The 55894-nt window shown below is 72.8% G+C and carries 53 protein-coding genes and 1 riboswitch (2 of these 54 only partly in view); of the genes, 26 read left to right on the top strand and 27 right to left on the bottom strand.

Annotated features, from left to right (window positions below):
- On the top strand, positions 1-1593 hold the 3' portion of the coding sequence (locus ACWD1Z_RS10710; RefSeq protein ID WP_451117413.1) for a cation-translocating P-type ATPase. 801 nt of this gene lie to the left of the window's left edge; only the last 1593 of its 2394 coding nucleotides appear in the window; its start codon lies beyond the left edge, outside the window; its stop codon occupies positions 1591-1593.
- A gap of 6 nt (positions 1594-1599) precedes the next feature.
- On the opposite strand, the gene ACWD1Z_RS10705 is transcribed toward ACWD1Z_RS10710, so the two are convergent.
- From ACWD1Z_RS10705 to ACWD1Z_RS10690, 4 genes are all read right to left on the bottom strand, one after another.
- Positions 1600-2493, bottom strand: a complete 894-nt coding sequence (locus ACWD1Z_RS10705; RefSeq protein WP_451117412.1) for a hypothetical protein — start codon at positions 2491-2493, stop codon at positions 1600-1602.
- Positions 2494-2643: 150 nt separating this feature from the next.
- Positions 2644-3579, bottom strand: coding sequence for a hypothetical protein (locus ACWD1Z_RS10700; RefSeq protein WP_451117410.1), 936 nt, complete (start codon positions 3577-3579; stop codon positions 2644-2646).
- A gap of 178 nt (positions 3580-3757) precedes the next feature.
- Positions 3758-6895 carry a sacsin N-terminal ATP-binding-like domain-containing protein gene (locus ACWD1Z_RS10695; RefSeq protein ID WP_451117408.1) on the bottom strand — a complete coding sequence of 1046 codons (3138 nt, stop codon included), beginning with the start codon at positions 6893-6895 and terminating at the stop codon, positions 3758-3760.
- 135 nt (positions 6896-7030) lie between these two features.
- Positions 7031-7957, bottom strand: coding sequence for a DUF3027 domain-containing protein (locus ACWD1Z_RS10690; RefSeq protein WP_451117407.1), 927 nt, complete (start codon positions 7955-7957; stop codon positions 7031-7033).
- 273 nt (positions 7958-8230) lie between these two features.
- Here ACWD1Z_RS10690 and ACWD1Z_RS10685 point away from each other — a divergent pair, with 273 nt between their 5' ends.
- The 4 genes from ACWD1Z_RS10685 (at position 8231) to ACWD1Z_RS10670 (ending at position 11668) form a co-directional block, all read left to right on the top strand.
- Positions 8231-9655 (top strand): MFS transporter, encoded by a 1425-nt coding sequence (locus tag ACWD1Z_RS10685; RefSeq protein ID WP_451117405.1) that lies wholly within the window; start codon positions 8231-8233, stop codon positions 9653-9655.
- A 62-nt stretch (positions 9656-9717) separates the two neighbouring features.
- Positions 9718-10191 (top strand): DUF2771 domain-containing protein, encoded by a 474-nt coding sequence (locus ACWD1Z_RS10680; protein ID WP_451117403.1) that lies wholly within the window; start codon positions 9718-9720, stop codon positions 10189-10191.
- Positions 10161-10832, top strand: coding sequence for a futalosine hydrolase (locus ACWD1Z_RS10675; RefSeq protein ID WP_451117401.1), 672 nt, complete (start codon positions 10161-10163; stop codon positions 10830-10832). Before ACWD1Z_RS10680 ends, ACWD1Z_RS10675 begins: the two co-directional genes overlap by 31 nt.
- The gene (locus tag ACWD1Z_RS10670) at positions 10829-11668 is read left to right on the top strand and encodes a 1,4-dihydroxy-6-naphthoate synthase (protein WP_451117399.1); all 840 of its coding nucleotides are present in this window, start codon (positions 10829-10831) and stop codon (positions 11666-11668) included. The genes ACWD1Z_RS10675 and ACWD1Z_RS10670 overlap by 4 nt, the downstream gene beginning before the upstream one ends.
- Before the next feature lie 9 nt (positions 11669-11677).
- Here the strand turns inward: ACWD1Z_RS10670 and ACWD1Z_RS10665 are convergent, their stop codons facing one another.
- The gene (locus tag ACWD1Z_RS10665) at positions 11678-12061 is read right to left on the bottom strand and encodes a cold-shock protein (RefSeq protein ID WP_308293238.1); all 384 of its coding nucleotides are present in this window, start codon (positions 12059-12061) and stop codon (positions 11678-11680) included.
- A gap of 165 nt (positions 12062-12226) precedes the next feature.
- Here ACWD1Z_RS10665 and ACWD1Z_RS10660 point away from each other — a divergent pair, with 165 nt between their 5' ends.
- A complete protein-coding gene (locus tag ACWD1Z_RS10660; protein ID WP_451117397.1) occupies positions 12227-12475 on the top strand; it encodes a hypothetical protein in 249 nt (82 codons plus the stop codon).
- On the opposite strand, the gene ACWD1Z_RS10655 is transcribed toward ACWD1Z_RS10660, so the two are convergent.
- Together ACWD1Z_RS10655 and ACWD1Z_RS10650 are read right to left on the bottom strand one after the other, a co-directional pair.
- Positions 12454-13092 (bottom strand): HAD family hydrolase, encoded by a 639-nt coding sequence (locus tag ACWD1Z_RS10655; protein WP_451117395.1) that lies wholly within the window; start codon positions 13090-13092, stop codon positions 12454-12456. The two genes, ACWD1Z_RS10660 and ACWD1Z_RS10655, sit on opposite strands and share 22 nt — an antisense overlap.
- Positions 13093-13124: 32 nt before the next feature.
- Positions 13125-14117, bottom strand: coding sequence for a hypothetical protein (locus ACWD1Z_RS10650; RefSeq protein ID WP_451117394.1), 993 nt, complete (start codon positions 14115-14117; stop codon positions 13125-13127).
- Positions 14118-14271: 154 nt separating this feature from the next.
- Here ACWD1Z_RS10650 and ACWD1Z_RS10645 point away from each other — a divergent pair, with 154 nt between their 5' ends.
- The gene (locus tag ACWD1Z_RS10645) at positions 14272-16791 is read left to right on the top strand and encodes a helicase-associated domain-containing protein (RefSeq protein WP_451117393.1); all 2520 of its coding nucleotides are present in this window, start codon (positions 14272-14274) and stop codon (positions 16789-16791) included.
- A gap of 60 nt (positions 16792-16851) precedes the next feature.
- Positions 16852-18495 (top strand): DNA repair helicase XPB, encoded by a 1644-nt coding sequence (locus ACWD1Z_RS10640; protein ID WP_451117392.1) that lies wholly within the window; start codon positions 16852-16854, stop codon positions 18493-18495.
- Here the strand turns inward: ACWD1Z_RS10640 and ACWD1Z_RS10635 are convergent.
- Positions 18453-19559, bottom strand: a complete 1107-nt coding sequence (locus tag ACWD1Z_RS10635; RefSeq protein ID WP_451117847.1) for a glycosyltransferase 87 family protein — start codon at positions 19557-19559, stop codon at positions 18453-18455. The genes ACWD1Z_RS10640 and ACWD1Z_RS10635 overlap by 43 nt on opposite strands.
- A 53-nt stretch (positions 19560-19612) precedes the next feature.
- Positions 19613-19798 (bottom strand): hypothetical protein, encoded by a 186-nt coding sequence (locus ACWD1Z_RS10630; RefSeq protein ID WP_451117390.1) that lies wholly within the window; start codon positions 19796-19798, stop codon positions 19613-19615.
- Positions 19799-20102: 304 nt separating this feature from the next.
- Here ACWD1Z_RS10630 and ACWD1Z_RS10625 point away from each other — a divergent pair, with 304 nt between their 5' ends.
- Positions 20103-22145 carry a HelD family protein gene (locus ACWD1Z_RS10625; protein WP_451117389.1) on the top strand — a complete coding sequence of 681 codons (2043 nt, stop codon included), beginning with the start codon at positions 20103-20105 and terminating at the stop codon, positions 22143-22145.
- A 67-nt stretch (positions 22146-22212) separates the two neighbouring features.
- Here the strand turns inward: ACWD1Z_RS10625 and ACWD1Z_RS10620 are convergent, their stop codons facing one another.
- The gene (locus tag ACWD1Z_RS10620) at positions 22213-22905 is read right to left on the bottom strand and encodes a copper homeostasis protein CutC (protein ID WP_451117388.1); all 693 of its coding nucleotides are present in this window, start codon (positions 22903-22905) and stop codon (positions 22213-22215) included.
- 118 nt (positions 22906-23023) lie between these two features.
- Here ACWD1Z_RS10620 and ACWD1Z_RS10615 point away from each other — a divergent pair, with 118 nt between their 5' ends.
- Entirely contained in the window at positions 23024-23689 is a 666-nt protein-coding gene (locus tag ACWD1Z_RS10615) for an HD domain-containing protein (RefSeq protein WP_451117386.1), read from the top strand.
- Between the two features lie 9 nt (positions 23690-23698).
- The gene (locus ACWD1Z_RS10610) at positions 23699-24844 is read left to right on the top strand and encodes a GNAT family N-acetyltransferase (protein WP_451117384.1); all 1146 of its coding nucleotides are present in this window, start codon (positions 23699-23701) and stop codon (positions 24842-24844) included.
- Here the strand turns inward: ACWD1Z_RS10610 and ACWD1Z_RS10605 are convergent.
- A complete protein-coding gene (locus ACWD1Z_RS10605) occupies positions 24841-25101 on the bottom strand; it encodes a DUF4031 domain-containing protein (RefSeq protein ID WP_250071898.1) in 261 nt (86 codons plus the stop codon). The two genes, ACWD1Z_RS10610 and ACWD1Z_RS10605, sit on opposite strands and share 4 nt — an antisense overlap.
- 10 nt (positions 25102-25111) lie before the next feature.
- Positions 25112-25504, bottom strand: coding sequence for a hypothetical protein (locus tag ACWD1Z_RS10600; protein WP_451117381.1), 393 nt, complete (start codon positions 25502-25504; stop codon positions 25112-25114).
- Between the two features lie 55 nt (positions 25505-25559).
- Between ACWD1Z_RS10600 and ACWD1Z_RS10595 the strand changes: the two genes are divergently transcribed.
- Genes ACWD1Z_RS10595 through ACWD1Z_RS10585 form a run of 3 tightly spaced genes read left to right on the top strand, consistent with a single transcriptional unit; the run spans position 25560 to position 28878 of the window.
- Entirely contained in the window at positions 25560-26495 is a 936-nt protein-coding gene (locus ACWD1Z_RS10595; RefSeq protein ID WP_451117380.1) for a MurR/RpiR family transcriptional regulator, read from the top strand.
- Positions 26496-26526: 31 nt separating this feature from the next.
- Positions 26527-27462: an N-acetylmuramic acid 6-phosphate etherase gene (gene murQ, locus ACWD1Z_RS10590; RefSeq protein ID WP_451117378.1), complete on the top strand. Its 936-nt coding sequence runs from the start codon at positions 26527-26529 to the stop codon at positions 27460-27462.
- Between the two features lie 15 nt (positions 27463-27477).
- Complete coding sequence (locus tag ACWD1Z_RS10585) at positions 27478-28878, top strand: PTS transporter subunit EIIC (protein ID WP_451117376.1); 1401 nt, start codon at positions 27478-27480, stop codon at positions 28876-28878.
- On the opposite strand, the gene ACWD1Z_RS10580 is transcribed toward ACWD1Z_RS10585, so the two are convergent.
- Positions 28799-29857: a tyrosine-protein phosphatase gene (locus ACWD1Z_RS10580; RefSeq protein ID WP_451117375.1), complete on the bottom strand. Its 1059-nt coding sequence runs from the start codon at positions 29855-29857 to the stop codon at positions 28799-28801. The genes ACWD1Z_RS10585 and ACWD1Z_RS10580 overlap by 80 nt on opposite strands.
- 176 nt (positions 29858-30033) lie before the next feature.
- On the opposite strand from ACWD1Z_RS10580, the gene ACWD1Z_RS10575 reads away from it, so the two are divergent.
- A complete protein-coding gene (locus tag ACWD1Z_RS10575; protein ID WP_451117374.1) occupies positions 30034-30999 on the top strand; it encodes an ankyrin repeat domain-containing protein in 966 nt (321 codons plus the stop codon).
- A gap of 49 nt (positions 31000-31048) precedes the next feature.
- Here ACWD1Z_RS10575 and ACWD1Z_RS10570 read toward each other — a convergent pair whose 3' ends face one another.
- The 5 genes from ACWD1Z_RS10570 to thrC all read right to left on the bottom strand — a co-directional run bounded on the left by ACWD1Z_RS10570 (position 31049) and on the right by thrC (position 36536).
- Positions 31049-32179 carry an NADH:flavin oxidoreductase gene (locus ACWD1Z_RS10570; protein ID WP_451117373.1) on the bottom strand — a complete coding sequence of 377 codons (1131 nt, stop codon included), beginning with the start codon at positions 32177-32179 and terminating at the stop codon, positions 31049-31051.
- Between the two features lie 200 nt (positions 32180-32379).
- Positions 32380-34002: a chaperonin GroEL gene (groL, locus tag ACWD1Z_RS10565; RefSeq protein ID WP_250071891.1), complete on the bottom strand. Its 1623-nt coding sequence runs from the start codon at positions 34000-34002 to the stop codon at positions 32380-32382.
- Between the two features lie 341 nt (positions 34003-34343).
- Entirely contained in the window at positions 34344-34547 is a 204-nt protein-coding gene (locus ACWD1Z_RS10560; RefSeq protein WP_010035953.1) for a cold-shock protein, read from the bottom strand.
- Positions 34548-34977: 430 nt separating this feature from the next.
- Positions 34978-35253 (bottom strand): MoaD/ThiS family protein, encoded by a 276-nt coding sequence (locus tag ACWD1Z_RS10555; RefSeq protein WP_451117372.1) that lies wholly within the window; start codon positions 35251-35253, stop codon positions 34978-34980.
- Positions 35250-36536 (bottom strand): threonine synthase, encoded by a 1287-nt coding sequence (gene thrC / locus ACWD1Z_RS10550; RefSeq protein ID WP_451117370.1) that lies wholly within the window; start codon positions 36534-36536, stop codon positions 35250-35252. Before thrC ends, ACWD1Z_RS10555 begins: the two co-directional genes overlap by 4 nt.
- An 18-nt stretch (positions 36537-36554) precedes the next feature.
- A riboswitch (SAM riboswitch) is annotated at positions 36555-36693 on the bottom strand.
- Between the two features lie 150 nt (positions 36694-36843).
- Here thrC and ACWD1Z_RS10545 point away from each other — a divergent pair.
- Both ACWD1Z_RS10545 and ACWD1Z_RS10540 read left to right on the top strand, forming a co-directional pair.
- Entirely contained in the window at positions 36844-37815 is a 972-nt protein-coding gene (locus ACWD1Z_RS10545; RefSeq protein WP_451117368.1) for a glucosyl-3-phosphoglycerate synthase, read from the top strand.
- Between the two features lie 62 nt (positions 37816-37877).
- Positions 37878-39266 carry an alpha,alpha-trehalose-phosphate synthase (UDP-forming) gene (locus ACWD1Z_RS10540; protein WP_451117366.1) on the top strand — a complete coding sequence of 463 codons (1389 nt, stop codon included), beginning with the start codon at positions 37878-37880 and terminating at the stop codon, positions 39264-39266.
- A gap of 10 nt (positions 39267-39276) precedes the next feature.
- Here ACWD1Z_RS10540 and otsB read toward each other — a convergent pair whose 3' ends face one another.
- From otsB to ACWD1Z_RS10525, 3 genes are read right to left on the bottom strand one after another with little or no spacing between them, the layout of a single operon-like run.
- Positions 39277-40131: a trehalose-phosphatase gene (gene otsB / locus ACWD1Z_RS10535; RefSeq protein ID WP_451117364.1), complete on the bottom strand. Its 855-nt coding sequence runs from the start codon at positions 40129-40131 to the stop codon at positions 39277-39279.
- A 43-nt stretch (positions 40132-40174) separates the two neighbouring features.
- Positions 40175-40408: a DUF3263 domain-containing protein gene (locus ACWD1Z_RS10530; protein WP_451117363.1), complete on the bottom strand. Its 234-nt coding sequence runs from the start codon at positions 40406-40408 to the stop codon at positions 40175-40177.
- A gap of 35 nt (positions 40409-40443) precedes the next feature.
- On the bottom strand, positions 40444-41691 hold the full coding sequence (locus tag ACWD1Z_RS10525) for an extracellular solute-binding protein (protein ID WP_451117361.1): 1248 nt from the start codon (positions 41689-41691) through the stop codon (positions 40444-40446).
- 126 nt (positions 41692-41817) lie between these two features.
- Here ACWD1Z_RS10525 and ACWD1Z_RS10520 point away from each other — a divergent pair, with 126 nt between their 5' ends.
- The 3 genes from ACWD1Z_RS10520 to ACWD1Z_RS10510 all read left to right on the top strand — a co-directional run bounded on the left by ACWD1Z_RS10520 (position 41818) and on the right by ACWD1Z_RS10510 (position 44996).
- Complete coding sequence (locus tag ACWD1Z_RS10520) at positions 41818-42762, top strand: ROK family protein (protein WP_451117359.1); 945 nt, start codon at positions 41818-41820, stop codon at positions 42760-42762.
- Complete coding sequence (nagA, locus tag ACWD1Z_RS10515) at positions 42762-43952, top strand: N-acetylglucosamine-6-phosphate deacetylase (RefSeq protein WP_451117357.1); 1191 nt, start codon at positions 42762-42764, stop codon at positions 43950-43952. Before ACWD1Z_RS10520 ends, nagA begins: the two co-directional genes overlap by 1 nt.
- 114 nt (positions 43953-44066) lie before the next feature.
- Complete coding sequence (locus ACWD1Z_RS10510) at positions 44067-44996, top strand: 1-phosphofructokinase family hexose kinase (protein WP_451117355.1); 930 nt, start codon at positions 44067-44069, stop codon at positions 44994-44996.
- On the opposite strand, the gene ACWD1Z_RS10505 is transcribed toward ACWD1Z_RS10510, so the two are convergent.
- On the bottom strand, positions 44993-45940 hold the full coding sequence (locus tag ACWD1Z_RS10505) for a carbohydrate-binding protein (RefSeq protein WP_451117353.1): 948 nt from the start codon (positions 45938-45940) through the stop codon (positions 44993-44995). The two genes, ACWD1Z_RS10510 and ACWD1Z_RS10505, sit on opposite strands and share 4 nt — an antisense overlap.
- A gap of 118 nt (positions 45941-46058) precedes the next feature.
- Positions 46059-47711 carry a diguanylate cyclase CdgB gene (gene cdgB, locus ACWD1Z_RS10500; RefSeq protein ID WP_451117351.1) on the bottom strand — a complete coding sequence of 551 codons (1653 nt, stop codon included), beginning with the start codon at positions 47709-47711 and terminating at the stop codon, positions 46059-46061.
- Between the two features lie 318 nt (positions 47712-48029).
- Here cdgB and ACWD1Z_RS10495 point away from each other — a divergent pair, with 318 nt between their 5' ends.
- Positions 48030-48608 carry a flavin reductase family protein gene (locus tag ACWD1Z_RS10495; protein WP_451117350.1) on the top strand — a complete coding sequence of 193 codons (579 nt, stop codon included), beginning with the start codon at positions 48030-48032 and terminating at the stop codon, positions 48606-48608.
- Between the two features lie 48 nt (positions 48609-48656).
- Positions 48657-49124, top strand: coding sequence for a GNAT family N-acetyltransferase (locus ACWD1Z_RS10490; protein ID WP_451117348.1), 468 nt, complete (start codon positions 48657-48659; stop codon positions 49122-49124).
- A gap of 307 nt (positions 49125-49431) precedes the next feature.
- Here the strand turns inward: ACWD1Z_RS10490 and ACWD1Z_RS10485 are convergent, their stop codons facing one another.
- Positions 49432-50274 (bottom strand): sigma-70 family RNA polymerase sigma factor, encoded by an 843-nt coding sequence (locus tag ACWD1Z_RS10485; protein ID WP_451117346.1) that lies wholly within the window; start codon positions 50272-50274, stop codon positions 49432-49434.
- A gap of 116 nt (positions 50275-50390) precedes the next feature.
- The gene (gene arfB, locus ACWD1Z_RS10480; RefSeq protein ID WP_451117344.1) at positions 50391-50828 is read right to left on the bottom strand and encodes an alternative ribosome rescue aminoacyl-tRNA hydrolase ArfB; all 438 of its coding nucleotides are present in this window, start codon (positions 50826-50828) and stop codon (positions 50391-50393) included.
- A gap of 165 nt (positions 50829-50993) precedes the next feature.
- On the opposite strand from arfB, the gene ACWD1Z_RS10475 reads away from it, so the two are divergent.
- Both ACWD1Z_RS10475 and ACWD1Z_RS10470 read left to right on the top strand, forming a co-directional pair.
- Positions 50994-51569: a TerD family protein gene (locus ACWD1Z_RS10475; protein WP_451117342.1), complete on the top strand. Its 576-nt coding sequence runs from the start codon at positions 50994-50996 to the stop codon at positions 51567-51569.
- A gap of 73 nt (positions 51570-51642) precedes the next feature.
- A complete protein-coding gene (locus tag ACWD1Z_RS10470) occupies positions 51643-52593 on the top strand; it encodes a GNAT family N-acetyltransferase (protein ID WP_451117341.1) in 951 nt (316 codons plus the stop codon).
- 31 nt (positions 52594-52624) lie between these two features.
- On the opposite strand, the gene ACWD1Z_RS10465 is transcribed toward ACWD1Z_RS10470, so the two are convergent.
- The gene (locus ACWD1Z_RS10465; RefSeq protein ID WP_451117339.1) at positions 52625-53980 is read right to left on the bottom strand and encodes a M1 family metallopeptidase; all 1356 of its coding nucleotides are present in this window, start codon (positions 53978-53980) and stop codon (positions 52625-52627) included.
- A 36-nt stretch (positions 53981-54016) separates the two neighbouring features.
- Between ACWD1Z_RS10465 and ACWD1Z_RS10460 the strand changes: the two genes are divergently transcribed.
- The gene (locus ACWD1Z_RS10460; protein WP_451117337.1) at positions 54017-54517 is read left to right on the top strand and encodes a hypothetical protein; all 501 of its coding nucleotides are present in this window, start codon (positions 54017-54019) and stop codon (positions 54515-54517) included.
- A gap of 277 nt (positions 54518-54794) precedes the next feature.
- Here the strand turns inward: ACWD1Z_RS10460 and ACWD1Z_RS10455 are convergent, their stop codons facing one another.
- The gene (locus ACWD1Z_RS10455; protein WP_451117335.1) at positions 54795-55472 is read right to left on the bottom strand and encodes a pentapeptide repeat-containing protein; all 678 of its coding nucleotides are present in this window, start codon (positions 55470-55472) and stop codon (positions 54795-54797) included.
- 155 nt (positions 55473-55627) lie between these two features.
- Between ACWD1Z_RS10455 and ACWD1Z_RS10450 the strand changes: the two genes are divergently transcribed.
- Positions 55628-55894: the 5' portion of an NAD(P)-binding protein gene (locus tag ACWD1Z_RS10450; RefSeq protein ID WP_451117334.1), read on the top strand. It continues 894 nt past the right edge of the window; 267 of the gene's 1161 nt are visible here — the first part of the coding sequence; the start codon lies at positions 55628-55630; its stop codon lies off the right edge, out of view.

Raw genomic sequence — 55894 nt, 5'->3', positions numbered from 1 at the left:
GTCCCCATGGTCCCGGAGGGCCTGGTCCTGCTCACCTCCGTGGCCTTCGCGATCGGCGTCATCCGACTTGGCCGAAAACAGTGCCTCGTCCAGGAACTTCCGGCCATCGAGGGCCTCGCCCGCGTCGACACCGTCTGCCTCGACAAGACCGGCACCCTCACCGAGGGCGGCATGGACGTCACCGAGCTGCGACCCCTCAACGGCAGCGACGAGTCCTACGTCCGCACGGTCCTCGGCGCCCTCGGCGAGTCCGACCCCCGCCCCAACGCCTCCCTCCAGGCCATCATCGACGCCTGCCCCGAGGCCGAGGGCTGGCGCTGCACCGAGTCCCTGCCCTTCTCCTCCGCCCGCAAGTACAGCGGCGCCACCCTCAGCGAGAGCGACGGCGAGTCCGGTACGTGGCTGCTGGGGGCGCCCGACGTCCTGCTCGCCCCGGACGACCCCGCCCTCGCCGAGACCGAGCGGCTCAACGAACAGGGCCTGCGCGTCCTCCTGCTCGCCCGCGCCGCGCACGAGCTGGACGCCCCCGACGTGGCCGCCGGCGCCCGGCCGACCGCGCTGGTGGTGCTGGAGCAGCGGCTGCGGCCCGACGCGGCCGACACCCTGCGCTACTTCGCCGAGCAGAACGTCAGCGCCAAGGTCATCTCCGGCGACAACGCCGTCTCCGTGGGCGCGGTCGCGGCGAAGCTCGGGCTGGCGGGCAGCACCGTCGACGCCCGGCTGCTGCCCCACGACAGGGACGGCATGGCGGACGCGCTCGACGCGGGCACGGTGTTCGGGCGGGTCACCCCGCAGCAGAAGCGGGACATGGTGGGCGCGCTCCAGGCGCACGGGCACACCGTCGCGATGACCGGGGACGGCGTGAACGACGTCCTCGCGCTGAAGGACGCCGACATCGGCGTCTCCATGGGCTCCGGGTCCGAGGCCACCCGGGCGGTCGCCCAGATCGTGCTGCTGAACAACAGCTTCGCGACACTCCCCTCGGTGGTCGCCGAGGGACGGCGGGTCATCGGGAACATCACCCGGGTCGCCACGCTGTTCCTGGTGAAGACGGTGTACTCGGTGCTGCTGGCGGTGCTGGTGGTGTGCTGGCAGGTGGAGTACCCGTTCCTGCCACGGCACTTGACGCTGCTGTCCACCCTCACCATCGGCGTCCCCGCCTTCTTCCTCGCCCTCGCGCCCAACAAGGAGCGGGCCAGGCCCCAGTTCGTGCGGCGGGTGATGCGGTACTCGATCCCGGGCGGGGTGGTCGCCGCGGTCGCGACCTTCCTGACGTATCTGATCGCCCGTCACCACTACACGGGCGAGGGCGCGCTGGACGCGGAGACCAGCGCGGCGACGCTCACCCTGTTCCTGATCTCGATGTGGGTGCTGGCGATCATCGCCCGGCCGTACACCTGGTGGCGGATCGCCCTGGTCGCGTCCATGGGGCTCGGCTTCGTCCTGGTCCTGGCCGTGCCCTGGCTGCAGGAGTTCTTCGCGCTGAAGCTGGTCGGGCAGACCATGCCGTGGATCGCGGTGGGCATCTCGGTGGGAGCGGCGGCCGCCCTGGAAGTGACCTGGAAGTGGGTCGACCGCCGGTTCCCGGCGTAGGCAGTCCTACTGCACGTCGATGGCGTCGCCCTTGGCGCTCACCGGGGCGGTGCTCGTGATGCCCGCGTAGGTGAAGCGGTAGTAGCCGTCCTCGGACGCCGTGACCGTCGTCTTCAGGGCGCCGCCCGTGGCGGTCTGGATGCCCTTGACGTTGGTGTACGCCGAGGTGCCCGCCTTGCGGAACTGGAGCACCACCTTCTGGCCGGCCGGGAGGCCCACGTACTTCTCGGCCTGCCAGTCGGCGCGGGTCAGCTTGCCGGTGACCGTGAGGGTCTTGCCCTTCTGCACCGGCTCCGGGGAGGCGTTGACCGTCAGCTTCGACGCGCGCTGCACCAGCGTGCCGCCGAGGTCGCCCTGGTCGGCGTACCCGACCTTGGTGATGTCGTAGTTCTCGCCGAGCGGGTCCTGGCCGTTCTGGGCGAGCGCGAGGGCCGCGCCCTTCCAGCTGCCCGCGTCGGAGTTCGCCAGTTCGCCCTCGGCCGGGAGGATGTCGATCTTGCCGGTGCAGGTGGCGGTGGTGGCCGAGGTCGAGGCGCAGGTGGCCGGCTTGGTGCCGAACAGCATGTTGTCCGGGGTGGTGTAGGCGCCCTTGTAGAGGTAGGGGCCGGTCTGGAAGTCTTCGGCCTCGATGTCGACGTCGGCGGCGTGGGTCATCGTGTAGGTGACCGTCGTCGAGACGGGGGCGGTCGTGCCGACCTTGACCGTCTTGGCGATCTTGAAGTCGGAGAAGGTGACGTCCATGTCGTACGGGGCGTCCGCGCGGGTGCCGTAGGCGTCACGGATCTTCTCGACGCCGGCGCGGTAGGCGGAGGCGGAGTCGTCGGCCTGCGCGGCCGGCGCGGCGAAGGCGGACAGGGCCAGGGCGCCGGAGACGGCGGCCACGGTGGCGCGAATACGCATGCGTTCCCCAAATGGTCGTGAAGAGAGCCTGGATGCTCCGCATGATCAGAGGGGCAAGCGGACCGTTCGGTTGCCCGACGGCCCCCAAAACACCGACACCCGGCCCCGGATGGCTTCCGGGGGCCGGGCGTCGGCGGAGGTGCGAGGTGCTTACTGCACGTCGACGAAGTCGCCCGTGGCCGTGGCGGGCGCGGTGCTGGCGATGCCCGCGTACTTGAAGCGCCAGTAACCGTCGCTGGAGGCCGTGACGGTCGTCTTCAGCGCGCCGCCGGAAGCGGTCTTGATGCCCTTGACGTTCGTGTAGGTGGACGTGCCCGCCTTACGGAACTGCAGCACCACCGACTGGCCGCTGGGCAGGCCGACGTAGGAGCCGCTGTCCCAGCTGGCGCGGGAGAGCTTGCCGGTCACCGTGAGGGTCGCACCCTTCCGCACCGGCTCCGGGGAGGCGTTGACCGTCAGCTTGGACAGGCGCTGGAGCTTGGTGGTGCCCAGGCTGTCCTGCACGGCGACACCGACGTTGTCCCAGTTGACGCTCTCGGACATCGGGTCCTCGCCGTTGTAGTCGACGGCCCAGCCGCCGACCTTCCACGTGGTGGCGTCGGCGTTGGACAGCTCGAACTCGGGGTAGACGTCGATCGTGCCCTTGCAGGTGGCCGTGGTGGCCGATGTGGCGGTGCAGGTCGGCCACTCATCGCCGTAGAGCAGGTTCGTCGGCTCCTCGTAGGTGCCGCCGCGCCAGATGTCCACGTCGAAGAGGAGCTCGGGGTCCGTCAGGTCGACGTCGGCGCCGTGCGTGACGGTGTACGTGACCGGCACGGTCTTCTTCGCGGTGGTGCCGACGACGATCGGCTTGCCGCTGTTGACCTTGACGTTGGAGAAGGTGAAGTCCAGCGCGTACGGGGTGCCCGTGTCGGCGGCGGCGTAGGTGCTGCGGGCGGAGCCGTCAGCGGCCTGCTTCGCGGCCTGCACGGACTGCTTGATGTCATCGAGGGTGTGCGAGTTGGTGTCTGCCTGCGCGAGAGGCGCTACGACGGCGGACAGGGCGAGGGCGCCGGTGACGGCGGCCACGGTGGCACGTATGCGCATGTGTTCCCCACGTTGGAGAGGGGCCCCGACGGTGGTCGTTCCCTACGGCTCGTCGTCGGCCGGGGCCCAAAGTGATCGTGGAGCCTGTTGGCTCGCATGATCAGATCCATGACGCGGGTGAATGGTTGTACGGCGTACGAAAATTGTGTGCGGGAATTTCCCGGACCGTGTGAAGACCTCAGTCGAACCAGCGGTCCCGCGCCAGCTCCCGCGTCCGCGACGGATCCTCCAGCAGCGCCGCCACCTCGAACCGCCGCGGCCACTGCCGGGCCGCCCAGGCCAGCCCCGCCGCGACGCCCTCCAGCGTGGCCGCGTGCAGCACGCCGTCGTCGGTGAGCCGCCAGTCGATCTCCACGCCGTCCACGACGAGTTCCTCGTGCTCGACGTAGGAGACCGGCGTCCGCGCCCCCAGCAGCACCCGCACCGGCTCCGGTACGTCGTGCTCGGTGCCCTCGGAGTCGACGGACCCGGTGACGAACTCGCTCAGCCGCCGCACCTGGAACAGCTCGGCCAGTTCGGCGGCGCGCGACGGCCGTACCGGCAGCAGCGGGACGCCCCCGGTGAAGGGGAGCAGGTCGGGGGAGTCGACGACCACGGCGTCGGCCGCGTCCACCACCTCCACCCGGCCGTCGACCACGGCCCGCAGCTCGTCCGGCAGGGTCACCCGCTCGGGGTCGAGGTCGGCCAGCGCGCCGTACAGGGCGTGCAGTTGGGACCCGGTCACCGTCCGTCCGGGATCGGCGAGCCGGTCCAGCAGCTCGGCGGCGCCGCCGGGTTCGTCGAGCAGCGCGGCCACGGAGGTGCGCACCCCCAGGGCGCGCAGCACCTGTTCGTCGTCGAACCCTGTCGCGTCGGCCTCGTCGTACAGGCCGCGCAGCAGCGGGTCGCCGCCGGAGGCGAGCAGTCCGGCCGGGCGGCGGCCGTCGAGCACCGGGTGCCCGCGCAACCACCAGGCGGTGTAGGGCCGTACGACCTCATGCGTGCCGTCGGGCAGCAGGATCCGCACCTGCTGGGTGAGGGCGTCCCTGAGCGGCGGCCGGGCCAGCAGGGCCAGCGCCTGCGGCCACTTGTCGTCGTCGACGAGGTCCAGGTCGCGCACGGCGACCAGTTCCGTGGCGACGGGCGGCACCGGTGTGTCCGGGAAGCGGTCGAGGATGTCCTCGCTCCACACGTCCACGGCGTCCAGCAGTCCGGCGTCGTCGGGCTGGGCGAAGTCGCCCTCGCGGGGCTCCAGTTCGTCCGGGTCGAGGACCACGTCCGTGGCGCGGACCAGCGCGAAGGTCGCGAGCACTCCGCAGGCCGCGAGCGGCTGTTCGCCCCACCGCTCGGCCAGTTCGGCGTCCACGGCGGCGAGTTCGCCCTCGCGCATGACCTGGTGGAAGGGGCTGCCGGGCAGCACCAGCTCGCCCGCGGGCGCCAGTTCGCCCTCCTCGTCGGGCAGGGCGAGGGCGCCGAGCCAGGGCTCGTCACCCGGTTCGAGGTCGGCGTCGCGCACCAGGGCCAGCACGGTGTCGGCCAGCTCCTCGGCGTCGAGCGTGTCCCGCTCCCAGTCGAGACCGCCCTCGTCGTCCAGGGAGGCGGCCACCGCGGCCCGCACCTGCGGGGTGGTGAGCACGGCCCGCGGGGTGGCGGCCAGCGCGCCCAGCTTCTCCAGCAGCGGGTGGGCGGCGTCCGGGTGCGCGACCTTCAGGCCGAGCCGGGCGAGCAGTTCCAGGTCGATCCCGGCGTCCGCGGTGGGCAGCAGCACCTGACGCGGGCCGATGGTGGTCCGCCCTCCCCCAGCGAGCGGCACCGGCAGCCCGGAGAGCCGGTCGGGGTCCACTCCGGCGAGGCTGTCGTAGAGCCGCCGCCACCAGTCGGGTTCCTTCTCCAGGCCGGCCAGCCGGTCGACGGCGTCGGTCAGCGGCACCCGTGCGACGCCCAACGTCCGCAGCTCCACCCGCCGTTCGAGCCCGGCGGGCAGCAGGGTGGGCAGCACCTCGGCGAGGACCCGCACGGTGTCGGCGCCCGCGCCCTCCACGACCTCCGCGTCCCGGGGCCGCACGGCCTCGGGGAGAGCGTCGGTGTCGGCTTCGGGGGTGGGCGGCGCGAATGCCGACGGCGGGAGGGCGGGCGGGAGGAACTCCGTGCGCGGCAGCCGCTCCAGGATCGCCGCGCGCAGGGCGCCGTCCAGCTCGCCCTTCCCCAGCGGGCCGGGCACCAGGTCGATGATCCCCGCGGTCACCGGCCGCCAGGCGGCGAGCAGCTCGGCGTAGGCGTCGGCCGCGCGCTGCACCAGGAAGTCGGTCAGCGGGCCGGGGGCCGCGTGCCGCCGGGTGGTGTCCAGCGGGAAGGAGGCGATGAGCAGCGCGGGCACCCCGAGGGCCTCGTCGCTCGGGGTCGGCGCGTGCACGACGGGGCTGGTCCGCGGCCGGACGGGGGCGCCGTCCTCGTCGGCGGGCACGGCCCAGGTGACCGACCAGTGCGGCCGCAGCCGCTCCTCGACGGGCCGGTCGGCCAGCAGCTCGGCCGCGGCCGGCCCGCTCGCCGTCGTGGTCCGCCAGCGGGTGGCGCCGTCGCGGGAGTCCTCCACGACGGTGAAGTCGCCGTCCGTGCGGCGGCTGATCGTGCGCACGGTGTCCGTCTCGACGACGACCTCGGTGAGCCCCGGCAGGGCGAGCAGCAGGGCGTCGTCGATGGCGCCCAGGAGCCGCTCGGCGAGGTCGGCGGCGGCCGCGTCGCGCAACGGCAGGATGACGGCGGTGTCGTAGGGGCCGGGGGCGGTGCCCTCGGCGGCGAACGGGAGCCGCAGCAGGGGCACGTGCCCGTCGCGGCGCCGGATCTCGTCCCCGAGGCCGGGGCTGTGCCGGGCGGTGTCGGCGGCGAGCTCCCGGGCCTCGGCGAGCGACCAGCGCACCCCGCCGTGCCGGCCGACCACGGCGGGCTCGTCGGTGACGGACAGGACGGCGGCGAAACCGACGCCGAAGCGGCCGATGGAGGGCGTGTCCCGCTTGGCGGAGGCGCGGAGCGTGGCGAGCGACTCGACGCCGGCCGCGTCCAGCGGCGCGCCGGTGTTGGCGGCGACGAGGACACCCTCGCGCAGGGTGAGCCGGAGCCGTCCGGGCACGCCCGCGCGGGCGGCGGCGTCGGCGGCGTTCTGAGCGAGTTCGACGACGAGGCGGTCCCGGTATCCGCCGAGGACGAGGTCCTCCTCGGCGTTGGCGTCCTCCCGGAACCGGGCCGGGCTGGTGGCCCAGGCGTCCAGTACACCGCGTCGCAGCCGGGCGGTCCCGAACGGATCCGCTCCCTCGACGGCCGGCCGCACGAACTTGCTCACGTTCACTCCACTCATCGGCGTGACGATGAAGGTACCGCGAGGTGGGGCGCCGCTAACCCCGGGCCGAGGGCTCCAGGGGGTGCGTCACGGCTAGGTCCTGTCGTTTGGACGCCGGGGTGATCCAAACGACAGGGCTTAGGAGTGCCCCAAGTCCGCCGCGTCCTCGTCCGACACCGCCGGCACCGAGCCCGAGTCCGAGGACGGGCGCAGCGGGAAGGGGTCCACCGTCGTCTCGTCGATCACCGGCGGGGCCGGCTGCGGGGGCTTGGGCATGACGGCCGCCTCGGAGTGGCCGCCGCAGCCGTAGGTCAGCGAGACGACCCGGCCGTCGGCCGGGGAGAACTCGTTGGCGCAGACGCCGAAGGCCTGGCCCAGGGAGCCGCCGAGGCGCATCAGGAAGCCGCAGCTGACGCAGGAGGCGGGGGCGGCCTGCGCCATCGGGGTCTTGGCGCCGAACGCCTCCTCCCACCGGTCGGCGGCGACATGCAGGCCGTAGCGCGACAGGACCCGGGCCCGGCGCATGCCCAGTTCCTCGGCGACGGCGGCGATCGAGCCACGGGCCGGGACGACCGGCAGGTGGGCGGGGCTGCCGCCGGTGACCTCGGCGTCCTCGGCCTCGACCAGCTCGGCCATCTCGTGCGAGACGGCGGAACTCGGCACCGGCTCGTCCTCGCCGGTGTAGCCGGGCTCCAGACGCAGGTCCTCGGCGTCGGTGGGGAGCAGATCGCCGGGGCCCATGTCGCCGGGGCGCAGCCGCTCGCTCCACGGCACCCACTCGGGCGCGAGGAGGGCGTCCGGGCCGGGCAGGAGGACCACCTCGTCGAGCGTGACGAGCTTCGCGCGGGAGGCCCGGGCCACCGTCACGGCCCAGCGCCAGCCGCGGTAGCCGAGCTCCTTGCACTCGAAGAAGTGCGTCACGACGCGGTCGCCCTCGGAGACCAGACCCACGTGCTCCCCGACGACGCCGGGCGCGGCTGCCTCCTCGGCGGCGGTGCGGGCGAGGTCGGTCGCCTCGGCGCACAGGCGGTCGGGGGTGCGGCTTCGCGTGGTCGCTGCGCTCACAGGTATCGCTTCTCTCCTACGCCGTCTCTCGGGTGCGGCTGCCTGAAGGCGGCGGGACGGGCGGACGGAGCGGACCGGGGGACCGCGTCGACGTCCGCGCCCCCTCGCACTCGGGCGCACCTGTCACCATCCATTCTGCGGGATGGCCGAGATACGCACGCTACCTGTTCACCGGCGCTCGGCCTACACCGACGGTCGCAAACCACTGACAAAGCCGCGCCCATACGCGCGGTAACCGCACTACGTTCGACCATCTCGGGGCACTATGACGTCGTGGCAGCCGCGCGGACGCCTCAGGGAGCCACCGGAGTCGGTGGGGACAGGGGCCGCACACGAAGCGGCGGTTCGGGCCGACTTCGCGGCGCCGTCCGCCGCGTCGGGCGTGCCCTGCACTTTCCGGTCACCGGCACCGCCCGCGGCATCCGCAAGGCGACCCACGCGCAGGGGGCGGGCGAATCCGGACTCGGCAAGCTGATCGAACTGCACGGGGTGAACGGCGCCGGCGACATGATGATCACGGTCGCCCTCGCCTCCACCGTCTTCTTCTCCGTCCCCACCGACGAGGCCCGCGGCCGGGTCGCGCTCTACCTCGGCATCACCATGGCGCCGTTCACGCTCCTCGCGCCCGTGATCGGCCCCCTGCTGGACCGCGTCCCGCACGGCCGCCGGGCCGCGATGGCCGGCGCGATGCTCGCCCGGGCCCTGCTGGCGCTGGTCCTGTCCGCCGCGGTGATCACCGGCGGCATCGAGCTGTATCCGGCGGCGCTCGGCGTGCTGGTGTCGTCGAAGGCGTACGGCGTGGTCAGAAGCGCGGTCGTGCCCCGGCTGCTGCCACCCGGCTTCTCCCTGGTCAAGGCGAACTCACGGGTCACGCTCGGCGGGCTGCTGGCCACCGGGGTGGCGGCGCCGGTCGGCGCCGGGCTCCAGGCGATCGGCCCCCGCTGGCCGCTGTACGGCGCCTTCGTGCTCTTCATGGTGGGGGCGTTCCTGTCGTTCACGCTGCCGCCGAAGGTCGACTCGGCCAAGGGCGAGGACACCGCGCTGCTGGCGGCGGACGAGGAGCATCTGCACGGACCGCACCTGAAGCCGCTCAAGCGCCCCGGGCTGCGCACGGTCGGCATCGCCGTCACCCACGCCCTCGGCGCCAACGCCGCCCTGCGCTGCCTGTCCGGCTTCCTGATCTTCTACCTCGCGTTCCTGCTGCGCGAGCATCCGCTGGCCGGGCAGAGCGCCGCGGTGTCGCTGGGGATAGTGGCCGTCTCGGCCGGGGTGGGCAACGCCTGCGGCACGGCGGTCGGGGCGTGGCTGAGGTCACGCGCCCCGGAGATCATCATCGTGGCCGTGGTGGCCTGCGTGATGACCGCGGCGATCATCGCGGCAACCTTCTTCAGCGCCGCCCTGGTGGCCTGCCTCGCGGCGGTCGCCGGGTTCTCGCAGGCGCTGGCCAAGTTGTCCCTGGACGCGCTGATCCAGCGGGACGTGCCGGAGCTGGTGCGCACCTCCGCCTTCGCCCGCTCCGAGACGCTGCTGCAGATGTCCTGGGTGCTGGGCGGCGCCATCGGCATCGTGCTGCCGCTGAGCGGCAGCCTGGGCATGACGGTGGGCGCGGTGATCGTCGCCGCGGGCTGGCTGACCACGGTCCGCGGCCTGATCCGCTCGTCCCGCCACAGCGGCCCCCCGCGCACGAGGGTGGCCTAACGCACCGGCACGCCGCACCCCAGGTAAGGAACCGGTAGGGCGCTCCCGATAGCCTTCGCCCCATGACCATGCAATCCGCTGTGCGACGCCGCCGCGCCGTCGCCGCCGCCGGCGCCGTATCCGCCGGACTGCTCGTCCTGTCGGCCTGCGAGAAGCCCACGCCGATGGCCACGATCACCGTCGGTTCGTCCTCGGTGAGCGAAGAGGCCACCTGCGGTGGCGAGGGCGAGGCCCTGAAGGCCGCGGCCCTGACGGAGTGCCTGAAGGAGACCGACATCAAGTCGCTCACCGTGGACCCGGACGAGACCGTGCGCTTCGGTGTCGACCCGGACATCGCGGACAACGGCTGGACGATCATGATGAACGGCCAGCCGCTGCTCCAGGAGCCCCTCAAGAAGACGTACACCACGATCCCGGGCAGCGTGTTCTTCAACGCCCAGTACGGCGCCCAGGGCAACTCGACGCTGGTGTCCATCCGGGAGGGCGAGAAGGAGACGACCGGTCTGTGGTCCTTCAAGCTGAAGAAGGACGACTGACCACGTCCGCCCTGCGCGTCCTCGTGGCCACCGCGGTCCCCGCCGAACGGGACGCGGTGGCACAGGCGTTCCCGGGCGAGGTCATCGCCGTCGGAGTGGGCCCGGCCCGCGCCGCCGCCGGCACCGCCACGGCCCTCGCACGGGCCCCGTACGACCTGGTCGTCTCGGCCGGGATCGGCGGCGGCTTCGCGCCCCACGCTCCCCTCGGCTCCCTCGTCGTCGCCGACGAGATCACCGCCGCCGACCTGGGCGCCGAGACACCCGACGGGTTCCTCCCGGTCACCGAACTCGGCTTCGGCACCGTCACCCACCGTCCGCCCGAAGCACTCGTACGGGAGACCGCGGCCGCGACCGGCGCCCTGACCGGTGCCGTGCTCACCGTCTCCACCGTCACCGGCACCGCCGCCCGCGCCGCCGCGCTGCGCGCCCGCCACCCCACCGCCCTCGCCGAGGCCATGGAGGGCTTCGGCGTCGCCGAGGCGGCCGCCCTGCACGGCGTTCCCGTGCTGGAGATCCGCGCCGTCTCCAACCCCGTCGGCCCCCGCGACCGCGCCGCCTGGCGCATCGGGGCGGCGCTGGCCGCGCTGACCGAGGGCTTCGGGAAGCTCACACCCGTACTGGAGAGTTGGAAGTCGGTATGAGGCTCCGGATCGCGTACTCCCCCTGTCCGAACGACACCTTCGTCTTCGACGCCCTCGCGCACGGCCGGATCCCCGGCGCGCCCGGGCTCGACGTGACGTTCGCGGACATCGACCTCACCAACGGCATGGCCGAGCGCGGTGAGTTCGACGTGCTGAAGGTGTCGTACGCGGTGCTGCCGTACGTCCTCGACGAGTACGCGCTGCTGCCCTGCGGGGGCGCGCTGGGCCGGGGCTGCGGTCCGCTGGTGCTGACCCGGGAGGCCGGGGCGGATCTCACCGGCCGTACCGTCGCGGTGCCGAGCGAGCGGTCGACGGCGTATCTGCTGTTCCGGCTCTGGGCGGCGGACACCCTGCCGGACGGGGTCGGCGAGATCGTGGTGATGCCGTTCCACGAGATCATGCCGGCCGTGCGGGACGGGAAGGCCGACGCGGGACTCGTCATCCACGAGGCGCGCTTCACCTACCGCACCTACGGGCTGCACAAGCTCGCGGACATGGGCGAGCACTGGGAGCACACCACCGGTCTGCCCATCCCGCTCGGCGCGATCATCGCCAAGCGCGCGCTCGGCGCGGAAACCCTGACCCGCCTCGCCGAAGCTATCCGCGCCTCGGTGCGGGCCGCCTGGGACGACCCCGAGGTCTCCCGCCCCTATGTGATGGAGCACGCCCAGGAGATGGACCCGGCCGTCGCCGACCAGCACATCGGGCTGTACGTCAACGAGTTCACCGCGGGCCTCGGTGAGGACGGCTACGCGGCCGTGCGCGGCCTGCTGACCCGCGCCGCGGCCGAGGGGCTGTTGCCGCCCCTCGGCCCGGACACGCTGGAATTCCCGTAAAAGCGGCGGCTATACGTCGAGCTGGTCGGCGACCGCCCGCAGCAGACCGGCGATCTTCCCGCCTGCGGCCTTGTCGGGATAGCGGCCCCGCTCCAGCATCGGCGTGATGTTCTCGAGCAGGGTCGTCAAATCCTGGACGATGGAGGCCAGCTCGTCCGGCTTCTTACGGGTGGCCGCCGCGACCGAAGGGGTCGGGTCGAGAACGGTGACGGACAGGGCCTGGTCACCGCGCTGCCCGGCGACGACCCCGAACTCCACTCGCTGGCCCGGCTTGAGCGTCTCGACTCCGGCGGGGAGGACCGAGGAATGGACGAAGACGTCACCGCCGTCGTCGCGGGAGAGAAAGCCGAAGCCCTTCTCGCTGTTGAACCACTTGACCTTGCCGGTAGGCACGTCTGTCCTCGTCCTCGTACTCGTCGGAAAACTGCATGGGAAAACGGCTCTTGATAGCACTCGGGCGGGTCGACCATGACCCGCCGGTACCAAGGCTAATGGTCTTCGGGCGGGTGACAAGACGTCCCCCGGTTGTTCCTTCGGGCAGGGAACTACCCTGGTCCGGTGCGTGACAAAACCCAAACGAATTCCGCCGCGCCCGGTGACCGACTGATCCGAGTCGGAGCGGTCGTGTTCTTCCTCGGCGCCCTGGCCACTGTGGTCACGGTGGCCCCGCTGCTGCTCGGCACGACGCCTTTCCCGACGTACATGTTCGGACTGAGCATGCTCATGGGCGTCGGTTTCCTGATCGCGGGCGCGGGGGTGTTCGCGTCGATCGCCGCGGGACGCCGTCAGGCGCGGGCGGGCCGGTAGCCCGCCAGCCAGCCCGGGAAGAGCGTGAGGTCGGCGAGGACCACGTCGGCACCGGCCGCGCGCAGGGCGTCGGCGCCGTAGGGCCCGGTCGCGACGGCGACCGAGAGCGCCTCGGCGATCCGGGCGCCACGGATGTCGCCCAGGTGGTCGCCGACGTAGACGCCCGCGGCGTGCTCGCGCAGCGCCTCCCCCTTCCGCTCGGCCCACAGGTCACCGATCACCGCGTCGGCCTCGATGCCGAGGTGGGCGAGGTGCAGCTTGGCGTTGGGCTCGTACTTGGCCGTGACCACGATCGCGCGGCCACCCGCGGCCCGCACGGCGGCGATCGCCTCGGCCGCGCCGGGCAGCGCGGGCGTGGCGGTGATGGCGTACTCCGGGTACATCGACCGGTACAGGTCGGCGATCTCCCGCACCCGCCGGGCCGGGAACCAGTGGGCCAGCTCCTCCTCCAGCGGCGGCCCGAGCCGGGTGACCGCGAGGTCGGCGTCGACGAAGGTCCCGGTGCGCTCGGCGAGCGCGGTGTAGCAGGCGTGGATGCCGGGACGCGAGTCGATGAGGGTCATGTCGAGGTCGAAGCCGACGGTGAGGGCGGGTGCGGGGTACACGGTGGAGGCCATGGGGGCCATTGTGCCCATCGTCTCCGGCGGACCTACCTCCGCCGTTGCGACCGCCACACCAGGTACAGCGCCGACGCGACCGCGGCGCCCCGCACGACCCACGGCCAGGTCTCCGCGACCGCGTCGCTCATGTGCCCCTCGGCGATCGGATCGCCCCAGCGGCCCTCGGTACGCCCCCACAGCCACACCACGCCCGCGGTGACCGCGAGGGCGGGGAGCACGACGACGGCGCCCTTCTTCTCGGCGTCGGTCAGCCGGCGGGAGCCGTAGGCGAGGAGCCAGCCGAAGATCAGGACGACCAGGTTGCCGATGCCGGCGCCGGTGAGCAGGAGGGCGGCGGCGAGCAGCAGGAGGGGGTTCCGCCAGGTCTTCCAGGCGGCAGCGGCGGGCAGGGGGACGCCGAACCGCCGCCGGCGCGGGGCGGCCTCCTCCTCGACCAGGTCCTTCTCGACCGGGTCCTTCCCGACCAGGCCCTTCCCGACCACGGCCGGAGCCTCCGCCGGCCGCTTCTCCTCCCTCGGCGGCGGCGGCCTGAGCAGCTCGGGAATCTCCACGCCGCCGACGAACCCGGGCACCTCGTCCCCGACCCCGAAGGGGCTGGAGTCCACCCGCCACCAGTCGGGCTGGGCGGCACTGTCCCCCAGCTCGTGCGTACTGGCGAGATGGGGCGAGGAAGGGACGTCCAGGACCGCGTCGTCGGCTTCGGCGGGCCGGGGCCGCGGCACGATCCGCCGCGGCCGCTTCTCCGCCCGGTCCGGCTGTACGGGCACGGAGGCGGGCGGCGCCTGGGGCGCCCCGGCGCCACCGGCCGCGGTGACCACCTCGTCGGGGGTGCCCAGCCGGGCGATGATCCGGCGGACGGCGGCGGGACTGTCGACGGGAACCCGGGCCCGGCGCCGGTCGATCTCGTTGCGCAGCTCCGAGACGAGCCGCATCCGGGTACCCGACGGCAACTGCCGCTGCTGGGCCACGTCCCCGACGCGGCTCAGATACTCGTAGACGACCTGGTCGCTCTCAATCCCCACCGAAGTCCCTCCGGGGGTCGGCACGTTGAAACCCCGTCGCACGACGGTACCGCGCCGAAGCAGACATCTTGGACCCGCCCGCCCGCGTCCCGCCACAGCTCCCGCGGGACGCGGGCCGGACCCCTCGTCGTACCCACCCGCTAACGTGGGTCGGATGAGCGACCCGGCATCCTCGCCCCGTTCCCTCGCGGAAGCGCTCCGCGCGCGGGACGACGCCTCCCTGGCCGTACTCCTGCGCGCCCGCCCCGACCTCATCACCCCCGTCCCGACGGACCTCACCCAGCTCGCGACCCGGGCCGGCACCCGCGCCTCGGTGGTCCGCGCCCTGGAGCGCCTGGACCGCTTCGCCCTCCAGACCGCCGAGGCCCTGGCCGTGGCCGCCGACCCGGCCCCCTACGCCGAACTCCTCGGCCTGATGGCGGGCGACGAAGGCGACCCGGCCGTCGAGAGCGCCCTCCCGCGCGCCGTCGCCCTGCTGCGCGAGCAGGCCCTGGTCTGGGGCGACGACGACCGCCTCCGGCTCGTGCGCACGGCCCGCGAGCTGCTCACACCCAGCCCGCAGCACCCCTCCCCGACCGGCCTCGGCCCGACCGTGCGGGAGGCCACCGCGGGCATGTCCCCGGGCCGTATCCAGGAGATCGTCACCGCCGCCGGACTGCCCTCCACCCACGACGCCGTCTCCGCCGTGACCTCGCTCACCGACCTGTTCACCGACCGGCGCCGGATGGCCGCCCTGCTCGCCGGCGCCCCCGCCGACTCCCTCGACGTGCTGACCCGGCTGCTCTGGGGCCCGCCGTACGGCCAGGTCACCGCCGACCCCGCGCCCCGCCTGCGCTGGCTCCTGGACCGCGGCCTGCTGCTGCCCACCGCGCCCGGCACGGTCGTCCTCCCCCGCGAAGTGGCCCTGCACCTGCGCGGCGGCCACGCGCACCGCGCCACCGAACCGCTGCCGCCCGCCGTGGAGGCCGCCGCCACGCACCGCCCACAGGTGGTGGACGCCACGGCGGCCGGGCAGGCGTACACCGCCCTGGCCACCATCGAGGAGCTGCTGAAGGACTGGCACGAGGGCGGCCCGGCGGTCCTGCGGGCCGGCGGCCTCAGCGTCCGCGACCTCAAGCGCACGGCCGTGGCGCTGGACGTCGCCGAACCGGTCGCCGCGTTCTGGGTCGAACTCGCCTACGCGGCCGGCCTCATCGCCTCCGACGGCGAGGCCGACGAGCGGTACGCGGCCACCCCGGCCTACGACGAGTGGCTGGAGCACTCCCCCGACCTGCGCTGGGCCCGGCTCGCGGCGGCCTGGCTGGCGGCCACCCGCACCTCGGGGCTGATCGGCGGGCGCGACGCCAAGGACCGCACGCTCTCCGCCCTCGGCCCCGGCCTCGACCGCTCGGCCGCCCCCGAGGTACGGCACCGGGTCCTCACCCTGCTCGCCGCCCTCCCCGAGGGCGCCGCCCCGAGCGCCGAGTCCGTGCTCGCCCGGCTGCGCTGGGAACGCCCGCTGCGCGGCCCCCAGAAGGACGACGACCTGCGCGGACAGCTGGCCCGGTGGACGCTGGCGGAGGCCGAGATGCTGGGCGTGACCGGCCGGGGCGCCCTGTCCGCACACGGCCGCGCCCTGCTGGGCGCACCGGAGACGAGGCCGCACCGGCCCGAGGAGCACCCCGAAGGGCCGGGCGACAAACTCCCCGTCCACCACCGCCCCAGCCCCGCCACCGCCCCCCTCTCCCCACCGGAACAAGCGGCGGCCGCCGCGACCGCCGCCCGCCTCCTGGCCCCGCTGCTGCCCGCGCCCCTGGACCACGTGCTGCTCCAGGCGGACCTGACCGCGGTGGCCCCCGGCCCGCTGGAGCGCCCGCTCGCGGACATGCTCGGGGTACTGGCGGACGTGGAGTCCAAGGGCGGCGCGACGGTGTACCGCTTCACCCCGGGCTCGGTACGCCGGGCCCTGGACTCCGGGCAGTCCGCCTCCGACCTGCACGCCTTCCTCAGCGCCCACTCCCGCACGCCGGTGCCGCAGCCGCTGACGTACCTGATCGACGACGTGGCCCGCAGACACGGCCAGCTCCGGGTCGGCGCGGCCTCCGCCTACGTCCGCTGCGACGACGACGCCCTGCTCAACGAGATCCTCGCCGACAAGCGCGCCGCGGGCCTGCGCCTGCGCCGCCTCGCCCCGACGGTCCTGGCCGCCCAGGCCGACCCGGCCGCCCTGCTGGACGGACTGCGCGCGATGGGCTTCGCCCCGGCCGCCGAGTCCGCCGAGGGCGACGTCCTGATCACCCGCGCCCTCGCCCACCGCACTCCGCCGCGCACCGCCCCCGAACCGGTCCCGGACGGCCCCCCGGTCCCCGACCCGACCCTCCTCTCGGCGGCGATCCGCGCCATCAGAGCGGGCGACATGGCCGCCACCACCCCCCACCGGCAGCCCCCGCCGGCCGGCGGCGAACTCCCCCGCACCAGCTCCGCCGAGACCCTCGCCACCATGCAGGCGGCCGTCCTCACCGGCGACGCCCTGTGGATCGGCTACGTCAACGCCGAGGGCGCCGCCAGCCAGCGTGTCATCGCCCCCGTCCGCGTGGAGGGCGGCTTCGTCACGGCGTACGACCACACCGCGGACGAGGTCCGGACATTTCCGCTGCACCGGATCACCGGGGTGGCCGAGCTCGCGGACGACTGAGCGTGATCGTCGGCGGGTGCGGCACACTGGAGGTTTGGACCAGTCCGGAGGGATGCGTACGTGAACGGACCGCTGATCGTCCAGTCCGACAAAACCCTGCTCCTGGAAGTCGACCATGAGCAGGCCGACGAGTGCCGTCGGGCCATCGCGCCCTTCGCGGAGCTGGAGCGGGCGCCGGAGCACATCCACACCTACCGGGTGACCCCGCTCGGGCTGTGGAACGCGCGCGCCGCCGGGCACGACGCCGAGCAGGTCGTGGACGCGCTCGTGCAGTACAGCCGGTACCCGGTGCCGCACGCGCTGCTCGTCGACATCGCCGAGACCATGGATAGGTACGGCAGGCTGACGCTCAGCAAGCACCCGGCGCACGGTCTCGTGCTGACCACCACCGACCGTCCGGTGCTGGAGGAGATCCTGCGGTCCAAGCGGATCATTCCGCTGGTCGGGGCGCGGATCGACCCGGACACCGTGGCCGTGCACCCCTCCGAGCGCGGCCAGATCAAGCAGACGCTGCTGAAGCTGGGCTGGCCGGCCGAGGACCTCGCCGGGTACGTCGACGGCGAGGCGCATCCGATCGAGCTGGCCGAGGACGGCTGGGCGCTGCGGCCGTACCAGAAGCAGGCGGTGGAGAACTTCTGGCACGGCGGGAGCGGGGTCGTCGTGCTGCCCTGCGGTGCCGGCAAGACGCTGGTCGGCGCCGGGTCGATGGCGCAGGCCAAGTCGACCACCCTCATCCTGGTCACCAACACCGTCTCCGCCCGGCAGTGGAAGCACGAGCTGGTGAAGCGGACCTCGCTCACCGAGGACGAGATCGGCGAGTACAGCGGGACGCGCAAGGAGATCCGGCCCGTCACCATCGCCACGTACCAGGTGCTGACGACGCGGCGCAAGGGTGTCTATCCGCATCTGGAGCTGTTCGACTCGCGGGACTGGGGGCTGATCGTCTACGACGAGGTGCACCTGCTGCCCGCGCCGGTCTTCAAGTTCACCGCCGACCTCCAGGCGCGGCGGCGGCTCGGGCTGACCGCGACCCTCGTCCGCGAGGACGGGCGCGAGTCGGACGTGTTCTCGCTCATCGGCCCCAAGCGGTTCGACGCTCCCTGGAAGGAGATCGAGGCGCAGGGCTACATCGCGCCCGCCGACTGTGTCGAGGTGCGGGTGAACCTCACCGACTCCGAGCGGCTCGCCTACGCCACCGCCGAGCAGGAGGAGAAGTACCGCTTCTGCGCCACGACCGCGACCAAGCGCAAGGTCACGGAGGCGCTGGTACGGCGGTTCGCCGGGCAGCAGATCCTCGTCATCGGGCAGTACATCGACCAGCTCGACGAACTGGGCGAGCATCTGAACGCCCCCGTCATCAAGGGCGAGACCTCCAACGCCCAGCGCGAGAAGCTCTTCGACGCCTTCCGGCAGGGCGAGATCAGCGTGCTGGTCGTCTCGAAGGTCGCGAACTTCTCCATCGACCTGCCGGAGGCCACGGTCGCCATCCAGGTCTCGGGCACCTTCGGCTCCCGCCAGGAGGAGGCCCAGCGCCTGGGCCGGGTGCTGCGTCCGAAGGCCGACGGCCACCAGGCGCACTTCTACTCGGTGGTGGCCCGCGACACCCTCGACCAGGACTTCGCCGCGCACCGGCAGCGGTTCCTGGCGGAGCAGGGGTACGCCTACCGGATCGTGGACGCGGACGAGCTCCTCGCGGACGACTGAGCCGCCTGCAGGGCGACGGCGAGGGCGACGGCGAGCAGGGCGTACGGCGCGGCCAGCGGCTGCTGCCAGCCGGGCAGCCGCAGGTCCAGGTCGCCCTCGTGGGGCAGCAGCCACATCGTGCGGGCGGTGAAGACGGCCGCGACCAGCGCCGCGAGCCGCGGGCCGTGTTGCGCGAGGAGTACGGCGAGCAGCGGGACGCACCACACCCAGTGGTGGGTCCAGCTGATCGGGGAGACGAGCAGGGCGGTACCGGCGGTCAGCAGGACGGCGTGGTGGTCCGCGGCGGCGGTGCGGACCAGCAGGAGGCCCGCCGCCGCGACGGGCAGCGCCACCAGCAGCCAGGCGGGGCCCGGCGCCGGGTCGCCGAGGGCGCGGGCGACCAGGCCCTGGAGGGACTGGTTGTCGACGATCCACGCCTTGCCGACGCGGGCGGTGTCGTGGAGGTGGCGGGTGAAGTAGTCGAGGGTCGCGGCCGGCAGCGCCAGGGCCCCCAGCAGGACGGTCCCGGCGCAGGCGGCCGTCGCGGTGAGCGCATCCCGGCGGTGCCCGCGCAGCAGCAGGTACACGATGAAGACGGCCGGGGTCAGCTTGATGCCGGCCGCGATGCCCACCGCCACGCCCCGGGCGCGGGCGCCGGGCGGGCGGGTGAGGTCCCACAGGACCAGACAGACGATCGCGAGGTTGATCTGGCCGAACAGCACGGTCTGGAAGACCGGTTCGAGCCAGAGGGCGAGGGCCGCGACACCGGCCCGGACGGCCACCGGGAGGGCGGGCAGGCCGGCGAGCCGGGCGGAGAGCTGGACGAGCCAGGCGAGCAGGAGCGCGTTGCCCGCGAGGAAGGCCGCCTTCAGGGCGGTGACGGGGACCAGCGCGGCCGGGACGAACAGCAGGGCCGCGAAGGGCGGATAGGTGGCGGGGAGGTGCCACTCGGTGACGGTGAAGCCGTACAGGTCCGTGCCGTGCAGGACCGCCTGTCCCTCGGCCCGGTAGACCAGCGCGTCGGCCATCGGGAGGCCCTGGTGGACGCAGAGGGCGGCGAAGGCGGTGCCGGAGACCGCCGCCAGGAGAAGGGGTGTTACGGAGGGTGAGCTGCGGGTCACGGTGTGACCCTAGGGGGTCACTTGCGGCGGACGCCCGCTTCCTCGCCGTACTCCCCGAGGATGACGACGTCGAAGGCGGCGCCCGCGAAGACCTTCACGGCGCGCAGGGCGTCGCCGAGGCGGTGGCGGTGACTGCCGAGGAGGGGGCTGGCTCCGGCGGCCGGGTGGCGGCCGGGGGCTGAGGTGACGGTTGCTGCGCTCATGTCTCCATGGTGGATTCCGGGACATAAGGAGGGCATCGGTCTCGGGGCCGAATCGGGGTGGGGCCGCTGTCCACCTGTGGACCGAGCCGTACCCCTCGGGGGGAGGGCCCGGTCCCCTAGGGGACGGACACGGAGGAGGCGGGTTCAGGCGTGGCGGGGGCGGGAAAACCGTTGGCCCCCTCCTCCCCCGCTCACCTAGAATCTCCGCTCTTGCCCGCCTCCCTTCACGGAGTGCCGCCGTCCGGCCGGTAACCGGACGGCTTCTCGCAGCGCCCGATCCCGTAGGCCCACCGGAGGCACTCCCTTGTCCACGCCCGCTGACGACCCCCTGGCCCGTGAGCGTTCCCATCTCGCCTCTTCCCGCGCCGCCCTGCGTGCGATGCGCGCGGACGTCGAGGCGCTCGACATCACGGACGTCACCGCGAACTGGGTCAACGCCGCGGTCCTCGCCCACCAGATCGACGAGCGGATCAAGGCGCTGGCCGACCTGAGCGACACCCCGCTGTTCTTCGGCCGCCTCGACTATCTGCACGCGCCCGGCGCGGACCGCTCGGAGGGCGCGCAGGGGGAGCAGTTCTACATCGGTCGGCGGCATGTGCACGACGCGGCCGGCGATCCGATGGTGATCGACTGGCGGGCGCCGGTGTCGCAGCCGTTCTACCGGGCCTCGAAGAAGGACCCGCAGGACGTGGCGCTGCGCCGCCGGTTCGGCTACACGGGCGGCGACCTCACCGCGTACGAGGACGAGCACCTCTCCGACCCGGCCGAGGCGGCGCGGACCAGCAAGCTGCTCCAGCAGGAGATCGAGCGCCCGCGTGTGGGCCCGATGCGGGACATCGTCGCCACGATCCAGCCCGAGCAGGACGAGATCGTCCGGTCCGGTCTGGGCGGCACGGTGTGTGTGCAGGGAGGGCCCGGCACCGGGAAGACGGCGGTGGGGCTGCACCGGGTGGCGTATCTGCTGTACGCGCACCGCGAGCGGCTGGCCAGGACGGGGACGCTGGTCATCGGACCGAACCGGTCCTTCCTGCACTACATCGAGCAAGTGCTTCCCGCCCTCGGGGAGCTGACGGTGCGGCAGGCGACCGTGGACGACCTGGTCGCGCAGGTGGAGGTGCGCGGCACGGACGACGCGGCGGCGGCGGTCGTCAAGGGGGACGCGCGGATGGCGGAGGTGCTGCGGCGGGCGCTGTACGCGCATGTGACGATGCCGACGGAGCCGGTCGTGGTGGTGCGCGGCTCGCGCCGCTGGCGGGTGCCGTCGTACGAACTCGAAGGCATTGTGCGGGAGTTGCTGGACCGGGAGATCCGTTACGGCGCGGCCCGGGAGGCGCTGCCGCAGCGGATCGCGCATGCGGTGCTGGTGCAGATGGAGCGCTCGGGGGAGGCGCCGGACGACCGGGTCCAGGACGCGGTGGCACGCAATACGGCGGTGAAGGCGGCGGTGAAGGCGATCTGGCCGGTGGTGGAGCCGGCGAAGCTGGTGCTGCGGCTGCTGACGGACGCGGGGTTCCTCGCGGAGCACGCGGAGGGGGTGCTGAGCGAGGAGGAGCGCAAGCTGATCCTGTGGGAGCGGCCGGTGCGGTCGGTGAAGTCGGCCAAGTGGTCGGCGGCGGACGCGGTGCTGATCGACGAGGCGACGGATCTGATCCGGCGGACGCATTCGCTGGGGCATGTGGTGCTGGACGAGGCGCAGGATCTGTCCCCGATGCAGTACCGGGCGGTGGGGCGGCGCTGTTCGACGGGTTCGGCGACGGTGCTGGGGGACTTGGCGCAGGGGACGACTCCGTGGGCGACGCAGAGCTGGGCGGAGGCGCTGTCCCATCTGGGCAAGCCGGAGGGCGTGGTGGAGGAGCTGACGGCGGGCTTCCGGGTGCCGACGGACGTGATCACGTACGCCTCCCGGCTGCTGCCGCACATCGCGCCGGGGCTGGCGCCGGTGGCGTCGGTCCGGGAGAACCCGGGCTTCTTCGAGGTGCGGGCGGTAGGGGGGACGGCGGAGGTGGTGGGCGCCTGCGAGGAGTCGCTGCGCAACGAGGGGTCGACGGGTCTGATCGCGGCGGATGCGCGGGTGCCGGAGCTGGCGGCGGCGCTGGACGCGGCGGGGATCGGCTACCTGTCCCCGGGTGAGGAGACGACGACGCGGACCCGGCTGACGCTGGTCCCGGCGTCGCTGGCGAAGGGTCTGGAGTACGACTACGTGGTCCTGGACGAACCCCGGGCGGTGGTGGACGGCGAGCCGGACGAACGGACGGGGCTGCGGCGGCTGTACGTCACGCTGACGCGAGCGGTGTCGGGCCTGATCGTGACCCATACGGCGCCGCTGCCGCGTGAACTGACGGCCTGATCTCAGGCGGAGCGGTGCCCCAGGGGGCAGAGCCCCCTGGGGCCGGGGTGAAGAACGCCCGGCGCGCTCACACCCCGTCCAGCACTCGCCGCCACTCCCCCACCGCCGCCTCCGACACCGGCCCGGACCAGCCGGTGGGCCGGGCCGCCCCGCCGATGTGGAACGCGTCGATCCCCGCGGACAGCAGATACGGCACGTGTTCCAGCCGCAATCCCCCGCCCACCAGCACCCGCTGCTCGTACCCCGGCTCCCCGCTCCGCGCCGCCTCCGTAAGCAGCGTGGGCAACCCCTCGTCGACCCCCGCCGCGGCCCCCGCGGTCAGATAGGTGTCCAGCCCCGTCATCCCGTCCAGTGCCTTGCGCAGCGCGTCCCGGTCCGCCGCCCGGTCGATCGCCCGGTGGAACGTCCACCGGCACCCGTCCAGCGCCCCCACGACCCGCTCCACCGCATCGAGGTCGACTGCCCCGCCGGAGTCGAGGAACCCGAGCACGAACTCCTCGGCCCCCGCTCCCCGCAGTTCCTCGGCGGCCCCCACCAGCCGGTCGGTGTCCCCCGCCGCGAACCCGTCGGCCAACCGCACCATCACCCGCACCGGGATGTCCACGGCGGCCCGGATCCCGGTCACGGTCGCGGCCGGCGGGGTCAGCCCGTCGGCCGCGATGTCGGTGACCAGTTCGAGGCGGTCCGCGCCTCCGGCCTGGGCGGCGACCGCGTCCTCGACGTCGAGGGCGATCACCTCCAGGAGTGCACGCTTGCTCATGGGGCCCCATTCGTCGGCGACCAAGGGTCGACATCAGGTGTACAGGTCTAGTCCAATCCTGCCAAGACTACGCCCGCCGCACGACCCGCCACACCCCGGTTCCGGGGAGAATGAGCCCATGGCAGATCTCGACGACCTCCGCTCCCGCTGGCTGCGCACCCTGCTCGCGGCGCGGGAGGACGACTCCTGCGCCAGCGACCCGTCCCGGTACGGCGACGCGCTGCTGAAGCGCTGGTCGGAGCCGCAGCGGCGCTATCACACCGTGGAGCACCTCGCGGCGGTCCTCGGCCACGTCGACGTACTGGAGGAGTACGCCGCCGACCCGGCCGCCGTACGGCTGGCCGCGTGGTTCCACGACGCCGTCTACCTGCCGGAACGCTCGACGAACGAGGAGCGCTCCGCCCGTCTCGCCGAGCGCGCCCTGTCCGAGGCCGGAGTGTCCGCCGAGCGCACCGCCGAGGTCGCCCGGCTGGTCCGGCTCACGGTGACCCACGACCCCGCCGACGACGACCGCGACGGCCAGGTCCTGTGCGACGCCGACCTCGCGATCCTCGCCGCGCCGCCCTCCGCGTACGCCGCCTACACCGCCGCCGTCCGCGAGGAGTACCACTTCGTGCCGAACGACGCCTTCCGGGCGGGCCGGTCCGCGGTGCTGCGGCAACTGCTGGATCTGCCGCGGCTGTTCAGGACGCCGTACGGGCAGGAGAAGTGGGAGGCCACGGCCCGGTACAACCTCGCCGCGGAACTCGAAATGCTCTCGCTCCCGTCCGGCCCGTCCGCATAGCCTGCCCGCATGCGACACATGGGCGGGGAACGCGTACAGCAGGCCGTGGCGGGCTCGGTGGCCCTGTTGCGGACGGCGGCCGGGAAGGACTGGGACACGGTCAAGGCCGCGCGTTCCGAGTGGAGTTGCCGGGAGGCGGCGATCCACATCGCCCACGACCTCATCGTCTACGCCGGCCGGCTCGCGGCGCGGGGCCGCACCGCTCACGTGCCCCTGACGGTCACTCCCGACGCCACCGCCGGGAACGAGGGGCTCCTGGAGGCCATCGAGACCACCGGCACCCTGTTCACCGCCACCCTGCGCACCACACCGCGCCACATCCGCGCGCCCCACCCCTGCCCCTTCCTCAGCGCGAACGCCGAGGGCTTCGCCGCCCTCGGCGTCGGCGAGGTGCTGCTGCACACGTACGACATAGCCGAGGCACTGGGTCTGGTCTACGAACCGCCCGCCGAGCTGGCCGGGTTCGCCCTCACCCGGCTCCTCCCGCACGTCCAGCCGGGCCCCACCCCCTGGGCCACCCTGCTCTGGGCCACCGGCCGCGGCACCCTCCCGGGCCGTGCGCCCGTCACCGACTGGCACTGGATCAACCCCCTGGTCGTCCCCGCCGAGCGGCTCACCCTGGAGAGCCTGACCCCCGCCGCCGCGGCCGACCTCGCGGCCGGGGGCGACGGCGGCTACGCGTGGGCGCAGGGCGGCCCCTACGACGGCACCCGGGAGGCCTCCGGGATGCTGCTCAAGGCGTACGAAGCGGGCGCGCACCGGCCGGAGTTCGGCGTCTTCGTCCTCGTGCGCACGGAGGACGACCGGGCCGTGGGCGCCCTCGGCTTCCACGGCGTGCCCGACGAGGAGGGCCGCGTGGAGATCGGCTACGACCTGGCGGAGTCGGCCCGCGGCCACGGCTACGCGACCGAGGCGCTGCGCGCGCTGTCGCGGTGGGCGCAGGCCAGGGACGACGTACACACCCTGCTGGCGACGATAGACCGCGCCAACCTGCCGTCGCAGGCCGTGGTCACCCGGTCGGGCTTCGTCCGGGCCACGCCGGAGGAGGAGCGGGCGATGGGCGAGAGCCGGGAGGCGGACGGCCCCCTGCACGTCTACCTCCGCAGCGTCCGCGGCGCCTGGGCCCGCTCGGGTTCTTGCTCGGACCGGGGCTAGCGGCCCTTCGGCCGGCGCAGTCCCGCTCCGTTCAGCAGCCGCACCACGTCCCGGCTGCTGACCTCCACCGCGCCCGCGGCGACCGCGTCGGCGTAGCGGTGCGAGGGGATGTCGTAGTGGTCGCGCTCGAAGGCCCGCCGCGGGACGCCGAGGCGGTCGGCGAAGTCGTGCAGCTCGGCGAAGGAGACGTCGCTGACCAGGTGGGACCACATCCGGCCGTGCCCCGGCCAGGTCGGCGGGTCTATGTAGACGGTCAAGGGGACCCCCTCACGAGCCAGCCCCGCCCGTCGCCGTCCCCAGCAGGCCCACCGACGCCACCTTCACGCCCGCCTTGTGGCAGACCCAGTGCGGATCGGGGCCCAGTTCGGGTTCCACCTCCAGCGCGTGCGGGTCGCCGTGGCCGCAGACCGGGCAGAGCGGCCAGCGGCCGTACCGTTCGAGGAGGGCGTCCTGGACGTCCTGCGCCACCAGCCCGGCGATGTACTCCGTGCCCTCGGGCCACTGCTCCACCCACCAGCGCCGCTGCGCGACGGACTCCTCCACGAGCGACACGACGTCCGCCTCGGCGACCTGGCCCGCGACCAGATCGGCGAGCACCAGGGCGCGTGCCGCGTGCAACGCCTGCTCCAGGGGGCTTACGGGGTGGCCGGAGGGATCCATGCCCCCATTGTGCGCACTCTTGACCACAACACCGAAGCGAAAATATCTTTCAACCGTGACTCAGCAGGTGAAGGAAACTTTCGGAGCCGGACCGGGACAGGCCGGTCCGTCCGGCGGCCCGCCGCCCGCCCCCGCCGCCCTCGCGGCCAAGGTGCGCACGCTCGCGCCGTCCATGACCCGCTCCATGCAGCGGGTCGCCGAGGCCGTCGCCGGCGACCCGGCCGGCTGCGCCGCGCTCACCGTCACCGGTCTCGCGGAGCTCACCGGCACCAGCGAGGCGACCGTCGTCCGCACCGCCCGCCTGCTCGGTTACCCCGGCTACCGCGATCTGCGCCTCGCGCTCGCCGGCCTCGCCGCCCAGCAGCAGTCCGGGCGGGCGCCCGCCATCACCACCGACATCGCGGTGGACGACCCCATCGCCGACGTCGTCGCCAAACTCGCCTACGACGAGCAGCAGACCCTCGCCGACACCGCCGCCGGACTCGACACCGCCCAGCTCGGCGCGGCCGTGACCGCCCTGGCCGGCGCCCGCCGGATCGACGTGTACGGCGTCGGGGCGTCCGGGCTGGTCGCGCAGGACCTCACGCAGAAGCTGCTGCGCATAGGGCTGATAGCCCACGCGCACAGCGATCCGCATCTCGCCGTGACGAACGCGGTGCAGCTGCGCGGGGGCGACGTGGCGCTCGCGATCACGCACTCCGGGTCGACCGGCGACGTGATCGAGCCCTTGCGGGTCGCCTTCGAGCACGGGGCGACGACCGTCGCGATCACCGGACGGCCGGACGGTCCGGTCGCCCAGTACGCCGACCACGTCCTGACCACGTCCACCGCGCGCGAGAGTGAGCTGCGCCCGGCCGCCATGTCGTCCAGGACCGGACAACTGCTGGTCGTGGACTGCCTGTTCGTCGGAGTCGCGCAGCGGACGTACGAGTCCGCCGCGCCCGCCCTGTCGGCGTCCTACGAGGCGCTGGCCCACCGGCACCGGCGGTAGCCCTCATCTGATCCGTCCGTGGAAAGAGCCCATGACCTCACCGTCCAACCCCCGTGAGCTGCGCGCCGAGTTGGAGTCCCTCACCACCGAGGCGTTCCGCCCCGACCTCGCCGACATCGACCGGCTGCCCACCCTCGACATCGCCCGCCTGATGAACGGCGAGGACGCCTCCGTACCCGCCGCCGTGGCCGCGCGGCTCCCCGAGATCGCCGCCGCCGTCGACGCCGTGGCGGAGCGGATGGCGCGCGGCGGACGGCTCGTCTACGCGGGCGCCGGCACCGCGGGGCGGCTCGGCGTGCTCGACGCCTCCGAGTGCCCGCCCACCTTCAACACCGGCCCCGGCCAGGTCGTCGGCCTGATCGCGGGCGGGCCCGAGGCCATGGTGAGCTCCGTGGAGGGCGCCGAGGACTCCGGGGAGCTGGCCCGCGCCGACCTCGACGCGCTCACCCTGACGCCCCTGGACACGGTGGTCGGCGTCTCCGCCTCCGGCCGTACCCCGTACGCGATCGGCGCCGTCGAACACGCCCGCTCCCTGGGCGCGCTGACGATCGGCCTGGCCTGCAACGCGCACAGCGCGCTCGCGGCCGCCGCCGAGCACGGCATCGAGATCGTGGTCGGCCCCGAGCTGCTCACCGGCTCCACCCGCCTGAAGTCCGGCACGGCGCAGAAGCTCGTCCTCAACATGATCTCGACGATCACGATGATCCGGCTGGGCAAGACGTACGGGAACCTGATGGTCGACGTCCGCGCCTCCAACGACAAGCTGCGGGCCCGCTCCCGCCGGATCGTCGCGCTGGCCACCGGCGCGGGCGACGAGGAGATCGAGCGGGCGCTCGCCGCCACCGACGGCGAGGTGAAGAACGCCGTCCTGACGATCCTCGCCGGGGTCGACGGCCCGACGGCCGCCCGCCTTCTGGAGGAGTCCGGCGGCCATCTGCGTGCCGCGCTGGCGGCGGCGGTCCGCTGACCCCAGGCTCGGGGGGTGAGCACCTCGTACGACACCGCCGCCGCGATCCTCCCCCTGGTCGGCGGCCCCGCGAACGTCACCTCCGTCGCCCACTGCATGACCCGGCTCCGGCTGGGCCTGGCCGACCGCTCCCTGGTGGACGAGGAGGCGCTGCGGGCGGTGCCCGGCGTCCTCGGGGTGGTCGACGACGACACCTACCAGATCGTGCTGGGGCCGGGGGTGGTGGCGCGGGTGACGCCGGAGTTCCAGGCGCTGGTGCTGAAGCGGGCGCAGCAGCAGCGCAACGCGACCCCGGTGAAGCTGGCCCTGCGCCGGGTCGCGAACATCTTCGTGCCGCTGATCCCGGCGCTGATCGGCTGCGGGGTGCTGGCCGGGCTCAACGGCCTGCTGGTCAACCTCGGCCGGCTGCCCGGGGTGACCCCGGCCCTGTCGGTGATCGCCACCGCCTTCATGTCCCTGATCGCGGTGTTCGTCGGGTACAACACGGCGAAGGAGTTCGGCGGCACCCCGGTGCTCGGCGGCGCGGTGGCGGCGATCGTCGTCTACCCGGGGGTGGCGAAGGTGACGGCGTTCGGTGTGACCCTCGCGCCGGGGCAGGGCGGGGTGCTCGGGGCGCTGGCGGCGGCCCTGCTGGGCGTGTACGTGGAGAAGTGGTGCCGCCGCTGGGTCCCGCCCACGCTGGACGTCCTGCTCACCCCCACCCTCACGGTCCTCGTCGCGGGCCTGGCCACGCTCTACGGCCTCATGTACACCGCCGGTGCGGTCTCGACCGCCATCGGCACGGCGGCGACCTGGCTGCTGACGACGACGGGGGCCTTCGCCGGCCTGGTCCTCGGCGGCCTCTTCCTGCCCCTGGTCATGCTGGGCCTCCACCAGGCCCTGATCCCGATCCACGCCACCCTCATCGAGCAGCAGGGCCACACCGTCCTCCTCCCGCTGCTCGCGATGGCGGGCGCCGGACAGGTGGGCGCGGCGGCGGCGGTGTACGTCCGGCTGCGCCACGACACGACCATGCGTACGACGATCAGGTCGGCGCTCCCGGCCGGGCTGCTGGGCGTGGGCGAGCCGCTGATCTACGGGGTGTCCCTGCCGCTCGGCCGCCCCTTCCTCACCGCCTGTGTGGGCGGAGCGGCCGGGGGCGCCTTCGTCGGGCTGTTCGCGATGCTCGGCGAGCGGGTGGGCGCGACGGCGATCGGGCCGTCGGGGTGGGCGCTGTTCCCGCTGCTGGCGGGCAACAGGGGCCTGGCCCCGACGGCCGCGATCTACGCGGGCGGGCTGCTGACGGGGTATGCCGTGGGCTTCCTGACGACGTACGCCTTCGGCCTGCGGGCCGTGGCTAGCCCAGCAGCAGATCCGACTTCAGCTCCCGCAGCTCCCGGGCGTCGATCCCGAGCCCCGCACGGAGGTAGGAGGTGAAGGAGCCGTACTCCTCGCGGACCTCCTCGAAGCCGGCGTTGAGGTACTCGGGGCGGACGTCCAGCAGGGGCTTGTAGACCTTGGCCTGCGCCGGGGGGAGGGAGGCGAGCGCGGCCTCGTTGGCGGCGGCGCGGTAGGTGTTGCTGGCGAGGTAGTCGTCCATGACCGTCTCGCGCGGCACGCCCAGCGCGGTGAGCAGGGCCGCGCTCGACCAGCCGGTGCGGTCCTTGCCGGCCGTGCAGTGGTAGAGGACGCCGTGCCGGTCCTGGTCGGCGACGCCCGCGTAGACGGCGCTGTAGGCCGCGCGCGCCGAGTCGCCGCTGACCATGACCTTCTCGCCCTCGACCATCATCCGCACCGCTTCGGCCTCGGTGGTGGGCATGGTGGTGAAGGCGCCCGAGTCACCGATGACGTCGGCCACCGTGTACGTGGCGCCGGTGGGCACGCGGTCCGGGTCCGCCGCGCGCTCCGACTGCATCCGCAGGTCGAACACCGCCCGGACGCCGAGCCGCGCCAGCTTCGCCAGGTCGCCGTCGGTGAGGTGGTTCAGGGCGTCGGAGCGGTAGATCTCGCCCATCTTCACCCAGTGGCCGTCCTTGGTCCGGTAGCCGCCCGCGTCACGGAAGTTGACGGTCCCGTCGAGCTTGATCAGCCGGTCCGCGAGGTGCAGCGACCCACCGCGCTCGGGCACCAGGTCGAACCACTGCCGGTCGGCGGCGGCCAGACCCCGCACGGTCACGTCACCCCGCGCGCCGCCCCGGGCGACGACCTCGCCGCCGGCCTTCACGGTCACCTTCCGCACGCCGGGCGCGGTCCAGACGATCCGGTACGAGCCGTCGTCGTTCGCGGTGACGGTGGCGGCGGAGAAGGGGATGCGGTGGCCCGTCGGGGACGCGTGGGCGGCGGCCGGGACGGCCGTGGCGGAGGCGGCGAGCGCGGTAAGGGCGAGAGCGGCACCGGCGCGGGTGAGGTTCTTCATGGGACGGATGGTGTGTGCACACATCGACATCCGGGTGAACGCCAGTCGGCTGACACCTTCTGCCGTGATGGCAGTTTGTGCCAGCTGTCAGTGGCGTCTGCGAGGGTGTCCGTACGGAGGTCGACGGGGCCGGCTGTGGGCCGTCGGCGGGGTGTGCGCGCTGAAGGGGGGGCCCCGTGACGGGGCACGGCTGGGACGGCATGGACCACCGCGACTGGAAGGACCACGAGGAGGTGCGGCGGCGGCTCGACGCGGGGGCCGATCCGGAGCGGTTCGGCGTCGGGGGCTCGCGGCCCCTGCACCGGGCCGCGGTGTTCGGCTCGCCCCCGGTCGTCGCGGAGCTCGCGGGCCGGGTGGCCGACGTGGACGCGCAGAAGAGGGGGGTGACCGCTCTCTGGGAGGCGCTGATGGGCCGCCGCACGGAGAACGCCCGCGCGCTGATCGCCGCGGGCGCCGACCCGTACTGGGTCGGGTACGGCGGCTGGACCGTGGCCCGCCTCAGCCTCGCCGGACCCGATCCAGACCTGGTGCCGCTGGAGGAGGGCAGACCCGGTCTCACGGACGCCGAACGCGCGGTCGCGGAGGAGGGGCGACGGCTCATAGCGGCGCTCGGCGACTGTCACTACGACGGCCTGGGGCTGGCGTGCGTCGCCGGGATCGACGCCGGGGAAGCGGTACGGCGGCTGTCGGCGACCCCGGTCGACCCGGAGTTCATGGCCGGGCTGATGGAGGACCCGCTCTCCGCCTACGACCTGGACGAGGACATGCGCCTCCTCGGCGTGACGGCCGTGCCGGGCGGCTGTGTCGTCACCCAGCCGTGGGGCTACGCCCCGTCGCAGCCGGTCGTCATGCGGCTCCTGTCCGAGGGCACCCTGGCCTACGGCCTGTACGCCAACGCCAAGAGCGGCAACCAGGGCTGCGTCTTCCGCGACGGCGTCGGCGAGGGCTGGGACCTGCATCCCGGCGGCGGCCCGAACCCGCAGGACGGACCGCGGGAGGTCCTCTTCGCATACGTCCACGCCTACCACGCGATCGCCTACTGCCTCGCCTACGCCGGTCTGCGCCCGACGGACGCCCGCTCGGTCCTCGGCCCGCCGGACCACTGGGTCCGGCTGCCGGAGCGGGATTACTGGACGCACTGACCTGGACGCGGGTGAGGGGCCCGGCGCGGCCGGGCCCCTGGGGTGAGCGTCAGCTCAGGGTCTTCAGGGCGGCCGGGTCGTACGCGGCCAGTTCCGACACGCGGCCCGCCAGGACCTTCTGCGCCCACCGCGGGTCCTGGAGGAGGGCGCGGCCGACGGCCACCAGGTCGAACTCGTCGCGCTCCAGGCGGTCCAGGAGGTTGTCGAGGGAGCCCGTCTCGGCACCCTCGCCCTGGAACGCCTTGAGGAAGTCGCCGTTCAGGCCGACCGAGCCGACGGTGATGGCGGGCCTGCCGGTCAGCTTCTTGGTCCAGCCGGCCAGGTTCAGGTCCGATCCCTCGAACTCGGGGAGCCAGTAGCGGCGGGTGGAGGCGTGGAAGGCGTCGACACCGGCCGCCGCGAGCGGGGCGAGGATGGCCTCCAGCTCCTCCGGGGTTTCGGCGAGGCGGGCGTCGTAGGCGTCCTGCTTCCACTGCGAGTAGCGGAAGATGACGGGGAAGCCGGGCGAGACGGCGGCGCGGACGGCGGCCACGATCTCCGCGGCGAACCGGGTCCGGGCCACCGGGTCACCGCCGTAGGCGTCGGTGCGACGGTTGGTGCCCGCCCACAGGAACTGGTCGATCAGATAGCCGTGCGCGCCGTGCAGTTCGACGCCGTCGAAGCCGATCCGCTCCGCCGCGGCGGCGGCCTCGGCGAACGCGCCGATGACGTCGTCGAGGTCCTGCTGGGTCATGGCCTTGCCGGTGACCTCGTCGGCGCCGACGCGCAGACCCGAGGGGCCGACCGCGGGGGCGTCCGCGAACGGCGGCTCGCCCTGGCGGCGGACCATGCCGATGTGCCACAGCTGCGGCACGATCGTGCCGCCCGCCGCGTGCACCGCGTCGGCGACCTTCGCCCACCCCGCGAGCTGCTCGGCCCCGTGGAAGCGCGGCACCCGGTCGCTCTGGCCGGCCGAGTCATGGCCGACGTACGTCCCCTCGGTGACGATCAGGCCGACACCGGCGGCGGCCCGGCGGGCGTAGTACGACACCACGTCCTCGCCCGGGACGCCGCCCGGCGAGAACATCCGGGTCATCGGCGCCATGACGATGCGGTTGGGCACGGTCAGGCCGTTGATCGAGGTCGGGCGGGAGAGGATCTCGGCGGCGCGCGAGGCGGCCTCGGATGCGGCGACGGTCACGTGGGGGCTCCTTGAGGGGGTACCGACGGGTATGTGCGCGTGCATTTACCACACCTCGGTGTCAACCTCCGGGACCCCGCCCCCATTCCCCCCGACCGGGAAATGACCGTATGACCCAGCCCACGAACACGCCCGAGGGCGGCACCCCCTGACGAACAGGGAGTGCCGCCCTCGGCAGAACGACGACCGACCGGAGTCGATCAGAAGTCCATGTCACCGCCCGGCATGCCGCCCGGAGCGGCCGCGGCGGCCTTCTCCGGCTTGTCGGCGATGACGGCCTCGGTGGTGAGGAACAGCGCCGCGATGGAGGCGGCGTTCTGCAGCGCGGAACGCGTCACCTTCGCCGGGTCGATGATGCCCTCGGCGATCATGTCGACGTACTCACCGGTCGCGGCGTTCAGGCCGTGGCCGACGGGCAGGTTGCGCACCTTCTCGACGATGACGCCGCCCTCGAGACCACCGTTGACGGCGATCTGCTTGAGCGGGGCCTCCAGCGCGAGCTTCACGGCGTTGGCGCCGGTCGCCTCGTCGCCCGAGAGGTCGAGCTTCTCGAAGACCGAGGAGGCCTGCAGCAGGGCCACGCCACCACCGGCGACGATGCCCTCCTCGACGGCCGCCTTGGCGTTGCGCACGGCGTCCTCGATGCGGTGCTTGCGCTCCTTGAGCTCCACCTCGGTGGCGGCACCGGCCTTGATGACGGCCACGCCGCCGGCCAGCTTCGCCAGACGCTCCTGCAGCTTCTCCCGGTCGTAGTCCGAGTCGCTGTTCTCGATCTCGGCGCGGATCTGGTTGACCCGGCCCTGGACCTGCTCCGAGGAGCCGGAACCGTCGACGATCGTGGTCTCGTCCTTGGTGATGACGACCTTGCGGGCCTTGCCCAGGAGGTCGAGGGAGGTGTTCTCCAGCTTGAGACCGACCTCCTCGGAGATGACCTCGCCGCCGGTGAGGATGGCGATGTCGTTCAGCATCGCCTTGCGGCGGTCGCCGAAGCCCGGGGCCTTGACGGCGACGGACTTGAAGGTGCCGCGGATCTTGTTGACGACCAGGGTCGACAGGGCCTCGCCCTCGACGTCCTCGGCGATGATCAGCAGCGGCTTGCCCGACTGCATGACCTTCTCCAGCAGCGGGAGCAGGTCCTTGACCGAGGAGATCTTGGAGTTGGCGATCAGGATGTACGGGTCGTCGAGGACGGCCTCCATACGCTCCATGTCGGTGGCGAAGTACGCCGAGATGTAGCCCTTGTCGAAGCGCATACCCTCGGTGAGCTCCAGCTCCAGACCGAAGGTCTGGGACTCCTCGACGGTGATGACGCCTTCCTTGCCGACCTTGTCCATGGCCTCGGCGATGAGCTCGCCGATCTGGGTGTCGGCGGCGGAGATGGAGGCCGTGGAGGCGATCTGCTCCTTGGTCTCGACGTCCTTCGCCTGCTCCAGCAGGGCGGCGGAGACGGCCTCGACGGCCTTCTCGATACCGCGCTTCAGGGCCATCGGGTTGGCACCGGCGGCGACGTTGCGCAGGCCCTCGCGGACCAGCGCCTGGGCGAGAACGGTCGCCGTGGTCGTACCGTCACCAGCGACGTCGTCCGTCTTCTTGGCGACTTCCTTGACCAGCTCGGCGCCGATCTTCTCGTACGGGTCCTCGAGCTCGATCTCCTTGGCGATGGAGACACCGTCGTTGGTGATCGTGGGGGCGCCCCACTTCTTCTCGAGGACGACGTTGCGGCCCTTGGGGCCGAGCGTCACCTTCACGGCGTCCGCGAGCTGGTTCATGCCGCGCTCGAGGCCGCGCCGCGCCTCCTCGTCGAACGCGATGATCTTGGCCATGTGAAGTGGTCCCTCCAGGACTGGGGGTGATTCCTTCGGACCGCGCCCGCGCCCGCGACGGACGGCTCGCCGGCCTGTGGTTCCTTGCCCCACCTGGCCTGCGGGCCTCACCGACCCGGTCCTTCGTTGTCACTCTCACCTTCAGAGTGCTAACGCCAATGATTAGCACTCGGGGTAGGCGAGTGCAAGCGGCTCTCGGGGATCGGGCCCCCTGTGTGCGGTTCTCATGCGGTTGCCGTCGGGTCCGCCGGGCACACGGAAGGGCTCGCACCCGGGGGGTTGGTCCCCTTGGTGCGAGCCCTTCAGCGGAAGACGTAGCTTGCGGTTCGTTGGTCGCGCGTTCAGGCAGATACGCGAACCATGTCGGCCTGCGGGCCCTTCTGGCCCTGCGAGATCTCGAACTCGACCCGCTGGCCCTCTTCCAGGGTGCGGTACCCGTCCATCTGGATCGCGCTGTAGTGGACGAAAACATCCGCACCACCGTCGACCGCGATGAAGCCGTACCCCTTCTCCGCGTTGAACCACTTGACGGTGCCCTGAGCCATGCCTAACTCCCCTATTACTGGCCCTTGCACAGATCCGCACTTCGCGGATCCGGGTCAGACCTCACCCCCCACGGTTTGGGGGCGTGCGCCGGAACGCGTCGACCGCGGCTGAATGTATCTGTCCAACTGCCGTCTGCAACAGGTCAATCGGACGAGAATTCTGGACGCGCACAGTCCGGAATGTAGTGAGAATTCGCCCGAACTCAGGGCAAGTCGGGCTCCATAAAAGGAGCAGATGACGCAAAAGGCGCGCACACTTTGGCTACTTCTCGTCGCATAGGGCTTCAGTACTCATATGCGCCCGGCATGCGAAGTGCGACGGGTTCCCCAACTGTACCGCGCTCAACCAAGCAGAATTGCCCCCTCCGTTTGTCTTACGGAGAGGGCAATTCGATGAACTCAGGGTAACGCGCCTTACCGACGGTAACGATCAGCCGCCGGCCACCGCCGGAATGATGGAAACTCCGGCGCCGTCGGGGGTCGCCGTCTGCAGGCCCTGCTCGAAGCGGACGTCGTCGTCATTGACGTACACATTCACGAAGCGGCGCAGCTTGCCCTGGTCGTCCAGGACCCGGGCGGCGATTCCGGTGTGGTTCTTCTCCAGGTCGGCGATGACCTCGGCGAGGGTGCCACCCTCGGCCGTCACCTCGGCGGCACCACCGGTGTAGGTGCGCAGGATGGTGGGGATGCGGACGTTGACGCTCATGAGTCGAGGCCAGCCTCTCGGAAGGAGTCGAGGTTCGGGCGGATCGTCGCGGTGAGGCCGGTGCCGGCCACCGCGTCGAGGGTCTTGAGGCCGTCGCCGGTGTTGAGGACGACCGTCGTCCTGGTGGGGTCGAGCAGGCCGTTCTCGATCAGCTTGCGCGTCACGCCCACCGTCACGCCGCCCGCCGTCTCCGCGAAGATCCCCTCGGTCCGGGCCAGCAGCTTGATCGCGTCGACCACCTGCTCGTCGGTCACGTCCTCCACCGCGCCGCCGGTGCGCCGGGCGATGTCCAGGACGTAGGGCCCGTCGGCCGGGTTGCCGATGGCCAGCGACTTGGCGATGGTGTTCGGCTTCTGCGGCCGGACCACGTCGTGGCCCGCCTTGTAGGCCACCGACACCGGCGAGCACCCCTCGGCCTGCGCGCCGAAGATCTTGTACGGCCTGTCCTCGACGAGCCCGAGCTTGATCAGCTCCTGCAGACCCTTGTCGATCTTCGTCAGCTGCGAGCCGGACGCGATCGGCACGACGATCTGGTCCGGGAGCCGCCAGCCGAGCTGCTCGCAGATCTCGTACGCCAGGGTCTTGGAGCCCTCCGCGTAGTACGGCCGCAGGTTGACGTTGACGAAGCCCCAGCCCTCGCCGGCCGGGTCGCCGATCAGCTCGGAGCAGAAACGGTTCACGTCGTCGTAGTTGCCCTCGATGCCGACCAGCTCGCCGCCGTACACCGCGGCCATCACGACCTTGCCCTGCTCCAGGTCGTGCGGGATGAACACGCAGGAACGGAAGCCGGCGCGGGCCGCGGCGGCGCCGACGGCACCGGCCAGGTTGCCCGTCGACGAGCAGGAGAGCGTGGTGAAGCCGAAGGCACGGGCGGCCTCCAGGGCCTGGGCGACGACCCGGTCCTTGAAGGAGTGCGTCGGGTTGCCGGAGTCGTCCTTCACATACAGACCGCCGGTCACGCCGAGTTCGCGGGCCAGGTTGTCGGCCTTGACGAGCGGGGTCCAGCCGGGGTTGAGGTTGGGCTTGCCGGCCACGTCCGAGGGGACGGGCAGCAGGGGCGCGTAACGCCAGATGTTCGCGGGTCCCGCTTCGATGCGCTTGCGGAGTTCCTCGGTGTCGTACGCCGAGAAGTCGTAGGCGATCTCCAGCGGGCCGAAACACTCCTCGCACGCGAAGACCGGGCCGAGCGGGACGCGGTGTCCGCACTCCCGGCAGCTCAGGGCGGCGGCGGGACCGAGATCGACAGTGGTGTTCCCGGTGCTTGCGACAGTCTGCACAGCCATGTGAGGCGAGGCCCTTTCTCCTCATCTTCCTCACGACGCATCTCGCCGTGAGACGGATTTGGCACCTTCCCTAGCCGGGAGCCTCGCGTGAACGAGACCGGCTGGAGGGTTGCCGGGGCTTCATCGGGCCGTATCCCTCTGCCCCTCTGGATGAGCGGTATGAAGTTGTGAACGCCGGGTCGGCCAGGACATGCGATGGTCACCCGCGTTGTTCAAGACTGTAACCGACGACCGGGACAGTTGAGATAGTCGTCCGAACGGCGAGATGGATCACAAACAGCGGATCACAAGCGAAGGAGCCGCCTACGTGCTGGAAGAAGTCGAGCGCTGGCTGAGCACCCGCTCCTGGTCGGTGACCGATCGCCCGCTCCACCAGATCATGGCCGCGAAGCGCAGCTCGGGCCAGTCCGTCTCCGTCGTGCTGCCCGCGCTCGACGAGGAGGAGACGGTCGGCGACATCGTCGCCGTCATCCGGCACGACCTGATGCACCAGGTCCCGCTGGTCGACGAGATAGTCGTCGTGGACTCCGGGTCCACCGACCGCACCGCCGAGGTCGCCGCGGCGGCCGGGGCGACGGTCGTGCACCGGGACGCGATCCTGCCGCGGCTGCCCGCCGTGCCCGGCAAGGGCGAGGTGCTCTGGCGCTCGCTGCTGGTCACCCGCGGCGACATCGTCTGCTTCATCGACGCGGACCTGAAGGAGTTCTCCTCGGACTTCGTCTCCGGCATCGTCGGCCCGCTGCTCACCGACCCCGGCGTGGACCTCGTCAAGGCGATGTACGACCGCCCGCTCATGGTGTCCGACGGGCGCGCCCCCGGCACGACGGCGGCGGGCCAGGGCGGCCGGGTCACCGAGCTGATGGCCCGCCCGCTGCTGAACATGCACTGGCCGCAGCTCGCCGGCTTCGTGCAGCCGCTCGGCGGGGAGTACGCGGCCCGCCGCTCCCTGCTGGAACAGCTCCCCTTCCCCGTCGGCTACGGCGTGGAGCTCGGCATGCTGGTCGACGCGCTGCACCTGGCCGGCCTCGACGCGCTGGCCCAGGTCGACGTCGGGGTGCGCAAGCACCGGCACCAGGACGGCCAGGCGCTCGGCCGGATGTCCGCCGCGATCTACCGCACGGCCCAGCTCCGGCTGGCCCGCGGACACCTCATCCGCCCCGCGCTCACCCAGTTCGAGCGCGGCGAGGACGGTTTCGAGCCGCGGACGTACTCGGTGGACACCGAGGAACGGCCGCCGATGGCGGAGATCGCGGAGTACGCGTCCCGCAAGGTGGCGTAACCCACGCCGCACGCGGCGCCTCGCACGTTTGAGCGTTTACGGCACGGGCTAGGTTGGAGCACATGGCTTCCATGTACGGCGCCGCTCAGGTGCTGGTCGCGTCGAATCGCGGCCCGGTCTCCTATGAAGTGCAGGAAGACGGCTCGCTGCGCACCAAGCGCGGGGGCGGCGGACTGGTGTCGGGCCTGTCGGCCATCGGCCCGGACGCCGGTGCCCTGTGGGTGTGCTCGGCGCTGTCCGACGGCGACCGCGAGGCGGTGCGGCGCGGGGTGGGCGAGGACGGCGTGCGGATGCTCGCCGTACCGGCCGAGGTGCACGCGGACGCGTACAACGGCGTCGCCAACTCCGTGCTCTGGTTCGTCCACCACATGCTCTACCAGACCCCGCTGGAGCCCACCTTCGACTCCGCGTTCTGGCGGCAGTGGGAGAACTACGTCCGCTTCAACCGGGCCTTCGCCGAGGCGCTGGCCGACGAGGCGGCCGAGGGGGCGGCGGTCCTGGTGCAGGACTACCACCTCACGCTGGTGCCGGGGCTGCTGCGCAAGCTCCGCCCCGACCTGCGCATCAGCCACTTCTCGCACACCCCGTGGGCCCCGGTGGACTACTTCCGCATGCTGCCCGACCAGGTGGCGCGCGAGGTGCTGGAGGGCATGCTCGGCGCCGACCGGCTCGGCTTCCTCACCCAGCGCTGGGCGGACGCGTTCACCGCGTGCTGCACGGAGCTGGCGGGCGGGCTCGGAGACACCGAGGTCGGGGTGCACGGGCTGGGGGCGGACGCGGACTTCCTGCGCCGCCGGTCGCACGAGGCGGACGTCGAGGAGCGGATGACGGCGCTGCGCGCGGAGATCGGGGAGGGCCGCCGGGCGATCGTCCGGGTGGACCGGACCGAGCTGTCGAAGAACATCGTGCGCGGGCTGCGGGCCTACCGGCAGCTCCTCGACGACCACCCCGAGTGGCGCGAGCGGGTCGTGCACGTGGCCTTCGCCTACCCCTCCCGGCAGGATCTCGCCGTCTACCGGGAGTACACGGCGGAGGTGCAGCGGGTCGCCGACGAGATCAACGCCCAGTACGGCACCCCGGGCTGGACTCCGGTCGTGCTGCACGTCAAGGACGACTTCGCGCGCTCCCTCGCCGCGTACCGGCTCGCCGACGTGGCCCTGGTCAACCCCATCCGGGACGGCATGAACCTGGTCGCGAAGGAGGTGCCGGTCGTCTCCGACGAGGGGTGCGCGCTGGTGCTGTCGCGGGAGGCGGGGGCGTACGAGGAGCTCGGCGAGCACGCGATCGTGGTGAACCCGTACGACGTCCTGGACACCGCGCGCGCCCTGCACGAGGCCCTGACGATGCCGCCGCACGAACGGGCCGACCGCTCCAAGCGGCTGGCCGCGGCGGCCACGGCCCTGCCCCCCGCGCAGTGGTTCATGTCCCAGCTGCGGGCGCTGACCGGCTGATCCCGCCGGCTCACCGCAGGTGCGCCGCCAGCTCGCTCAGCAGCGCCACCACTCCCGCGGGGCCCGGGACCACCAGGTCGGCCTTCTCCTGGAGCTCCGGGACCTGCTCGCTGCCCCTGCTGCACACCAGCAGGCCGGGGGTGCCGTCGGCGCGGAGTTTGTCGACGGCCGCGTAGGCGGGCAGGTCGCCCAGGTCGTCGCCGGCGAAGAGGACCGAGGTGGCGCCGGTCTCGCGGACGTAGCCGAGGAGGGCGACGCCCTTGTCCATGCCGGGCGGGCGCAGTTCCAGGACCAGCCGGCCCGGTTCGACGATCAGGCCGTGCCGGGCGGCCAGCTCGGCGAGGGGCTCGCGCAGGGCCTCGAAGGCGGCCTGCGGATCACCGGCCCGGCGGGTGTGCACGGCGACCGCGCTGCCCTTCTCCTCGATCCAGGTGCCGCGCCAGGCGCCGACCCCGTCGAGGAATCCGGGCAGCTCCGCGCGGACGACGGCGACCCCGGGGTCGGGGGCGGGGGCGCTGACGGTGCCGGTGCCCGCGTCCCAGCGCTCGGCGCCGTAGTGGCCGAGGACGACGAGACGCTCCAGGCCCGGCACCCCGGCGAAGCCGCCGTAGCGGACCGCGACTCCGGCGGGCCGGCCGGTGACCACGGCGACGGCGGCCACCTTCGGCGCGAGCGCGGCGAGCGCGCCCACCGCGTCCGGATGGGCCCGTGCCTGTTCGGGGTCCGGCACGATCGGCGCGAGGGTCCCGTCGAAGTCGATGGCGATCACCGCCCGCGAGGGTTCGGCGAGGATCGCGTCGAGGCCGGCCCGGCCGGCGGGGGTGACCGGGGTCGGCAGGGAGGTCGATTCGGTGTGGCTGCCCATACGGCGACCCTATCCAGCTCCGCCCTCGCCGGTCAGCAGGGCCTCACCGCTCCGCTCGCCGTGACGCGCGCACCCTGCGCAGCCGGTTCACCGTCACCGGGTCGTGCGCGAGGGCCCGCTCGTCGTCCAGGAGGGCGTTGAGGAGCTGGTAGTAGCGGACGGGGGCCAGGCCCAGTTCCTCGCGTATCGCGCGCTCCTTGGCGCCCGGGCCGGGGAAGCAGCGGCGTTCCAGGGCGAGGATGGACTGTTCCCTGGGGTTCAGCGGGTCCGGTGCCATACCTGGCACGGTAACCCCCGCCACCGACAGTCCGGCTACTCCGCGCTCTCCTCCGCCACCGCCGTCACCTGCAGCCGGCGCAGCACCGTGGCGGGGCTGCCGCCGGGGGCGACCGCGGTGCCGATCTTCTCCTTCACCGCAGCGCTGACCGCGGCCCAGGAGGTACGGCCCACCGGGTAGAGCTCGGAGGTGGGCAGGGCCTTGAGGAAGGGCCGCAGGTCGGCGTCCTGCTCCGCGGCGCTCATGGTGTCCCAGACCGAGTTCGTCACGGGCAGCAGGTCGTACTCGCGGGAGAAGGCGAGCACGTTCTTCTCGTCGTAGACGAAGTCGAGGAAGTCGCCGGTCTCCTTGGCGTGGCCGTTCTGCTTGAACGCCATCATCCAGTCCGCCACGCCCATGGAGACCTTGCTCGGGCCGTCCTCGCCCGGCATCGGCACCATGCCGAACTCCACGCCCTTCGCGGCGGCCGCCTTCATCAGCGAGGGGTGCCCGTTGAGCATGCCGACGTCGCCGTCCGTGAACGCCTCGAAGGCGTCGGCGCGGTTGAGCGAGGCGGGCGCGACCGGTCCCGTCAGCTCCTTGTCGACCAGCTCGTCCTTCAGCCAGCCGAAGGTCTCGATGTTCTCCGCGGAGTCGATGCCGTAGGTGCCGGCGTCGGTGTCGGTGTAGCCGCCGCCCCCGCTGAGCAGCCACTGCATGGTCTCCGCCTGCGCCTCCTCGGGACCGAGCGGCAGGGCGTACGGGTACTTCACCCCGTTCGCCTTCAGCGCCTCGGCGGCGGCGGCGAGCTCCTGCCAGGTCTCGGGGGGAGTGATGCCGGCCCGCTCGAAGAGGGATTTGTTGTAGAAGAGCAGACGTGTGGAGGAGGCGAACGGCATGCCGTACTGGGTGCCGTTGACCGCGCCCGCGGCGGCCAGCTGCGTGAGGAAGTCGGCCTGGGTGGTGATGGAGAGCAGCTCGCTGGCGGTGTACAGCTTCCCGGCCCTGGCGTAGTCCGCGTAGGCCCCGATCTGCGCCAGGTCGGGCGCCTTCCCGGCGTCCACGAGCTCCTTGACCTTGCGGTCGACCTCGGTCCAGGAGTAGACGCTGACCTCGACGTTCACGTCCGGGTGGGCCTTCTCGTACTCCTCGACCAGCGAGGCCCAGTACTTCCGGGAGCTGTTCGCCGCGCTGTCGCCGTAGTCGGCGGCGACCAGCCGCAGCGTGACCTCGTCCGACCCTCCGGTCAGGCCGCAGCCGCCCAGCACCGCCGTCATGCCCAGTGCGGACACCACCGCGATCATCCCTGCCCCACGCCGCTGCACCGCTCTTCAGCCCCAACCCTGCGAAAACTTTCGACCCGACGCCATAAGGTCTACACCACGTGAGTGGACTAGACCTCTCCCGGGTCGACGGGCCACACTGTCCCCGTGAGACATGTCATCGCCCTCGACGTGGGCGGCACCGGGATGAAGGCCGCCCTGGTCGGAGCGGACGGCGCTCTGCTGCACCAGGCCCGCCGGCCGACCGGACGCGAGCGCGGCCCCGACGCGGTCGTCGCGGGCATCCTCGACTTCGCCGCCGAACTGCGCGCGCACGGCGCCGAGACATTCGGCGAGCCCGCCGCCGCGGCCGGTGTCGCCGTCCCCGGCATCGTCGACGAGGCGGCCGGCATCGCCGCCTACTCGGCCAACCTCGGCTGGCGCGACGTACCCCTGCGGGAGCTGATCACCACCCGGCTCGGCGTCCCGGCCGCCCTCGGCCACGACGTACGCACCGGCGGCCTCGCCGAGGGCCGGGTCGGCGCGGGCCGGGGCACCGACCGGTTCCTGTTCGTGGCGCTCGGCACCGGCATCGCCGGCGCGATCGGGGTGGACGGGCGGGTGGAGGCCGGGGCGCACGGGTTCGCGGGCGAGATCGGCCATGTCGTCGTACGCCCCGGAGGCGCCCCCTGCCCCTGCGGCCAGCGCGGCTGCCTGGAACGGTTCGCCTCCGCGGCCGCGGTGAGCGAGGCCTGGGTCAGGGCGGACAAAAACCCGGACGCGGACGCGGCCGACTGCGCCAAGGCCGTCGCGTCCGGTGACCCGAACGCCGTGCGCGTCTGGCAGGAGGCCGTGGACGCCCTGGCCGACGGCCTGGTCACCGCCCTCACCCTGCTGGACCCGCGCACGCTGATCATCGGTGGCGGCCTCGCCGAGGCGGGGGAAACCTTGTTCACACCCCTGCGGGACGCCGTCCGGCGCAGGGTCACCTTCCAGAAGGTGCCGGAGATCGTCCCGGCGGCTCTGGGGGACACGGCCGGATGTCTTGGTGCGGGCCTCCTGGCCTGGGACCTGCTGGCCACAACAACTCGGATCCAGGAGGAATCGGCCTGATGGCAACCCCCCCAGGGGCGCGGCGAACTGCGCGCTCGGCCCCCACCGGCCCGCAGACGATCCTCAAGGGTGCCCGCGTAGTCATGCCCACAGGAGTCGTCAGCGAAGGCCAGGTGGTCATCGAGGGCGACCGCATCGCCGCGACCGCGCAAGAGAACGCCCAGTTCATCGACGTAGCCGGCCACTACCTGGTCCCCGGCTTCGTAGACCTCCACAACCACGGCGGAGGCGGAGCCTCCTTCACCTCGGGCACCGTCGACGAAGTACTGCAGGGCATCGACACCCACCGCCGCCACGGCACCACCACCCTCGTCGCCTCCACGGTCACCGGTGACATGGACTTCCTCGCCCAGCGCGCGGGATTCCTCTCCGAGCTGGCCGAGCAGGGCGACATCGCCGGGATCCACTTCGAGGGCCCGTTCATCTCCCCGTGCCGCAAGGGCGCGCACTCCGAGGAGCTGCTGCGCGACCCGGACCCGGCCGAGGTGCGCAAGCTGATCGACGCCGCGCGCGGCAAGGCCAGGATGGTCACCCTCGCCACCGAACTGCCCGGCGGCATCGACTCCGTACGGCTGCTCGCCGAGCACGGCGTCATCGCGGCGATCGGCCACACGGACGCGACGTACGAGCAGACGGTCGAGGCGATCGACGCGGGCGCCACCGTGGCGACGCACCTCTTCAACGCGATGCCCGCCCTCGGCCACCGCGCCCCGGGACCGATCGCGGCCCTCCTGGAGGACGACCGGATCACCGTCGAGCTGATCAACGACGGTACGCATCTGCACCCCGCCTCCCTGCAGCTGGCGTTCCGTCACGCGGGCGCGGACCGGGTGGCGTTCATCACCGACGCGATGGACGCGGCCGGCTTCGGTGACGGCCGGTACATGCTCGGCCCGCTGGAGGTGGAGGTCGCCGACGGCGTCGCCCGGCTGGTGGAGGGCGGCTCGATCGCCGGCTCGACCCTCACCCTGGACCGCGCCTTCAAGCGGGCGGTGACGGTCGACGGGCTGCCCGTGGAGGACGTGGTGAAGGCCCTGTCCACCAACCCGGCCCGGCTGCTGGGGATGTCCGACACGATCGGCTCGCTGGAGCCGGGCAAGTACGCCGACCTGGTGCTTCTGGACGACGCCTACGAGGTGAAGGGCGTGCTGCGCCGGGGTGCATGGGTGGTCGATCCCCAACTGGGCTGATCCGTCCGGCATCCGCGCGACGGCGGCCGTTCCGAGGGCTGGGACGGCCGCCGTCTCTTTGGCATGATCAGGACCGGAACAGACGGCACCACTGACCCGGGGAGGTCGGCCCGGGTGATCCTCACGGTCACGCTGAACACCGCTCTCGACATCACGTACCGCGTAGCGGCGTTGCGTCCGCACGCCTCCCACCGCGTCTCCGAGGTCCTCGAACGCCCCGGCGGCAAGGGCCTGAACGTGGCGCGGGTGCTGGCGGCCCTCGGCCACGAGGTGACCGCCACCGGCTTCACGGGCGGCGCGACGGGCCGGGTCGTACGCGAACTGCTCACCGACGGCACCGGGGTGGGCGACGCGCTCGTCCCGCTCGCCGGTACGACCCGCCGCACGATCGCGGTCGTCGACGGCCGCACCGGCGACACGACCCAGCTCAACGAGCCGGGCCCGGTCGTCACCCCCGCCGAGTGGTCCGCCTTCCAGGAGTCCTACGACCGCCTGCTCGCGTCGGCGGACGCGGTGGCCCTCTGCGGCAGCCTCCCGCCGGGCGTCCCGGTCGGCGCCTACGCCAGCCTGGTCCGCGCGGCACGCGCCGCGGGCGTCCCGGTGCTGCTGGACACCAGCGGCGAACCCCTGCGCCGGGCCGTCGCCGCCCGCCCGGACCTCATCAAGCCCAACGCCGACGAGCTGGCCGAGCTGACCGGCTCCCACGAGCCGTCGCGCGCCGTGCGGGACGCCCGCCGCCGCGGCGCCCGCTCGGTGGTCGCCTCCCTGGGCGCCGGCGGTCTGCTCGCCCTCACTCCGGAGGGCCGCTGGCGGGCCGTCCCGCCCGCACCGCTGCGCGGCAACCCGACCGGCGCGGGCGACGCGGCGGTCGCGGGCCTGGTGTCGGGCCTGGTCGAAGGTGTCCCCTGGCCGGACCGGCTGGCCCGCGCGGCGGCCCTGTCCGCGGCGAGCGTGCTGTCACCGGTGGCCGGGGAGTTCGACCGGCGGGCCTACGAGGACCTGCTGGGCCGGGTGGCCGTGACGGGCGAGACCGGCGCGGCCTAGCCCTTGACCTGCCCGGACTTCAGCCACAGCTGGTCCAGCAGGACGTTGCACTTGTCGCCCTCGGCGCAGGACACCGAGATGGTGTTGGTGCCCTTGTTGAGGGTCGGGTAGGCGTACGTGGTGGTCCAGCCCTTGGCGAAGTCGCCGTCGGCGGCGTTCGCGAAGTTGTCCATGCGCAGCTTGGAGCCGAACGGCTTGCCGTTGACCGTCAGCGTCATCGACTGGTCCTCCCCGGCCGCGCTGTAGCGCGCGAACAGCGTGTAGTCGCCGTCCGCGGGGATGCGGTCCACCGTCCAGGTCACGGAGTTGCCGACCTGGTTGAGGTTGCCGACGTAGAAGCCGCCGGAGGACTGGGCGCCCTGGACGTCCGAGGCGATCGCGGCCGTGCCGCCGAGGCGCAGCGCCTTGGCGTCGATCGGCTTGATCTCCTCCTTCTCCTCGGCGCTGCTGCTGGCCGACGGGCTCGGGTCCGTGCTCTGGGACTGGGTCGGCGTGGAGTCGGCCTGGCTGCCGCCGTCGTCGTCGCCTTCGCCGCCCGCCATCGCCACCGCGATACCGATGACGACGGCGGCGACCACCGCGATCGCGCCGATCAGCAGCCCCCTGGTGTTCGGCCCCCGGCCCCGGCCGCCGCCGCCGATGCCGTCGCTGTAGGAGGCCATCTGCTGCTGGGTGGTCGGGGCGCCGCCCGGGAAGGTCTCCGGGGCCGAGTAGTGCGCGTTCGGCTGGGCGTACCCGCCCTGCTGCTGCGGCACGTGTGCGTAGGGTGCCGCCGTCTGCTGGCCGTACTGCCGCTGGCCGACCGAGCGCACCCGGTTCACCGAGTTCGGGTAGCCGTAGCCACCGGACGGTGGCTGGGCGCCGTTGGCCTGCCCGTCGGCGTAGAGGTAGCCGAACGGGTCGTCGTCCTCGGGCGTAGTGGCGCCGTTGTTGCCGGACGTCATCCCTTGGTCTCCTCACCAGGTGCGGGGCGGATGCGGTACGTGTGACGAAGGGCGAGCCTACCCGCTCTGGCTGACCCGAACGGGTGACTCGGACCGCATCAGCTCGCTGACCTGGGCTTCATCCCGCACGTCTGTGCTGTTTGGGACGAGATCGTTTCTCTACGTACATCCGCTCGTCCGCGGATTTCAGCACCTCGTCCGCGGTCATGCCGCAGTGGGCCCACCCGATGCCGAAGCTGGCGCCCACCCGCACGGCGCGGCCGTCGACCCGGATCGGCTGGATGATCTCGTTGCGCAGCCGTACGGCCAGGTCCTGGGCGTCGGCCCGGCCGAGCCCGTCGGCCAGCACCACGAACTCGTCGCCGCCGAGCCGGGCCACGGTGTCGCCGTCCCGGACGGCCCCGGAGAGCCGGCGGGAGACCTCGATGAGGACGGCGTCGCCCGCGTTGTGCCCGAACCGGTCGTTGATCGACTTGAAGCCGTCGAGGTCGCAGAAGAGCACCGCGAGCCCCTTGGTGCCGTCGTCCTTGTCACCCTCGGGGGCGACGGTGTGGACGTGGTGGTCGTAGCCGTCGAAGGCCTCGGCGCCGGGGCGGAAGTCGAAGCCGTGGCCGTTGACGTCGTAGGCCGGGTGACCGTAGGCCGCGTCCAGGGACTCCAGGGCACCGGCGTGGGTGGGGCGCTGGCACAGCCGCGAGGAGAGCCGGGCGCGCAGTTCGGCGGAGTTCGGCAGCCCGGTCAGGGAGTCGTGGGAGGCGCGGTGGGCGAGCTGGAGCTCGCGCCGCTTGCGCTCCTCTATGTCCTCGACGTGCGTCAGCAGGAAGCGCGGTCCGTCGGCGGCGTCGGCGACCACGCTGTTGCGCAGGGACACCCAGACGTAGGTGCCGTCGCGGCGGCCGAGGCGGAGCTCGGCGCGCCCGCCCTCGGCGGAGGTCCTGAGCAGGGTGCCGATGTCCTCGGGGTGGACGAGGTCGGAGAAGGCGTAGCGGCGCATCGCGGAGGCGGGGCGGCCGAGCAGCCGGCACAGGGCGTCGTTGGTGCGCAGGATCCGGCCGTGCTGGTCGCCGCCCATCTCGGCGATGGCCATGCCGGAGGGGGCGTACTCGAAGGCCTGCCTGAAGCTTTCCTCGCTGGCGCGCAGCGCCTGCTGCTCGCGCTCCAGCCTGACCAGCGCGCGCTGCATGTTCGCCCGCAGGCGGGCGTTGCTGATCGCGATGGCGGCCTGGAACGCGTACATCTGGAGCGCCTCGCGCCCCCACGCGCCCGGCAGCCGGCCGTTGCGCGGGCGGTCCACGGACAGGACGCCGATCAGCTCGCCGCTGCCGCTGCCGTGCACGCCGGGCGTGTACATGGGGGCGAAGAGCCGGTCCGAGGGGTGCCACTCGTCCTCGAAGCGGGGCGCGGGCCCGTCGGTGTACCACTGCGGGACGTCGTCGTCGTCGAGGACCCAGCCCTCGGTGTGCGGGATGAACACCAGGTCGCCCCAGTGCTCGCCCATGCTCAGCCGGCGCTCCCAGGACTCGCGGGAGCCGGTCCTGCCGGTGATCAGCGCCTCGGCGGCGGGGTTCCCGGCGAGGGCGGCGACGACGAGGTCGCCGTCGGGGCGGACCAGATTGACGGCCGCGAGCTCGTAGCCGAGGCCGGTGACGACGCCGTCGGCGACGGTCTGAAGCGTGTCCGCCAGGCTGCGCGCGGTGTTCATGTCCGCCATGACCTGGTGCAGTTGTCGCAGGGTCGCAAGACGGACGTACGGCTCCGACTCGGTCTCCATGCTCGCCCTCCCCCCGAGACCTCGCAGCGAATCAAGGGTTGTCTTCGGCGTGTTTTCTGTACGGGGCCCTTGCTGTTCTTGATGAAGGTTCCCCGCCACTGAATCACAGCGCGCTGCCCACCCGGTACACAGGGTCAACAATTACCGGCCCTTGTGACTCAAGTCACAGCTAAAGATGAACAATTGCGCAGTGTTTCTGCGTTTTTCCGGTGCGTTTACCGACCGCAAACCGTGGGTGCCGTCGGTCGGAGGTCCTAGGTCCGTTCTCGGCCCCGGGCCCGATGCGGTGGCCTCGCCCCGGAGACTAGCGTTTCCGGCGTGCCGAACACTCCCCGCGCCGCGCAGGTCCCGATCACCGCACCCGCCCTCGCCGGGCATGCTGAGGGGGTGAGCAACGACGAGTTCCGCGCCGCCATGTCCCGGCTGGCCGCCGGAGTGGTCCTGGTGACCGCCTTCGAACCCCCGCTCGCCGCCGACGGGCCGAAGGGGGAGGACGTGGGCATGACGGCGACGGCGTTCATGTCGGTCTCGCTGGACCCGCCGTTGGTCCTGGTCAGCCTCCGCACGGGCGCCCGGATGGACGAGCTGCTCGACGAGCAGCCCCTGTGGGCGGTCTCCGTGCTGTCCGAGAGCCAGCGGCACATCGCCGGGCGCTTCGCCATGAAGGGCCGCATCAGCGACCGCCTCCTCTTCGAGGACATCCCCTACGTCCGCGGCGCGGCGACCGGTGCCGCGCTGGTGGGCGGCGCGCTGGCCACCCTGGAGTGCCGCACCGAGCAGCGGGTGGAGGCGGGCGACCACACCCTGGTGATCGGCCGGGTCCTGACGGCGGGCGTGCCGAGCGCGGAGGGCGGGCCGCTGACGTATTTCCGCGGTCGCTATCGCCAATTGGGCTGAGCCGGAATTCACATGACGGGGTGTGAACTTCCTGCCTAGTGTGCGCGCATGACGACGCCCGGACCCCGCCTGGAAACCCTCACTCCGAAGAATGTCGAGGACGCCCTCGCCATCCGGATCCGCCCGGACCAGGAGGACGCGGTCGAGCCGGTGGCGCACTCGCTGGCCGAGGCCTATGTCTGGCCCGGGGTCGCCTGGCCCCGCCTGATCGTCGACGAAGGCCGGGCGGTGGGCTTCCTGATGGCGTTCCTCGACATCGACTGGAAGGGCGACGGCACCCTCATCCGCTCCGGCCTGTGGCGTCTGAACATCGCGGCGCAGGAACAGGGCCGGGGCTACGGCCGCTTCGCGGTCGAGTCGGTGGCGGCGGAACTGCGCCGCCGGGGCGGCACCGAGATGTACGTCACCTGGCACCCCGGCCCGACCGGCCCGGAGAACTTCTACCTCGGCCTCGGCTTCGCCCCGAACGGGGAGACGAGCGGAGGCCAGACGGTAGGCGTCCTGAAGGTCTCCTGACCGAGCCACGCCTGCAGCCCGGCCAGCCAGTCACCCCCCGCCCAGCCGCCTCGGCCACGGCTTCGACCGAACGGCGTGACGAGCGAGGCCCGGCGGGAAGGGGCCCGAAGCTCCCCTGGCTCAGCCGCATCTCCGGCCCGCCCAAGCCGCCTCGGCCACGGCTTCGACCGAACGGCGTGACGAGCGAGGCCAGACGGCAGGCGTCCTGAAGGTCTCCTGACCGAGCCACCGAGCCTGCGCGGCCCGTCACGCGAGCCGGACCTCCAACCCGGCCAGCCTGACCGAGCCACCGAGCCTGCGTGGCCCGTCACGCGAGCCGGACCTCCAGCTCTGCCAGGCGCTCGGGGGACGTGACGATGTCGATGGCGGCGATCCGGTCCCGTACGACCGTGAAGGCCAGCACCCGGTCCACCCGCCCGTCGACCAGCGCCGCGAGGCCCGCCCGACCGTCCACCAGCGCGGGCCGGGTGAGGCCCGCGAGGGCGGCGTAGCCGGAGGCGCCCCTGGCCACGGCGAGGGCACCGGTCGCCACCCCTGCCTCGCTCCGCGCCACCACATCCGGGTCGAGCACCCCGACCAGCGCGTCGAAGTCCCCGTCCCGGACGGCGGCGAGGAAGGCGTCCACGACCGCCCGCTGCCGCGCCGGATCCCCCGCCGCCGGTTCCGCGCCCCGCACCCGGCGCCGGGCCCGGCTGGCGAGCTGCCGGGTGGCGGCGGGCGTACGGCCGAGCACGGTCGCGATCTCCTCGTAGGGAACCGCGAACAGGTCGTGCAGCACGAACGCGAGCCGTTCGGCGGGGGTGAGGGTGTCCAGGACGACGAGCAGCGCGACCCCGACCGAGTCGGCGAGCAGCACGTCCTGCTCCGGGTCCGCCCCGGCCGCGGGCCGCGGGCCTACGGTGTCCAGGGGCCGCTCGCCGCGGGAGCCGCGGGAGCGGAGCATGTCGAGGCAGACCCGGCCGACGACGGTGGTCAGCCAGCCGCCGAGGTTGTCGATCCGCGCGGCCTCGGACCGGCTGAGCCGGAACCAGGCCTCCTGCACGGCGTCCTCGGCCTCCGCGGCGGAGCCCAGCACGCGGTGGGCGACAGCGTGCAGACGCCCTCGGTGCGCCTCGAAGCGCTGGGCGAGTACGTCGTGGTCGGTGGTCATCGGTCCCTCACACCCTCTCGTCGTGACCCGTGCGGTCACTGACATGACGGAGGGGACGAAGGCGATGTGACGGGGTGAGGTGACGGGGTACCGAGACAGACGGCTGCCGCCGGTCACTATCCCCAGCCACGGCCCGAGCGGCCCCGCTTGGTGTCCGAGCGCTGCTTCTTCTCCCGCAGCCGCCGTTCGTTGATGCCCCGGGGGATGCGGGTGGCCCTGCGCGGCTTCGGCGGCGGCGCCGTGGCCTCCGCCAGCAGCGCCGCGAGGCGCACCGCCGCGGTCTCGCGGTTGCGCCACTGGGAGCGGTGCTCGGAGGAGCGGACCGTGACGACGCCGTCGACCAGGCGCCCGGCCAGCCGTTCCAGCGCACGCTGCTTCCACACCTCGGGCAGCGCCTCGGTGCGCGCGAGGTCGAAGCGGAGCTCCACCTGGGAGTCGCTGGTGTTGACGTGCTGTCCGCCGGGCCCCGAGGAGCGCGAGAAACGCCACAGGAGCTCGGCCTCGGGGAGCGAGACGGAGCCGCGAACGACGTAAGGACCGGACATGCCGTCCATCGTCGCGCGTCTGTCCGGTCCACGTCACGCGAATATCCCGGGGACCTCCGAAAGGGCGAGTAAAGAAAGTAAAGCGACGGGGAACCTCGCGTACCCCTCTCGACGTTCATAGGGGTAGCTGTAGCTTCGTGCTCGTACGCAAAACGAGGGAAGGGACTCCCAACAATGGCTGTAAGCCTGTCCAAGGGTGGCAACGTCTCGCTCACCAAGGAGGCTCCGGGCCTGACCGCCGTCACCGTGGGCCTCGGCTGGGACGTCCGCACCACCACCGGCACGGACTTCGACCTCGACGCCTCCGCGATCGCGGTCAACACGCAGGGCAAGGTCTACTCCGACGCCCACTTCGTGTTCTTCAACAACAAGCAGACCCCGGACCAGACCATCGTCCACACCGGCGACAACCGCACGGGTGAGGGCGAGGGCGACGACGAGGCGATCAACGTCAACCTGGCGGGCCTCCCGGCCGACATCGAAAAGATCGTCTTCCCGGTCTCGATCTACGACGCCGAGAACCGCTCGCAGAACTTCGGCCAGGTCCGCAACGCCTACATCCGCATCCTCAACCAGGCCGGCGGCGCCGAGATCGCGCGCTACGACCTGTCCGAGGACGCGGCGACGGAGACCGCCATGGTCTTCGGCGAGCTGTACCGCAACGGCGCGGAGTGGAAGTTCCGCGCGGTCGGCCAGGGCTACGCCTCGGGCCTGGTCGGCATCGCCCAGGACTTCGGCGTCAACGTCTGACCGTTCGCACCGATCCACCCGAACCCCCGGCTCCGGCCGGGGGTTCGGTCGTTGGAGCAGTAGCGTCCTCGGCATGCTTCTCGAACGCCTGCCCGTCTCCCCCGGCCATGACATCCCGGGCCCGCTGCTCACCGAACTCGCCGCGCTCTACGCCTCCAACCGCGACTTCCACGCCCTCAGCGGCGACTTCCCGGATCCGGACGACATCCGGCCCGAGCAGGTGGCGGCGGCGCTGGCCGAGGAGTTGGCGCACCCCGGCGCCGAGGTGCTGCTCGCCCGCAGCGAGGGGCGGCTCGTCGGAATCGTGATCACCCTCGCCCGGCACCCCGATCCGGCCGACCCTGACCCCTGGATCGGTCTGCTGATGGTGGACGCGAGCGCGCACGGTCAGGGACACGGGCGGCGCATCGCGCAGAGCGTCGAGGACCGCTTCCGCACGGCCGGCCGCACCGCCGTGCGCCTCGCCGTCCTCGCCGGCAACCCCGCGGCCCTGGCCTTCTGGACCGCCCTCGGGTACGAGACCGTCGGCCACCGTGAGGACCGCCGGCTGGGCCGCCCGTGCGCGGTGCTGCGCAAGCCGCTGCGCACCCTCCGCCGCGCCGCCCGCGTCGCCGTGCTGGACCCGGAGGGGGCGGTGTTCCTCTTCCGGTACGACAACATCGAGGTCGGCGTGCACTGGGCGCCGCCCGGCGGCGGGCTGGAACCCGGCGAGGGCCCGCGCGAGGGCGCCCTGCGGGAACTGGGCGAGGAGACCGGCTGGACGGATCTGGAGCCGGGGCCGCTGCTGTGCACCTGGGAGCACGACTTCACCCACGCCGTGGGGCCGGTCCACCAGCACGAGCACATCTACGTCACCCGGGGCCCGCGCCGCGAACCCTCCGGCCCGCATCTCGCCGCCGCGCACGCCGAGGACGGCATCCTCGCCTGGCGCTGGTGGACGCGCGCGGAACTGGCCGCGGCACCCGATCCCCTCTGGCCGCCCGACCTGGCCCGGCTGCTGACGGAGTGGGAGACGCCGGTGTGACGGGCAGGGCAGCGAGGGGAAGTTCAGGCCGTCAGGGGCGGTCCGGTTTCCCCTCCCCGTACAGCCAGTCCGTCCAGATCCCGCTGAAGTCCTCGTCCGGCGCCCGGCGTTCGACGTACCGGGTGAAGTCACCGGTGCTCGCGTTCCCGTGGCGCCGGGCCGCCGCCCACCCCCGGACGAGGTCGTGGAAGGCGTCGTCGCCCACCCGTTGCCGGATCTTGTGCAGGACCATCGCACCCCGGTCGTAGACCGGCCGGTCCGAGATGTGCCCGGCGTTGGCCGGCTCGGCGGGCGGGAAGGCCCAGAGGTCGGCGTCGTCACTGCCGTACAGCGCCTCGAAGGTCTGCTGCGCGCTGTCGCCGCCGTGGTCCTCCCGCCAGAGCCACTCGGCGTAGGTCGCGAACCCCTCGTTGAGCCACATGTCCTGCCAGGACTCGGGCGTGACGGAGTTGCCGAACCACTGGTGGGCGATCTCATGGACCAGCAGCCCGGTGTCGGGGGTGCCGGGGAAGACGGGCCGGTTCTGGGTCTCCAGGGCGTACTCGGAGTCCCCGGCGCGGGCGATGATCACGCCGGTGGAGGAGAAGGGGTACGGCCCGAAGGTGTCCCGTGCCCACGCCATGACCTCGGGAAGCTCGTCGGTGTTCTCCTCCCGCGGGTGCACGGCCGTGTACACGGGGACGCCCCCGGCCGTGGACCGCCGGATCTCGTACCCGCCGATGGCGACCGTCGCGACATAGCTGGCCATCGGCTCGGCGACGCGCCAGCTGAAGGTCGTACCGCTCCGGGAGGTCCGCTCGCCGGTCAACTCCCCGTTGGAGACGGCTCGCAGGCCCCGGGGCACGGTGACCTCGATGGTGTAGGTCGCCTTGTCCGAGGGGTGGTGGTTGCCGGGGAACCACGCCATCGAGCCCGTCGGCTCACCGAGCGCGAGGGCGCCGTCCTCGGTGCGCAGCCAGCCCTCCCGGGAGCCGTCCGGGTCGGTGATGGTCCGGGGGGTGCCGGAGTAGCGGACCCGCACCTCGAAGGCGTCGCCCCCGTCGAGGGCGCGGGGCGGGCGGACGGTGAGCTCCTGGCCGCCGCGGCTCCAGCGGGCGGCCTCGCCCTGGACGGTGACGGCGTCGACCGTCAGGCCCAGCAGGTCCAGGTCGAAGGCGGAGAGGTCCTGGGTGGCGCGGGCGGTGATCGTGGCCGTGCCGGTGAGCCGGCGGGCGGCGGGGTCGTAGGCGAGATCGAGGGCGTAGTGGCCGACGTCGTAGCCGCCGTTGCCCGCCTTCGGGAAGTACGGGTCGCCGACACCGGGGGCGCCGGAGGTGCCGGGGCCGCCGCCGCACGCCGTCAGCGCCAGCACGACCAGGGCGGGGGCGAGGCGCACGGACCGGGACACGATCGCGATCCTACGAGGCCATGACACCATCACCTGGTGCTCGACATCGGCTACGCCCTCTCCAACCGCTTCCCGGACCCCCCGCAGACGGACTACCGCCGCGCGGACGTCCACGCGCTGCGGCACGACCTGTTCTGCGGTGACGTCTACCTCGCGGACACCAAGGCGGACCGGGAGTTGTCCACAGCCTGGGGATGGGTGCCGGTGCTGGACTTCGCGTGGGCGCTGTGCGACATCGTGGAGCGGATCGACCGGGACCCGGCGGGCTCCCGGGCCTCCCGCCCGCAGCGGGCGGAGCTGGACTTCACCGAGTCCACCGACCGGATGCTCTTCGAGCGCCGCTTCGGCTGGGTGGACGTGGAGGCGGACTGGATGCCGGCGGAGGAGGCCCCGCTGACCTTCTCCCACAGCGAGCTGCGCCGTGAGGCCCGTGACTTCCTGCACGACCTCATCGCCGACCTGTGCGACCTGCACGAGGACCTGGCGGAGAACCCGGCGATCTGGACCCTCCAGGCCCGCTTCCCCCGCACGGCTTGACCCTCAGCCCCGGCACTCCCCCCGCAAGCGGTGCCCCTCAGCCCCGGCGCCTCCCCACGAGCCCTGGCTCTCGCGCCGCCCGCGCCCGCCCAGCCCTGACCCGTGTGCCGCCCGCGCCCGCCGCCTGCGGCCTGCCCCTCAGTCCCAGCGCCTCCCCCGCAAACCGTGCCCCTCAGCCCAGCACCAGCGCCTCCCCCCACATGTCCCGCCCCTCAGCCCCGGCGCTCCCCCACCCCGCGAGCCCTCCCCCCTGTCCCCCTGCCCCCCCAGCCCCCGCTCAGTCCTCCACCCGGATCCCCAGTGCCCCCGCCAGCACCGGTGCCAGGTCCAGCAGTTGCCCCGTGCTGATCACCGCCCCCGACAGGCGCTCCACCCCGCGCGCGACCTCCAGCGCGGCCGCGTCCCTGAGGTCCACGTCCGTCAGGGTCGCCCCGGCGAGGTCCGCGCCCTTCAGCACGCAGCCGGGGAACGCGACCCGCTCCAGCCTGGCGCCGCCGAAGTCCGGCTCCACCAGGACGCAGTTCTCGAAGACGACGTCTCTGAGGCGGCTCCCGCGCAGGTTCAGATAGTCGACCTTCCCCCCGCGGATCACGACGCGCTCCAGGACCGCGCCGTGCAACTGGACCCCGCCGAGGCGGGCATCGTGCACCTCCACGTCCCGCAAGGTCGCCTCGGAGAGATCCGTGCCGACCCCGCGCGGAGCGGTGAGCACCGAGTCCAGGAAGCGCGCCCGGGCCAGTCTCGTCCCGTCCAGCACGCACGCCCCGAGCGCGCAGTCCAGGAAGCGGGCGCCGCCCCCGTCCTGCCCGGCGAGATCCGCCTCCCGGAACTCGAGCCCGTCATAGTCCCCGTCCGGCTCCAGCCCGCCCCCGGTGTGCGGCTCCAGCGCCGGCAGCCGCACCTCGGGGCGCCGGGCCGCCTTCACCCTCGTACCGCCACCACCCGTAGTCGCCATGCACCCCATCCTGCACCCCACCACTGACAACAGCGCTGACCTGCGCAAACCCCGCCGATGTCACACTTCGGGGCGCCCGCTGCGTCGTACTGGCAGAAAGGCCACCCAGCACCAGGCCCCGAAGCAGCAGGCCACCCGAGCAGAGGGAGACCCCCATGCACCGCATCACCGTCATCGGCGGCGGCTTCGCCGGACTCGCCGCGGCCATCACCGCCGCCGAAGCGGGCGCCCAGGTCACCGTGTACGAGGCCCACCACACGCTGGGCGGACGGGCGCGGACCGCCGAGGGCCCGTACCGGACCAACGAGGGACCGCACGCCCTCTACAACGGCGGCCCGCACTGGGCCTGGCTCAAGCAGCGCGACCTGATCGGGGCGCTCGCCCCCGTCCCGCCCCTGGAGGCCGCCCGGCTACGGCTGCTC

The sequence above is a fragment of the Streptomyces sp. NPDC002784 genome, assembly GCF_053592135.1.
Note: the sequence above shows the minus strand (reverse complement) of the source record. Positions and strands in the feature narration are given on the sequence as shown.

What these genes read in the sequence shown, in the direction of transcription:
- ACWD1Z_RS10645 (WP_451117393.1), top strand. Translation starts at nt 14,272, where the DNA reads ATGAGCGACCCGGCATCCTCGCCCCGTTCCCTCGCGGAAGCGCTCCGC.
- thrC (WP_451117370.1), bottom strand. Translation starts at nt 36,536, where the DNA reads ATGGCTGTGCAGACTGTCGCAAGCACCGGGAACACCACTGTCGATCTC.
- ACWD1Z_RS10700 (WP_451117410.1), bottom strand. Translation starts at nt 3,579, where the DNA reads ATGCGCATACGTGCCACCGTGGCCGCCGTCACCGGCGCCCTCGCCCTG.
- ACWD1Z_RS10530 (WP_451117363.1), bottom strand. Translation starts at nt 40,408, where the DNA reads ATGGCACCGGACCCGCTGAACCCCAGGGAACAGTCCATCCTCGCCCTG.
- nagA (WP_451117357.1), top strand. Translation starts at nt 42,762, where the DNA reads ATGGCAACCCCCCCAGGGGCGCGGCGAACTGCGCGCTCGGCCCCCACC.
- ACWD1Z_RS10680 (WP_451117403.1), top strand. Translation starts at nt 9,718, where the DNA reads ATGACCATGCAATCCGCTGTGCGACGCCGCCGCGCCGTCGCCGCCGCC.
- ACWD1Z_RS10505 (WP_451117353.1), bottom strand. Translation starts at nt 45,940, where the DNA reads ATGACGTCCGGCAACAACGGCGCCACTACGCCCGAGGACGACGACCCG.
- ACWD1Z_RS10470 (WP_451117341.1), top strand. Translation starts at nt 51,643, where the DNA reads ATGCTTCTCGAACGCCTGCCCGTCTCCCCCGGCCATGACATCCCGGGC.
- ACWD1Z_RS10670 (WP_451117399.1), top strand. Translation starts at nt 10,829, where the DNA reads ATGAGGCTCCGGATCGCGTACTCCCCCTGTCCGAACGACACCTTCGTC.
- ACWD1Z_RS10615 (WP_451117386.1), top strand. Translation starts at nt 23,024, where the DNA reads ATGGCAGATCTCGACGACCTCCGCTCCCGCTGGCTGCGCACCCTGCTC.
- ACWD1Z_RS10655 (WP_451117395.1), bottom strand. Translation starts at nt 13,092, where the DNA reads ATGGCCTCCACCGTGTACCCCGCACCCGCCCTCACCGTCGGCTTCGAC.
- murQ (WP_451117378.1), top strand. Translation starts at nt 26,527, where the DNA reads ATGACCTCACCGTCCAACCCCCGTGAGCTGCGCGCCGAGTTGGAGTCC.
- ACWD1Z_RS10580 (WP_451117375.1), bottom strand. Translation starts at nt 29,857, where the DNA reads ATGAAGAACCTCACCCGCGCCGGTGCCGCTCTCGCCCTTACCGCGCTC.
- ACWD1Z_RS10485 (WP_451117346.1), bottom strand. Translation starts at nt 50,274, where the DNA reads ATGACCACCGACCACGACGTACTCGCCCAGCGCTTCGAGGCGCACCGA.
- ACWD1Z_RS10455 (WP_451117335.1), bottom strand. Translation starts at nt 55,472, where the DNA reads ATGGCGACTACGGGTGGTGGCGGTACGAGGGTGAAGGCGGCCCGGCGC.
- ACWD1Z_RS10600 (WP_451117381.1), bottom strand. Translation starts at nt 25,504, where the DNA reads ATGGATCCCTCCGGCCACCCCGTAAGCCCCCTGGAGCAGGCGTTGCAC.
- ACWD1Z_RS10560 (WP_010035953.1), bottom strand. Translation starts at nt 34,547, where the DNA reads ATGGCTCAGGGCACCGTCAAGTGGTTCAACGCGGAGAAGGGGTACGGC.
- ACWD1Z_RS10705 (WP_451117412.1), bottom strand. Translation starts at nt 2,493, where the DNA reads ATGCGTATTCGCGCCACCGTGGCCGCCGTCTCCGGCGCCCTGGCCCTG.
- ACWD1Z_RS10490 (WP_451117348.1), top strand. Translation starts at nt 48,657, where the DNA reads ATGACGACGCCCGGACCCCGCCTGGAAACCCTCACTCCGAAGAATGTC.
- ACWD1Z_RS10555 (WP_451117372.1), bottom strand. Translation starts at nt 35,253, where the DNA reads ATGAGCGTCAACGTCCGCATCCCCACCATCCTGCGCACCTACACCGGT.
- ACWD1Z_RS10610 (WP_451117384.1), top strand. Translation starts at nt 23,699, where the DNA reads ATGCGACACATGGGCGGGGAACGCGTACAGCAGGCCGTGGCGGGCTCG.
- ACWD1Z_RS10630 (WP_451117390.1), bottom strand. Translation starts at nt 19,798, where the DNA reads ATGAGCGCAGCAACCGTCACCTCAGCCCCCGGCCGCCACCCGGCCGCC.
- cdgB (WP_451117351.1), bottom strand. Translation starts at nt 47,711, where the DNA reads ATGGAGACCGAGTCGGAGCCGTACGTCCGTCTTGCGACCCTGCGACAA.
- groL (WP_250071891.1), bottom strand. Translation starts at nt 34,002, where the DNA reads ATGGCCAAGATCATCGCGTTCGACGAGGAGGCGCGGCGCGGCCTCGAG.
- ACWD1Z_RS10525 (WP_451117361.1), bottom strand. Translation starts at nt 41,691, where the DNA reads ATGATCGCGGTGGTGTCCGCACTGGGCATGACGGCGGTGCTGGGCGGC.
- ACWD1Z_RS10540 (WP_451117366.1), top strand. Translation starts at nt 37,878, where the DNA reads ATGGCTTCCATGTACGGCGCCGCTCAGGTGCTGGTCGCGTCGAATCGC.
- arfB (WP_451117344.1), bottom strand. Translation starts at nt 50,828, where the DNA reads ATGGACGGCATGTCCGGTCCTTACGTCGTTCGCGGCTCCGTCTCGCTC.
- ACWD1Z_RS10620 (WP_451117388.1), bottom strand. Translation starts at nt 22,905, where the DNA reads ATGAGCAAGCGTGCACTCCTGGAGGTGATCGCCCTCGACGTCGAGGAC.
- ACWD1Z_RS10475 (WP_451117342.1), top strand. Translation starts at nt 50,994, where the DNA reads ATGGCTGTAAGCCTGTCCAAGGGTGGCAACGTCTCGCTCACCAAGGAG.
- otsB (WP_451117364.1), bottom strand. Translation starts at nt 40,131, where the DNA reads ATGGGCAGCCACACCGAATCGACCTCCCTGCCGACCCCGGTCACCCCC.